This window comes from Pseudomonas sp. B10(2017) (assembly GCF_002113295.1).
Lineage (GTDB): Bacteria > Pseudomonadota > Gammaproteobacteria > Pseudomonadales > Pseudomonadaceae > Aquipseudomonas > Aquipseudomonas pudica.
This window is the reverse complement of record NZ_NEJU01000006.1, coordinates 1-56,109: the sequence shown is the minus strand read 5'-3', so window position 1 is coordinate 56,109 and position 56,109 is coordinate 1. Positions and strand designations below refer to the sequence as shown.

Below are 56,109 nucleotides of genomic sequence, written 5' to 3'. Positions count from 1 at the left end.
GTCAAATAAGAACAAGAGGACGCAAAGGGATGGAACAGCGCAAACGCATCAGGACATTAGGTTCGCTCGCCTTGCTCGCACCGCTGGCGATGGCCGCTGGCAGCGGCGCGCAGGCTGCCGAGGCTTTTTCCAGCGAATCGAAGTGGATGACCGGCGACTGGGGCGGCACCCGCACCGAGCTGCTGGAAAAGGGCTATGACTTCACCCTTGATTATGTCGGTGAGGCGGCTGGCAACCTGCACGGCGGCTACAACGACGACAAGACCGCGCGCTATAGCGACCAGTTTGCCATCGGTGCGCACCTGGACCTGCAGAAAATCTTCGGCTGGCACGACGCCGAGTTCAAGCTGGCGATCACCGAGCGCAGCGGCCGCAACCTGTCCAACGACCGTATCAGCGATCCGCGCGCCGGGCAGTTCAGCTCGGTGCAGGAAGTGTGGGGCCGTGGCCAGACCTGGCGGCTGACCCAGATGTGGGTCAAGCAGAAGTACTTCGACGGCGCACTGGACGTCAAATTTGGCCGCTTCGGCGAGGGCGAGGACTTCAACAGCTTCCCCTGCGACTTCCAGAACCTGGCTTTCTGCGGCTCGCAGGTGGGCAACTGGGTCGGCGGCATCTGGTACAACTGGCCGGTCAGCCAGTGGGCGCTGCGGGTGAAATACAACATCACCCCGGAATTCTTCGTCCAGGTCGGCGCCTTCGAGCAGAACCCTTCCAACCTGGAAACCGGAAACGGCTTCAAGCTCAGCGGCAGCGGTACGAAGGGTGCGATCCTGCCGGTGGAAGCGGTGTGGTCACCCAAGGTCAACGGCCTGCCGGGCGAGTACCGCCTGGGTTACTACTACAGCACGGCCAAGGCCGACGATGTGTTCGATGACGTCAACGGCAACCCGCAGGCGCTGACGGGCGAAGCCTTCAAGTCGCACTCAAGCAAGCATGGCTGGTGGGTGGTGGCGCAGCAGCAGGTCACCGCCCATGGCGGCGACGTGAACCGTGGCCTGAGCCTGTTCGCCAACTTCACCGTGCACGACCAGGCCACCAACGTGGTCGACAACTACCAGCAGCTGGGGTTGGTCTACAAAGGCGCCTTCGACGCCCGGCCCAAGGACGACATCGGCTTCGGCGTGGCGCGCATTCATGTGAACGACGACGTGAAGAAACGCGCCGAACTGCTCAACGCCCAGAGCGGCATCAGCGATTACGACAACCCAGGCTTCGTGCCGCTGCAGCGTACCGAGTACAACGCCGAGCTCTACTACGGCTTCCACGTCACCAACTGGCTGACCGTGCGGCCCAACCTGCAGTACATCAAGAGCCCCGGCGGGGTCGATGAGGTGGACAACGCGCTGGTCGCGGGATTGAAGATTCAGTCGTCATTCTGAGAGCAATTGTTGTAAATTTACGCCAATCCACTTCGGTACCCGGCACCCACTGGCCTCCAGTGGTTGTCGGGGATAGGCCGAGACAGCGCTATCTCAAACAACAAGAGCTCTGAACCATGCCCGAACATCCGCTCCATCGCTTCTTTACCTCGCAGCGGCCCCGGCCGACATTCGAGTGGGAGCGTTACCAGCAGCGCGATGTGCTGATCATCGACCATCCCCGTTGCCAGGCGGTGTTCAGCCGCCAGGGTGCGCAACTGCTGCATTTTCAACCAGCGGGTGAACGGCCCTGGCTGTGGTGCGCCGAGCAGTGGCCCCAGGTGGGGGCGATCCGCGGTGGTGTGCCGGTGTGCTGGCCATGGTATGGCCGCCACCCCAGCGAGGACTTGTGGCCGGCCCATGGCTGGGCGCGGCTGCTCGACTGGAAGCTGGTGGACAGCCGCGAGGACGAGGAGGGGGTAACCCTGAAATGGCGGCTGGACCTGTGCGACTGGCAGGTCGACCTGCATGCCCGGCTGGGTAGCCGCATGGAGCTGAGCCTTAGCACCGAGCACCAGGACAGCGAACCCTGCCAGCTGAGCCATGCCCTGCTGGCCTACTGGCGCATCAGTGACGTGTCCGAGATAGCGCTGTCCGGGCTCGAGGATATCGAAGGCTACGACCGCCTGAACCGCCAGGCCTGCCGTGAAGATGGCGCGCTGAAACTCAAGGGCGGCTGCCAGAAGGTCTACCCCGGCACGCCGCGGGTGCAATTGCAGGACCCGGCCTGGCAGCGCGAACTTTGCATCGATACCGGTGACAGCGACGACACGGTGGTCTGGCACCCAGGCAATCGCCCGTTGATGGGCGTGACCGGGCGCGAATGCCAGCGCTTCATCTGTGTCGAGGCCGCCAGCGGCAGTGGCGAGGGCTTGAGCCTGGCGCCGGGGCAGCGTGCCCACCTGCGCCTGCAGGCGCACCGGCTCAGTTGAGCTCGTCGTCCTCGATCGGATAGCGGCTGGCGTTGAGGCTTTCCTTGATCTTGCGCAGGTGCGGCTGGAAATCCACGCCGCGCCGCAGGGTCATGCCGGTAGCCAGCACATCGAGCACGGTCAGCTGGATGATCCGTGAGGTCATCGGCATGTAGATGTCGGTGTCTTCCGGCAGCGGAATGTGCAGGCTGAGGCTGCAGGCATTGGCTAGTGGCGAACCGGCAGCGGTCAGGCCCAGCACCGAGGCGCCGTTTTCCCGGGCCAGGCGGGCCACCTCGACCAGTTCGCGGGTGCGTCCGGTGTAGGAAATGATCACGAACAGGTCGCCGGTGTGCGCCACCGAGGCCAGCATGCGCTGCATCAGCACGTCGGCGTGGGCCGACACTGCCAGGTTGAAGCGGAAGAACTTGTGCTGGGCGTCCAGCGCCACCGGGGCCGAGGCGCCCAGGCCGAAGAAGTGGATCTGCCGGGCCTGGATCATCATGTCCACGGCACGGCTGACCTGCTGCGGGTCGAGCTGCTGGCAGGCGCTGTCGAGCGAGGCGATGGCACTGGCGAAGATCTTCTGGGTGTAGGCGGCCGGGTCATCGTCAGCCTCCACCGCGCGGCTGACGTAGGCGGCGCCGCTGGCCAAGCTCTGCGCCAGCTGCAGCTTGAGCTCGGGGTAGCCGCTGACGCCGAACGAGCGGCAGAAGCGGTTGACGGTAGGTTCGCTGACCTTGGCCGCCTGAGCCAGCGCAGCGATGCTGAAACGGGTTGCTTGTTGCGGGTTGAGCAGGATGACTTCGGCGACTTTGCGTTCGGCCTTGTTCAGCTCGTCGAGGCGGCCCTGGATTTGTTCCAGGAGGTTTCGCACGCGGTCCATGGGTGTGTCCTTGGGTCGGGAAGACAGCCGGCTGTGGGAGCAGCAGGCTTTTTGCACGGTCGTCTATCGTACTGTCGGCGCGGTTGACGTACCACTTGTCTGTAACACTTGCGTGTAATGTTGTGGTTTTTACTACATTATCCCTTGAAAACCGTATGTGAAAGCGGTATTCCTAGACCAACTTTAGGAAAGAACCAACATCATGGCTGCGATCAGTGTCGAACCTTGCACCTTTGCCCTGTTTGGCGCCCTCGGCGACCTGGCATTGCGCAAGCTGTTTCCTGCGCTCTACCAGCTCGACCGGGCCAACCTGTTGCACCCGGAAACCCGCCTGCTGGCGCTGGCCCGCGAGGCCGGTAGCGCGCAGGGCCACCTGGACAGCATCGAAGCGCACCTGCGCCGGCATGTACCCGAGGCCGATATCGAGCCCGCCGCGCTGGGCCGCTTCCTCGCCAGGCTGAGTTACCAGCACCTGGACTTTCTCCAGCCCGAGGGCTACCAGGCCTTGGCTGAGCAATTGCCGGCCGAGCTGCCGCTGATCGCCTACTTCGCCACCGCTGCGGCGGTGTATGGAGCCATCTGCGAAAACCTCGACAAGGTCGGGCTGGCCGCACGCACCCGAGTGGTGCTGGAGAAGCCCATTGGCCACGACCTGGAGTCGTCGCGCCGGGTCAACGATGCCGTGGCGCGGTTCTTCCCTGAGAGCCGGGTCTATCGCATCGACCACTATCTGGGCAAGGAAACGGTGCAGAACCTGATCGCCCTGCGTTTCGCCAACAGCCTGTTCGAAACCCAGTGGAACCAGAATTCCATCTCCCATGTGGAGATCACGGTCGCCGAGAAGGTTGGTATCGAAGGCCGCTGGGGCTACTTCGACAAGGCCGGCCAGCTGCGCGACATGATCCAGAACCACCTGCTGCAGTTGCTGTGCCTGATCGCCATGGACCCGCCCAGCGAACTGTCGGCCGATGCCATCCGTGACGAGAAGGTCAAGGTACTCAAGGCCCTGGCACCGATCACGGGCGAAGGGCTGAGCACCCGTGTGGTGCGCGGCCAGTACATCGCCGGCTACAGCGATGGCAAGCCGGTGCCTGGTTACCTGGAGGAAGACAACGCCAACGCCCAGAGCGACACCGAAACCTTCGTCGCCCTGCGTGCCGACATCCGCAACTGGCGCTGGTCGGGGGTGCCGTTCTACCTGCGTACCGGCAAGCGCATGCCGCAAAAGCTGTCGCAGATCGTCATCCACTTCAAGGAAACACCGCACTACATCTTCGCCCCGGAACAGCGTTTGCAGATCGGTAACAAGCTGATCATCCGCCTGCAACCGGACGAAGGCATCTCTTTGCGGGTAATGACCAAGGAGCAGGGCCTGGACAAAGGCATGCAACTGCGCAGCGGCCCGTTGCAGCTGAATTTCTCCGATACCTGGCGCAGTGCAAGGATTCCGGATGCCTACGAGCGGCTGTTGCTCGAAGTGATGCGCGGTAACCAGAACCTGTTCGTGCGCAAGGACGAAATCGAGTATGCCTGGAAGTGGTGCGACCAGCTGATCGCCGGCTGGCGTAACGCGGGCGATGCGCCCAAGCCATACGCGGCAGGCTCCTGGGGGCCGATGAGCTCGATTGCACTGATCACACGCGATGGGAGGGCGTGGTATGGGGATATCTGAACTGAAACTGCCAGCGGCTGTGAAGGTACACGAGCTGGCGGATGCCAAGGCTCTGGCCGCAACCCAGGCCCATGACGTGGCCGAGCGCCTGCGCGCGGCCATTGCTGCCAAGGGCCAGGCCTGCGTGGTGCTGTCCGGCGGCCGCAGCCCGGTGCCGTTCCTCGAGAAGCTGGCCAGCGAAAACCTCGACTGGGCCAAGGTCACCGTCAGCCTGGCCGACGAGCGCTGGGTGCCGGTGGAGCACGCCGACAGCAACGCCGGCCTGCTGGCCCGCCACTTGTTCAAGGGCGCGGCGGCCAAGGCCCGCTTCGTTGGCCTTTACCAGCAGGCAGAGAACCTTGATGCCGCCGCGGGCAGGGCCGATGAGGTCCTGGCCGAGCTGCCGCCGATCGACGTGCTGGTGCTGGGCATGGGGGATGATGGCCATACCGCTTCGCTTTTCCCCGCCAGCCCCAACCTGGAGGCCGGCCTCGACCTGGCCAACCCTTGCCGCTGCCTGCCCTTGCTGGCACCGAGCGTACCGCACCAGCGCCTGTCGATGACCCGTTCGCTGCTGGCCAGCTCCGCCTTTACCGCGCTGTCCATACAAGGGCAGGGCAAACTCGCTACCCTGCGCGCCGCGCTGGCTGGCAACGACCTTACCGAAATGCCGATTCGCGCTTTTCTTCACGACCCCCTGGACATCTACTGGTGCCCATGAGCCAAGGATCCACAGTCATGACCACCCTCGAACGCCCACAGCCCAAGCTCTCGATGGCCGACAAAGCCGCACGGATCGACGCCATTTGCGAAAAGGCGCGCATTCTGCCGGTGATCACCATCGCCCGTGAGGAAGATATCCTGCCCCTGGCCGATGCCCTGGCCGCCGGCGGTATCCGTACCCTGGAAGTGACCTTGCGCTCGCAATATGGCCTGAAGGCCATTCAGGTGTTGCGCGAGCAGCGCCCGGAGCTTTGTGTCGGTGCCGGCACCGTGCTCGATCGCGGCATGTTCGCCGCCGTTGAAGCTGCGGGTGCGCAATTCGTCGTTACGCCAGGCATTACCCAGGACATTCTCGAAGCTGGTGTGGACAGCGAGATCCCGCTGCTGCCAGGCATCAGCACGCCGTCAGAAATCATGATGGGCTACGCCCTGGGCTACCGCCGCTTCAAGCTGTTCCCGGCGGAGATCAGCGGTGGCGTGGCGGCGATCAAGGCCTTTGGCGGCCCGTTCGGCGATATTCGTTTCTGCCCAACGGGCGGTGTGAACCCGGCCAACGTGCGCAACTACATGTCGCTGCCCAATGTCATGTGCGTGGGTGGCACCTGGATGCTCGACAGCAGCTGGATCAAGAACGGCGACTGGGCGCGGATCGAAGCGTGCAGTGCGGAAGCGATGGCACTGCTGGACGCCAACTGAATTTGTTGTGTGCTTTACGGCTTGTGGGGCGCTTGGTCGGCGCCCCTTTTTTTGCCTGGAGATCTTGCAGCGCCTGTACCGGCCCTTTCGCGGGTGAACCCGCTCCCACAGGTACTGTACAGATGCTGAGTGCAGCGCGATCCCTGTGGGAGCGGGTTCACCCGCGAAGAGGCCGGCACAGGCCAACAAAAAAGCCCGCATCAAACGATGCGGGCTTTCTCATTCATTGCGGTACGGCTCAGGCCGCCTTGGCTTCCTGCAGGCTCAGCGAGCGGTTCAGCGCACTGAACAGTGCCTTGAAGCTGGCCGTGGTGATGTTTTCATCGATACCCACGCCATGTACCGGGCGGCCGCCGGCCACGCGCAGTTCGATGTAGGCCGCAGCCTTGGCATTGGTACCGGCGCCAATGGCATGCTCGTTGTAGTCCATGATCTCCACGGCAATCGGCAGGCCGGCCACCAGCGCTTCCAGAGCGCCGTTGCCTTTGCCGCGCCAGTGCAGGGTGGTTTCGCCTTCACCGGCGACTTCCACTTCCACGGCGCTGTGGCCGTTCTCTTCCTGCAGGCGGTGGCTGACCAGCGCGTACGGGGCGTTGGCCTGGAGGTATTCCTTGTGCAGCAGGCTGTAGATCTGCTGGGCGGTCATTTCCAGGCCCAGGCGGTCGGTTTCACCCTGTACTACCTGGCTGAACTCGATCTGCATGCGGCGCGGCAGGCTGATGCCGTATTCCTGCTCGAGCAGGTAGGTGATGCCGCCTTTGCCCGACTGGCTGTTGACGCGGATTACCGCCTCGTAGCTGCGGCCGATGTCGGCCGGGTCGATCGGCAAGTAAGGCACTTCCCACAGCTCGCCTTCCTGCTGCTTGGCGAAGCCCTTGCGGATGGCGTCCTGGTGCGAGCCCGAGAACGCGGTGTGGACCAGGTCGCCCACGTATGGGTGACGTGGATGCACTGGCAGCTGGTTGCACTCTTCGACCACCTTGCGCACACCATCGATGTCGGAGAAGTCCAGCAGCGGGTCGATGCCCTGGGTGTAGAGGTTCAGCGCCAGGGTCACCAGGTCGACGTTACCGGTACGCTCGCCGTTGCCGAACAGGCAGCCTTCAGCGCGATCGGCGCCGGCCATCAGGCCCAGTTCGGTGGCGGCAATGCCGGTGCCGCGGTCGTTGTGGCAGTGCAGGCTGATGATCACGCTGTCGCGACGGCTGACATTACGGCAGAACCACTCGATCTGGTCGGCGTAGATGTTCGGGGTGGACACTTCCACTGTGGCCGGCAGGTTGAGGATGATCTTGTGCTCGGGGGTCGGGTTCCACACCTCGATGACCGCGTCGCAGACTTCCTTGGCGAATTCCAGCTCGGTGGCGCTGAAGGTTTCCGGCGAGTACTGGAAGGTCCACTGGGTTTCCGGCTGCTGGGCGGCGTACTTGACGAACAGCTTGGCCGCGTTCACCGCGATGTCCTTGACGCCTTGCTTGTCCTGGTTGAAGACGATGCGGCGGAACGACGGGCTGGTGGCGTTATACAGGTGGACGATGGCCTTCTTCGCCCCGCGCAGCGACTCGAAGGTGCGGGCGATGAGGTCTTCACGGGCCTGGGTGAGCACCTGGATGGTGGTGTCATCCGGGATGTGGCCGTCTTCGATCAGCATGCGCACGAAGTCGAAATCGGTCTGCGAAGCGGACGGGAACGAGGCTTCGATTTCCTTCACGCCAACCTGCACCAGGGTCTTCCAGAAGCGCAGTTTCTTCTCCGAATCCATCGGCTCGATCAGCGACTGGTTGCCATCACGCAGGTCGGAGCTGCACCAGATTGGCGCGGCGGTGATGGTCTTCGACGGCCAGGTACGGTCAGGCAGGTCGATGGTCGGGAAAGCGCGGTATTTCTTCGAAGGGTCTTTGAGCATGGTCATGGAAGCAATCCTTTTGTGTGCGGCCGAGATCGGGCCTGCCGAGCGATAACGAGATGAAAGGCGAGGCGACGCGATTCAGCCTGGTAGTCGGGCGCTGACCAGGCAGAGGCTGCGATGTTGTCGGAGCAGGATGAGGGTGCTGAAGGTTTTCATGCCTTCAACCCTAACCAGTGAGGTGGGGGATGGCAAGCGCTCAGGAAAAATTGAGAGGAATGCTTAAAAAAAGCTGAAAGGCGAGATTTTATCGCTGTAATTGTCAGAGTGCTTCTCTATTTTTGCGCAGTATTTTTCGATGGCGCAACACCTTGGAAGCGAGTTGACCTGCTCTGGCCTTATCGCCGGCAAGCCAGCTCCCACAGGATTACCACAGGACTCGAATCCTGCGCGGGATCTGTGGGAGCTGGCTTGCCGGCGATGCAGGCGCCGCAATCTCAGGGCTGGAACGCGCCAATGAAAATCGCCGGATCCACCCGTGCATCATTCAGGCTGACGTTCCAATGCATGTGCGGCCCTGTAGCCCGCCCGGTCGAGCCCACACGGCCTACCACCTCGCCCCGGCGCAACTGCTGCCCCACCTGCACATCGATCTTCGACATATGGCAGAACATGCTGATAAAGCCCTGCCCGTGGTCGACGAAAACCGTACGGCCATTGAAGAAGTAATCACCCACTAGAATCACCTTGCCATTGGCCGGGGTCTTGATCGGCGTGCCGGCCGGCACCGCGAAGTCCAGCCCCGCATGTGGGTTGCGTTCTTCACCGTTGAAGAAACGGCGCACGCCGAACTTGCTCGAGAGCGGGCCACTGACCGGCTTGTCGAGGATCAGGTTGCTCGGCAGGGTCGGGCTGAAGCTGCGGTATGCCTTGATCTGCTCGGCCAGCTCACGGTCGATGCGCTTGAGGTCGGCCGGGTTCGGGTTGACCTGGCGGGTGTTCTTCAGGGTGATGCGCTGTTCGGGATACTTCTTGCTGCCGACCGTGAAGGGCAGGGTACGGCCGCCCTGGCTAAGCACCGCGGTGCCGGGCTTCTGGGTCAGCGGGATGCCAACGATGGCCAGCCAGTTGTCCTGCTCTTTCACCACCAGCACCGGCTTGCCGTCGAAGCGAGCGCTGGGTGCACTGGCGGCGGGGCCGAGGTCGACCACTGCCACGCCGCCGGGTACCGGCTTGTTCAGCGTGCGGGTGATGTAGCTGGCCTGGGCGCCGCCGGCCAGCAGCAGGAGGGAAAGGGCAAGCAGGGGCGCGAGCAGGCGGGGCATGTGTCAGTCCAGAAGTGAGAGAGTGACCGGGGTCAGGTGGTTGTCTTCGACTCGCACCAACAGCTCGCCTTCGTTCAGGCGGGCGGTCAGGCGCTGGCCATTGCGGGTCTGTTCGGCGCTGCGGATGGCCTGGCCCTGTTCGTCTAGCAGGATACTGTAGCCGCGGGCGAGGGTGGCCAGCGGGCTGACCACCTGCAGCGTCTGCAACTGGGCCTGGAAGCGCTGGCGGCGGTCCTTGAGCACCTCGCGCATGGCCCGTGGCAGGCGCTCGGCCAGGCTGTCCAGGCGTTGCCCCAGCAGTTTCAGGGTGCGCCCCGGGTGTTGCGCGGCGAGGCGGGTGTCCAGGCGTGCCAGGCGCTCGTGTCGCTGGTTGAGGTTGAGCATGAATGCACGGCGCAGGCGCATGTCCAGGTCGTCCAGGCGCTGGGCCTGTTGGCGCAGGCGCTCGCCCGGATGGCGCAGGCGCCGGGTCAGCGACTCCAGGCGCAGGCGGTCGTGGGTCAGGCGGTTCTGCATGCGCAACAGCAGGCGCCGTTGCAGGCCATCCAGGCGTTGCTGCAGGCCACTGTTGTCGGGGGCCAGCAGCTCGGCAGCGGCAGAGGGTGTGGGCGCGCGCACGTCGGCGACAAAGTCGCTGATCGAGACATCGGTCTCATGGCCCACGGCGCTGACAATCGGCGTGGCACAGGCGGCCACGGCCCGCGCCACGGCTTCTTCGTTGAAGCACCACAGGTCTTCCAGCGAGCCGCCGCCCCGGGCCAGGATCAGCGCATCGAACCCGAGGCTGTCGGCCAGGCGGATGGCGCGCACGATCTGTGCAATGGCTTCTCGGCCCTGCACTGCGGTGGGGATAAGGTTCAGTTCCACCTGCGGGGCACGGCGACCGAACACACTGATGATGTCGCGGATCACTGCACCGGTGGGCGACGTAATGATGCCGATGCGCTGCGGGTGGGCTGGCAGCGGCTGCTTGCGTTCGGCGCTGAACAGCCCCTCGGCACCGAGCTTTTCCTTCAGTGCTTCGAATGCCAGGCGCAAGGCGCCATCACCAGCCGGTTCGACGGTGTCGAGAATCAGCTGGTAGTCGCCACGCCCTTCGAACAGCGAAACCTTGCCGCGTACCCGCACCGCCAGGCCGTCGCGCAGTGCCTGGCGCACCCGCGTGGCGTTTTGCCGGAACAACGCGCAACGTACCTGTGCGCCGCTGTCCTTGAGGGTGAAGTACATGTGGCCGGACGCAGGGCGGGCGAGGTTGGAAATCTCGCCTTCCACCCACACGCTGCGGAACACGTCTTCCAGCAGCACGCGGGCGCGGCCGTTGAGTTGGCTGACGGTAAGAACCTCGCGGTCCAGGCCGAGTCGTTCGAAAGGGTCTCTGATCATGGCGGGCATCATAAAGGACATCGGCCCCGGTTGTCTGTCCCGGCCCTATTCGCCGGCTTGCCGGCGATGGGGCCTTTCAGGCCTGCATCGACGTCACGAACTGGCGCACCATCGAACCTGCATCCCGCCTGCAGGCCATCGCCACAGTACTCTCACACCCTCCCTCCAGCGCCACGAAGCTGACTGAGGCTGGCGCAATCTCACGCATGCATTCCGGCAGCAATGCCACCCCAAACCCTGCCTGAATCAACTGCAACTGGGTGGTCTTGCGCGACAGAACCTGCGCCGCACGCGGGAAAAAGCCCGCCTCCATGCACATCGAGGCCGACAGATAGCTCAGCCCGCCACGGTCCCTGTGCGGAATGGAAATGAAGCGCTCTTCCCGCAGTTGTTCCAGTTTCACCTGTGGCGCGCGGGCCAAGGGATGCCCGGCGGCGACCGCCAGCAGCAGGGCTTCACTGAACACTTCATGCAGCACCACACCTTCATGCTGGCGCAGCACCGGCAAGCGCAGCAGGCCGATATCCAACCGCCCGGCAGCGATATCCTCCAGCTGCGCCTCCGACGACTGCTGGGCAATTTCCAGCGAAACCCCTGGGTTGTCGCGCAAGTAGCCGCCCAGGCGAGCCAGCAACGGGCCGGTCAGCGGTACGGTACTGGAGTGGTTCAGGCGCAGGCTGCCCTGCAGCCCTTCGCCAATGTCGCGGGTAACCCTCTCGGCCTGCGCCAGGTCGGCCAGCAAGCGCCGCGCCCGTTCCAGAAAGGCCTGGCCAGCCAATGTCAGGCGCGGCAGGCGCGCGGTGCGTTCGAACAGCGGCGTGCCCAATTGCTGCTCCAGTTCCTTGATCTGCCGGCTCAGCGCCGACTGGGCGATGTACAGCCGCTCGGCGGCAGCGCTGAAGCTGCCGCATTCGGCGATTTCCACGAAGTAACGCAATTGGCGGATCGACGTCATGTCATGCCTTTTCGAGATGAGTGTGGCAATAAACGCATATTAGTCGGCATGGCTCATGGCTGGCTAACCTTTGCCTGTCTTCCCAGGAACTGCTGCCATGCTCGTCCAACTGTCGTTTTCCGGCCTTGACTGGCTGCCCATCCTGCTTGGTGTCGGCGCTGCCTACATCGTCTTTGGCATCGCCGGTTTCGGCACCGCGCTGGTGGCCGGGCCAGTGCTGATCCACTTCATGCCGCTGTCGCGGATCATTCCGCTGCTGGTGCTGCTGGACTTCGTCGCCGCCTTCGGCAACCTGCTGCCCTCGCGCCGGGATGTCGTGCGCGGCGAGTTGCTGCGGCTGCTGCCGTTCATGGCCATTGGCTGCACGCTGGGTGTGGTATTCCTGCTACAGCTGAAGTCCGACCTGCTGCTGCTGATGATGGGCCTGTTCGTCACAGCCTATGCTCTGTACGGGCTGGCGGTGAAGGTGCGACCGGCCAGTCTGTCGGGGTTCTGGGCAATGCCGATGGGCACGGCAGGCGGGCTGTTTGGCGCCTTGTTCGGTAGCGGCGGCTTCCTTTATGCCCTGTACCTGAGCGCGCGGCTGGGGGTGAAGGAACAGGTGCGCGCTACCCAGAGCGCGCTGATTAGTTGCAGCACGGTGGTGCGTCTGACACTGTTCCTGATCGCAGGCGTCTATGCCGACCAGAACCTGCTGCTGCTCGCCGCCTGCCTGTTGCCGGTGATGCTCGTCGGCCTGTGGATAGGGCGCAGGCTGACCCACCGGCTGTCCCGCGAAGCCTTCGTGCGTCTGGTCACCTGGCTGGTGCTGGCCAGCGGCCTGGCGCTGATCGGTCGCTACCTGAGCGCCTGAGCAGGCGGTAGAATTGCGCCATTACCGCAGTTTTTTCAGGCTTGTCCCGTTCATGAACACCCAGAGCATCATCGTTCCCAAGCTGTCTACCGTCCCGGTGCACGAAGCCCGTGCCCGCGCCATCCTGCGCTGGCTGGTGCGCGAGAAAGTCGTCGAGGAACAGTTGACCACCTGTGGCCGCACCGGCAACCGCATGGGCCATGCGCTGGCCGAAGGTGCCCGCAAAGTGGCCCTGTATCCGGAGAAACTGCCTTTCGGCGAACAGGTCAACGGCCTGGAGGTGATGCTCAAGCGCTGCATCTATACCCCTACCGAAGGTTTCCTCGAAGAGGCCGGTTGCCCCGAATGCCGGCGCGAGGTGGGTGAGCCGCTGTTCGAAAGCCTGGAAGAATGGATGCCGGCGGTGAGCGACAACTTCACCTGCCCGTTGTGCGGCTTCGAAGACGACATCAATGGCTTCATTTACCTGCAGCCATGTGCCTTTTCCAACCTGGGGTTCATCTTCAACAACTGGGGCGAGGCCGGGTTCACCCAGGCCTTTCTCGACAGCTTCGCCGATTGGCTCGACCAGCCGGTGACCGTGGTACAGGTGAAACTGCCACAAGGCTGACCGAAGGCCCTTATTTTGCATTGAGCGGCGCGCCGTGCATGAGTATAATGGCGCGCTTCCATTTTTCCCGCCCGGGAGCCCCCGCGATGCTGCGTATCAGCCAAGAAGCCCTGACCTTCGACGATATCCTCCTTGTACCTGGCTATTCCGAGGTACTGCCCAATGAAGTCAGTCTCAAGACCCGTTTGACCCGCGGCATCGAGCTGAACATTCCGCTGGTTTCCGCCGCCATGGATACCGTGACCGAAGCGCGCCTGGCCATTGCCATGGCCCAGGAAGGCGGCATCGGCATCATCCACAAGAACATGACCATCGAACAGCAGGCCAGCGAAGTCCGCAAGGTCAAGAAGTTCGAGGCTGGCGTGGTCAAGGACCCGATCACCATCGACGCCGACGCCACCGTGCGCGACCTGTTCGACCTGACCCGCCTGAACAACATCTCCGGTGTTCCGGTGCTGGCGAACGGCGATCTGGTCGGCATCGTCACCTCCCGTGACGTGCGCTTCGAAAGCCGCCTGGACGCCAAGGTCCGCGAGGTGATGACCCCGAAAGAGCGTCTGGTCACCGTCCGCGAAGGCGCCGACAAGAACGAAGTCCGCGAGCTGCTGCACAAGCACCGCCTGGAAAAAGTCCTGATCGTCGACGACAAGTTCAACCTCAAGGGCATGATGACCGTCAAGGACATCGAAAAGGCCAAGGCCTACCCGCTGGCCAGCAAGGACGACCAAGGCCGCCTGCGCGTCGGCGCCGCGGTCGGCACCGGCAAGGACACCGGCGAGCGCGTTGCCGCCCTGGTAGCTGCTGGCGTTGACGTGGTGGTGGTCGACACCGCCCACGGTCACTCCAAAGGTGTGATCGACCGCGTTCGCTGGGTCAAGGAAACCTACCCGCAAGTGCAGGTGATCGGCGGCAACATCGCCACCGGCGCTGCCGCCAAGGCTCTGGCCGAGGCTGGCGCTGACGCGGTCAAGGTCGGTATCGGCCCAGGCTCGATCTGCACCACCCGTATCGTTGCCGGCGTCGGCGTGCCGCAAATCAGCGCCATCGCCAACGTTGCCGCTGCACTGGAAGGCACTGGCGTGCCGCTGATCGCCGACGGCGGCATCCGCTTCTCGGGTGACCTGTCCAAGGCCATCGTTGCCGGTGCTTCCTGCGTGATGATGGGTTCGATGTTCGCCGGTACCGAAGAGGCTCCGGGTGAAGTCGAACTGTTCCAGGGCCGTTCCTACAAGGCCTACCGTGGCATGGGCTCCCTGGGTGCCATGGCACAGGCGCAAGGCTCGTCCGACCGCTACTTCCAGGACTCCTCGGCCGGCGCCGAGAAGCTGGTACCGGAAGGCATCGAAGGCCGTGTTCCCTACAAGGGCGCCCTGGCCGCGATCATCCACCAGCTGATGGGCGGCCTGCGTTCGTCCATGGGCTACACCGGCAGCGCAACCATCGAAGAGATGCGCACCAAGCCGGAATTCGTGCGCATCACCGGTGCCGGCATGGCCGAGTCCCACGTGCATGACGTGCAGATCACCAAAGAAGCCCCTAACTACCGCGTAGGCTGAGGCTTCAAGCAATACAAGCATGCGGGGCTGTCATGACAGCCCCGCGTCGTTTCCGATTTCCACTGACGAGATTGAGTCATGGCCCTCGACATTCACGCTCACCGCATCCTGATCCTCGATTTCGGTTCCCAGTACACCCAGCTGATCGCCCGCCGCGTGCGCGAAATCGGCGTGTACTGCGAGCTGCACCCGTTCGACATGGACGATGAAGCGATCCGCGAATTCAACCCGCGCGGCATCATCCTCGCCGGCGGCCCCGAGTCGGTCCACGAAGCCAACAGCCCGCGCGCCCCGCAGGCAGTGTTCGACCTGAACGTACCAGTGCTGGGCATCTGCTACGGCATGCAGACCATGGCCGAGCAGATGGGCGGCAAGGTCGAAGGTTCCGACCTGCGTGAATTCGGTTATGCCCGCGTGGACGTGGTCGGCAAGAGCCGCCTGCTCGACGGCATCGAAGACCACATCGACGCCGACGGCGTGCTGGGCCTGGACGTGTGGATGAGCCACGGCGACAAGGTCACCCAGATGCCGGGCAACTTCCACGTGCTGGCCAGCACCCCGAGCTGCCCGATCGCCGGCATGTTCGACGACGCGCGCGGCTACTACGGCGTGCAGTTCCACCCGGAAGTGACCCACACCAAGCAGGGCGGTCGTATCCTGTCCCGCTTCGTGCAGGACATCTGCGGCTGTGAAGCCCTGTGGACTCCGTCCAACATCGTCGAAGACGCCATTGCCCAGGTGCGTGAGCAGGTCGGTTCGGCCAACGTTTTGCTGGGCCTGTCCGGCGGTGTCGACAGCTCCGTCGTTGCCGCACTGCTGCACCGCGCCATCGGCGACCAGCTGACCTGCGTATTCGTCGACAACGGCCTGCTGCGCCTGCACGAAGGCGACCAGGTGATGGCCATGTTCAAGGAGAACATGGGCGTCAAGGTCATCCGCGCCGACGCTGAAAAGCAGTTCCTCGACAACCTGGCCGGCGAAGCCGACCCGGAGAAGAAGCGCAAGATCATCGGCCGCACCTTCATCGACGTGTTCGATGCCGAAGCCAGCAAGCTGGAAAATATCCAGTTCCTCGCCCAAGGCACCATTTACCCGGACGTGATCGAATCGGCCGGTGCGAAAAGCGGCAAGGCCCACGTGATCAAGTCGCACCACAACGTCGGTGGCCTGCCGGAGGAAATGAACCTCAAGCTGGTCGAGCCGCTGCGTGAACTGTTCAAGGACGAAGTGCGCAAGATCGGCCTGGAGCTGGGCCTGCCGTACGACATGGTCTACCGCCACCCCTTCCCGGGCCCGGGCCTGGGCGTGCGTATCCTCGGTGAAGTGAAGAAGGAATACGCCGACATCCTGCGTCGTGCCGACCACATCTTCATCGAAGAGCTGCGCAAGGCCGACTGGTACCACAAGACCAGCCAGGCATTCGTGGTGTTCCAGCCGGTCAAGTCGGTTGGCGTTGTTGGCGACGGCCGTCGCTACGCCTGGGTCGTGGCACTGCGTGCCGTCGAGACCGTGGACTTCATGACCGCACGTTGGGCGCACCTGCCGTACGAACTGCTGGAAACCGTCAGCGGCCGTATCATCAACGAAATCGACGGTATCTCGCGCGTTACCTACGACGTGTCGAGCAAACCGCCAGCGACCATCGAGTGGGAATGATCCCGCCTCGCGGTTAATGAAACGGGCCTGCATTGCAGGCCCGTTTTTTTTGGCCAAGCCCTACTCGGCCCCGGGAGAATGCCCGAAATACGCCTTGTAGGCATGGCAGAAGTTGGCAGGGTTGGCGTAGCCAACATGGTAGGCAACCTGCGATACCTGCCATCGACGCTCCAGCAGAAGGGCGCGGGCCAGTTCCATTCTTTGTTGCCGAACGTATTGCAGGAGCGACCGGCCGTACTCGTGGCTGAATGCGCGGCGCATGGTGGTTTCGCTCACCCCCAATTGGCGAGCGAGGGCGGCAGCAGTGGGCGGGGCATTCAGGTTTTCGTCGAGCTGGCGGCGCGTTTCAACGGCCAGATCGCGGCGCCCCCGGTCCTGAATCTTCTCGACAGACCTGTGCCCGATCAGGTGGCTGGCCAGCTCCAGCACGATGGCCAGGCTCAGGCTCTCGCAATGCAGGCGCCTGAGCCCGCCGGTGTAGGGCGACAGATAGAGCTGCTGGAACAGGCGGCTCACCGCTGGGCACTGCGGCAACTGGTCGAAGCGCATGCCATCGGCGACCAGCGCCAGCAGAGGCTTCAGCTGCGCGTCGTCCCGGGCCAGCTCGTGCAGGTAATCGCCAGCAATACGTACCCCGGCCATGCGGGCGTGACTGTTGGCGGGCAATTGGTCCTGCGCTTCCAGGCTTTCACCAAGGCCCAGCATGTGCAATTGGCCTGGGGCATAACTGTTGAGCCTTCCGTCCACCGTGTGCTGCCACGCCCCGTCGAACACCTGCACGATGCACAGGCTTTGCGGCAGCACCTTGTCGATTCTCAGCGGCTCCGGAAATTGCAGGTTGCAATCGAAGTACTGCAACCCGTCGTGTACCGTCTGCGCCCGATAGTGGCCGGACGCGCTGCCCATCACCCGCGCGCTGCTCGCGTCCAGTACACCGGCCTCGGCGAGTGACCCGGGGCTATCGAATGAAAAGTCGGTGTCGAGGTAGGGGCTGATCGATCGCATGTGCGCTAGGCATCCTTGGCTGAGGGCGGCATGGCCGGAAATGGTAACGCGTGCACATTCTCAGCGACAGCCATTGTGCGCACGGTGCTGTCTGTTGTGCGAACCGGTCAGCGGGGTTGGCTAGACGGGCCAGGCTTATTTCAATGGGCGTTTGTTCCGATTCAGGATGGAAAAGACATGCTCGCTTATCGCAAATGGACTGCCCTTCTGGTGGCTGCGCTCAGCCTGTGGCTGGGCCAGGTTCACGCTGAAGAACGGCCGGAAGTGGCTGACCAGGTAGTTGCCTACATGGGGGCGCAAGGTGCCAAGGTGTGGACGCTGCGCATCGGTGAACGCGCTGCCAACGAAGCGCTGGTACAAATCGAGGGCGTCGATCACGACTGGAACATGCGCATCCAGAAAATGCAGGTGGAGAAAACCAGCAGGGATACCCGTTACTCCACCACCGTGGATGGCAAGAAATACGTTGTGCTGATCATCCAGGGCAACTGGGGCGGCGAACTGTATCTGCCGGGTGAGGCTCAGGCAATGCAGGTCGGCTATTCGGAAGGGCTGTCGCATCAGGGCAATGCCCAGGCATTCCTTACCGATTACCTGGCAGCACAGAACACGGAGGCGCAATGACCATGGGCGATTTCAACGACCCGCTGTCCGAACTGTCTGGCTCGCTCGGTCAGGACTATGAGCAAAGCCGTGCCGCCCAGCGCGACCGAGTGATCGCTGAGCTCAAGCAAGTGATCGAGCGCGTGCCCGAGCAGAGCGAGTTCACCAACTCCCGGCGTTACCGGGTCTGGGGGCCAGTATTGTTGCTGGGTTCACTGATTATCACAGCCGTGACATTCAACCCTGAACGCTTGGGGGCGGTTGCAGCCGGTGTCTTCATAACCTTGATTGCAGCGGCGGTGACCTGGCAACACCGTAATGCCGGTACCCAGGTATTCATGCGCCTGACCCGTCGGCAGTTGTTCGTCGATACGCTGGATGCACCGGTAGACCTGGCGGAAGTGGAAGACGTTTCGGTCAAGGATGAAGGGCTGGTCATGGTGCAGACGCTGGAAATGAGCAGCGAAGCCGTCCTGCCAAAGCATCATGTGGTGAAACTGCAGTTCTTCGGTAACCAGGCCATGGTGTTGAAGAAACCGCGACCGCAGATCCGCATCATGTCCGCAGGCCTGGCCAGCAACGGACGCAAGCTGGGGAACGAGGAAGTGCTCGCGCTGCTGGCAGCCTACCGCGATGCGGCACATGCGCAACGGCAACTGGATCTGTTGCAGAACGATGGATAACGGCGAACGCGAAGCCCACCTCGCGTACCTGCAGGCTCAGGCTGATGGCCCCACCGACAGCTTCGTACTGCTGGAGTATTCGCTCGGCAAGGCGCTGGCATGTGCTGTGATTGGCCTGTTGTTCGGCGCGCTGGGCATATGGCTGACCGCTCTGGCGGTGCGGTTCAGTCACAGTGCCAGCAGCGGTGTCATCTGGCTGATGTCTGGTTTCGGCCTCGGCCTGGCCGGCGTCGGGCTGGCGGGGCTGGCCTGTGCCGTCGTGCTATACCGCCGGCACGGCAAGCGGGTGCTGAGCGTGACACCAGATACCCTGTGCTTCGCCAACGCGCAGGCGCCGACCCCACTGCACGCCTTCGACGGCTTCGAGGTCGAGCAGGGTTGCTTCACTACCCGGCTGATCTTTACCGTGTCGGCGTTCAGCCATGCACCAGTGCTGGCACCGGCCTGTTTCAGGGCGCTGGCCTCACCTGACGCGGTGGTCGTCGCGGGCGGCTTGCGCGTCAGGCTTTGGTTTTGCACGCCCGTCGTGGCCGGGCGCCGCCTTGGCCTGCAGGAACTGGTGGATCTGCTTTATGCCTATGTGCAAGCGGCCCAGGCCAGGCGTACGTTGGCGCAGCTGTTTCCGGGTGTGGCGCGTCTGGGTGAAGCGGCCAGATGAGCCTGATCGTGACCATTGGCGCTCTGGGGCAATGAAGCGCTTCGGTTGGGGCCTGATCCTGCTGCTGTTGCCTCTGGTGCTGTTTGGCTGGGGTAAAGTGCAGTACTGGCGGGCTGACACTGCGCAGGATCAGGCCCGGACCATACGGCAATGGCTTGCTGCCCCCAGTGAGACGTTGCTACGGCAATTGCCGTGGGAAGCCCGCAAGGAGCTTGCCAGGCATGTCGATACGCGGCAGGCCCTGCAGCGCCAACTGGACCTGCTCGATGCGGATCGCCACTGGGTAAGCGTACGCAAGGTGATGGCCAGTGTGAGCTGCTGGCTGGCAGTGGCCGCTTTGCTGGCAGGCCTCTGGGCCTGGTTCAAGCTGAAGTTGGACGCCTGGCGGGCGTTGCGCTCTGCGGCCTACCTGTATGAACGCATGATGGCCAACTGGCAGGCCCTGGGCTGTTGCTTGAGTCTCTACATGGTCATGCTTGCCGGTTCGCTGTGCCTGTTGCTGCTCTATGAGGCCAGTTCCGGAGCAAGCCGCGCAGCGCAGGGCGGCATGACGGTGCTGGTCGTGGTGCTGCCGCTGGCCTCAGTCCTGGTTGTGTGTGTTCGCCAGGTATGGCGAATGCGTCGGCACTGGCCGCTGATGCAGTCTCCGACCGCCAGTTTTCTCGCCCGCCCGCTAGGCAGGCAGGCGACGCCAGCGGTGTGGCAGTGGATCGAGACCTTGGCAACACAACTGCACGCGCCTGTCCCGGACCATATCGTGGTCGGCCTTGACCAAGGTTTTTTCGTCACCAGCGTTCCGATCCTGCTGCAGCCCGGTGGGCAGGTCCTCAGGGGGCGCACGTTGTATCTGCCTCTACCTTGCCTGGCCGCCTTGAGCCAGGCCGAGGCGGCCTCGATCATCGGTCACGAACTGGGCCATTTCAGGCGCCGTGATACGGAGCGGGGCAGCGAAACCAGTGCGCGTTTCAGCCTGATGTGCGCGCATTATTCGGCCATGGTCGGCGACGAGGATGCTCCGCGCTGGGTGGTTCGGCCCACCTTGTGGCTGGCCGGGCAGTTCTTGCACCATTTCCAGCTTGCGGTTCATCACTGGGGGCGTGCACAGGAATTGCTGGCTGATCGGGCAGGTGCCGAGGTCGCTGGCCCGAAGCTGTTCGTACAGGCGCTGTTACGGGTGATTGCCCTGGGTCGGGTGATCGACGGCTTGTTGGTCGCACACGGTGGCAGCAACCTTTTGCAGGCGCTGGCAGCGCACCTGCAAGGCACGCCGTTGCAACTGGGCGAGGAAGTGCTGGGGCTGGCCACTACCCATCCGTTCGATACGCACCCCGACCTCGCCACGCGCCTGAGCAACCTGGACATCCTGCTCGACCCGCAATTGCTGCAGGCCGCCTTGCGCGTGCCGTCCGCTGGTGACCAGCAGTGGTTTAATGACCTTTGTCTGGCTCCAGGCAGCACTTGCGATAGCAAGGCTGCGGGCAGCATCCAAAGAGACTTCACTTAATATTTCCCATTTGCAGGTGTATCGTATTCGCCCTTCATCGCCAGCCATGCTGGCAGCTTGATTGCGCAGAACACGAGGTACCCGCACCGATGTCCTTCACCCGTCGACAAATGCTCAAGGGCCTGACCGGCCTGGTTGTGGTTGGCCTGGGCGCCGGTGGCGCGGCGCGTTACTGGCTGGGCAAGGTCGAAGACGACAATGCCGGCCACGACTACGAGCTGATCGCAGCGCCACTGGACGTCGAACTGGTGCCCGGGCACAAGACCGAGGCCTGGGCCTTTGGCCCGTCGGCACCGGGTACCGAGTTGCGCGTGCGCCAGGGTACCTGGCTGCGGGTACGTTTCATCAACCACCTTCCGGTCGAAACCACCATCCACTGGCACGGTATCCGCCTGCCGCTGGAAATGGACGGTGTGCCCTATGTATCTCAACTGCCGGTCAAGCCGGGCGAGTACTTCGACTACAAGTTCCGTGTGCCGGACGCCGGCAGCTACTGGTATCACCCGCATGTCAGCAGTTCCGAGGAGCTGGGCCGTGGCCTGGTCGGCCCGCTGATCGTCGAGGAACGCGAGCCGACCGGGTTCAAGCATGAGCGCACGCTCAGCCTGAAGAACTGGCACGTGGACGAGCAGGGCGCCTGGTTGCCGTTCAGCATCCCGCGTGAGGCGGCGCGCAACGGCACCGCCGGGCGTCTGATCACCATCAATGGCCAGGCCGATTCGGTCACCGAGCTGCCGGCCGGCCAGGTGGTGCGTGTGCGTCTGTTGAACCTCGATAACACCTGGACCTACCGCATCAATCTCAAGGGCAACTGCGAAGCAAGAATCTATGCCCTGGACGGCAACCCGGTAACCCCGCGCCCATTGGACGATGACTACTGGCTCGGTCCAGGCATGCGTATCTGCCTGGCTATCCGTATTCCCGAAGTGGGGGAGGAGATCTCCCTGCGCGACGGTTTCGTGCGCCTGGGCACCCTGCGTTCGGTGGCCAGCAGCGACGCGCCGAGCGACTGGCCGCCGGCGCTACCGCCCAACCCGATCGCCGAGCCTGACCTGGAGAATGCCGAAAAGCTCAACTTCAATTTCGAGTGGGCGGCGAAAGTCTCGGTCACTACGGACCAGGACAGGCCGTCGAGCATGTGGCAGATCAACGGCCAAGCCTGGGATATCACCGACAAGACCTGCGCCGAGCGGCCGATTGCCACGCTGAAGAAGGGCAAGAGCTACATCTTCGAGCTAAAGAACATGACCCAGTACCAGCACCCGATCCACCTGCACGGCATGAGCTTCAAGGTGATCGGTTCCAACCGCCATGACATCAAGGAGCCGTGGTTCACCGATACCTACCTGCTGGGCAAGAACGAGCGCGCCCAGGTGGCGCTGGTGGCGGATAACCCGGGCACCTGGATGTTCCACTGCCATGTCATCGACCACATGGAAACCGGCCTGATGGCCGCGATCGCGGTGGTCTGATGCGCCCGCAGATCATCGATCGCAGTCGCGATCAGGAATTCATGCGCCTGGCCCTGGCCCTGGCTGCCCAAGGCGCGGCCATGGGCGAGGTGCCGGTGGGCGCGGTACTGGTGCAGCATGGGCAGGTGATCGGGCAGGGCTTCAACCGGCCGATCATCGACAGTGACCCCAGTGCGCACGCCGAGATGGTGGCCATTCGCGCGGCGGCGAAATCCGCCAGCAACTACCGGCTACCCGGCAGCACCCTGTATGTGACCCTGGAACCGTGCAGCATGTGTGCGGGGTTGATCGTGCATTCGCGGGTGATGCGGGTGGTGTATGGCGCGCTGGAGCCCAAGGCGGGGATCGTGCAGAGCCAGGGGCAATTCTTCGGGCAGGGCTTCCTGAATCATCGGGTGATGGTGGAGGGCGGGGTGCTGGCGGAGGAGTGCGGGCAGATCCTCAGTGACTTCTTCAAGGCCCGCCGGGCCAAGTCTTGACCTGTTCCGGCCCCTTCGCGGTTTGCCCGCGAAGGGGCCGGTGCAGGCTTACATCGGCGGCGACTGCTCCGCCGGCTTGTCCTTGTTCACCCCGGGCACATGCAGGCTGCCCTCGGCCACCTGGCCTTCGAGCTGCGGCTGGGTCACCCAGGTGAGGATGTCGTAGTAGCGACGGATGTTGGCCACGAAATGCACCGGCTCGCCGCCACGTGCATAGCCGTATTTGGTCTGGCGATACCACTGCTTCTGCGAAAGCCGCGGTAGCATCTTCTTCACGTCCAGCCACTTGTTCGGGTTGAGCTTCTCGCGCTTGGCCAAAGTGCGGGCGTCCTCCAGGTGACCGGTGCCGACGTTGTAGGCGGCCAGGGCGAACCAGGTGCGGTCCGGTTCCTGGATACTGTCGTCGAGCTCTTCCTTGATCTTCATGAAGTACTTGGCGCCGCCCTGGATGCTCTGCTTCGGGTCCAGGCGGTTGGACACGCCCATGGCCTGGGCGGTGCGCTGGGTCAACATCATCAGGCCGCGCACGCCAGTCTTGGAGGTGACCTCGGGCTGCCACATCGATTCCTGGTAACCGATGGCGGCCAGCAGGCGCCAGTCCACCTGCTCGACCTTGGCGTAGCTCTTGAAGTGCTTTTCGTACTTGGGCAGGCGCTGCTGCAGGTGTTGGGCGAAGGTGTAGGCCCCCACATAGCCCAGTACGTCGACATGGCCGTAGTAGCGGTCCTTCAGGCGTTGCAGGGTGCCGTTCTTCTGTGCCTTGTCGAGGAACTCGTTGACCTCGTTGAGCAGGCTGTTGTCTTCACCGGCCGCCACCGCCCAGCGCTGGTCGCGGGTGTCGCCCAGGTCGAAGGCAACCCGCACGTTGGGGAAGTACACCTGGTTCATCGCCAGCTCGTTGGAGTCGACCAGGGTCAGGTCGATCTGGCCTTCGTCGACCATGCGCAGCAGGTCGACCACCTCGACGGCGTCGGACTCTTCGTATTCCAGGCCGGGGTACTGCTTTTTCAGCTCGGCCAACTGGTCGGCGTGGCTGCTGCCCTTGAGCACCATGATCTTCTTGCCCACCAGGCCCTTGGCATTGGTGGGGCGCGTGCGGCCGTTGCGGTAGATGACCTGTGGGGTCACTTCCAGGTAAGGGTGGGAGTACCTCACCTGGGCCTTGCGCCGTTCGCTGGTGACCAGGCCGGCCGCTGCCAGCACCGGGCCGGAGGGCTTGCCAAGGCTGTCGTATAGCTCGTCGAGGTTGTCGGCGGTCTCGATCTGCAGCTTCACTCCCAGATCTTCGGCGAAATGCTGGACCAGCTCGTACTCGAAGCCGGTTTCGCCGTTGCGGTCCTGGAAGTAGGTGGCCGGGCTGTTGCGGGTGATCACGCGCAGCACGCCATCCTCCTTCACGCGCTCGAGGGTGCTGGGTTTTTCAACGCAGGCACCGAGCAGCAGAAAGAGTCCGGTTGCGAAAAGCCATCTGGCGCAACGCTGGCGCAAAGCAGTGTGGGCGAACATAGGTTGCAGTATACGCAAAGGACTGGCCCAACCATATCTCGACAACTGTTAGCTTGTCTGGTAGCAGGTTCTGTGCTTTACCGGCCCTATCGCCGGCAAGCCGGCTCCCACAGGTACAATGCAGGCCTTGAGGGTGGTGGTATACCTGTGGGAGCCGGCTTGCCGGCGATAGGGCCGGAGCAGGCAACACAAGGCAATTTTTTTTGACCCGCAAGTCCGGTTCCGCCGCCCGGCAGCCATGGCTTAGAGCGGGTGCCGAAACCCTTCGAATTAGGCTAGAATGCACGGCCTCTAAGCACACCCCTTCCTGAGGCTGTCCCGACGATGTTGATCCTGCGCGGCGCTCCTGCCCTTTCTGCCTTTCGCCACGGTAAATTACTCGAGCAACTGAGCCAGAAAGTCCCCGCTGTTACTGGTTTGTATGCCGAATTTGCCCACTTCGCCGATGTCGACGGCGAGCTGACCGCCGACCAGCAGCAGGTGCTGGGCCGTCTGCTCAAGTACGGCCCGAGCGTGCCGGTACAGGAGCCGAGCGGCCGCCTGTTTTTGGTCGTGCCGCGCCTGGGCACCATTTCGCCGTGGGCCAGCAAGGCCAGCGACATCGCTCACAACTGCGGCCTGCAGTCGATCCAGCGCCTGGAACGCGGTATCGCCTACTACGTTGCCGGCAACCTGAGCGAAGCCGACGCCGAACTGATTGCCGCCGAGCTGCACGACCGCATGACCCAGCGCGTGCTCGGCCAGCTGGAGCAGGCCGCTGACCTGTTCAGCCATGCCCAGCCCAAGCCGATGACCTCGGTGGACATCCTTGCCGGTGGCCGTGACGCCCTGGCCAAGGCCAACATCGACCTGGGCCTGGCCCTGGCCGAAGACGAGATCGACTACCTGGTCAACGCCTTCCAGGGCCTAAAGCGCAACCCGAACGACATCGAACTGATGATGTTCGCCCAGGCCAACTCCGAGCACTGCCGCCACAAGATCTTCAACGCCAGTTGGGACATCGACGGCCAGGCTCAGGAAAAGAGCCTGTTCGGCATGATCAAGAACACCTACCAGATGCACAACGAAGGTGTGCTGTCGGCGTACAAGGACAACGCCTCGGTGATCGTCGGCAACGTTGCCGGCCGTTTCTTCCCGAACCCTGAAACCCGCCAGTACGGCGCGGTGCAGGAGCCGGTGCACATCCTGATGAAGGTCGAGACGCACAACCACCCGACCGCCATCGCCCCGTTCTCCGGCGCCTCCACCGGCTCCGGCGGCGAAATCCGCGACGAAGGCGCGACCGGCCGTGGCGCCAAGCCCAAGGCTGGCCTGACCGGCTTCACCGTGTCCAACCTGCGTATCCCTGGCTTCGAACAGCCGTGGGAGCTGGCCTACGGCAAACCTGAGCGCATCGTCGACGCCCTCGACATCATGATCGAAGGCCCTCTGGGTGGCGCTGCGTTCAACAACGAGTTCGGCCGCCCGGCCCTGACCGGCTACTTCCGTACCTTCGAGCAGGCCATCAACACCCCGCACGGTGAAGAAGTGCGCGGCTACCACAAGCCGATCATGCTGGCCGGTGGCATGGGCAACATCCGTGAAGACCACGTGCAGAAAGGCGAGATCACTGTCGGCGCCAAGCTGATCGTGCTCGGTGGCCCGGCCATGCTGATCGGCCTGGGCGGCGGCGCCGCTTCGTCGGTGGCTACCGGTGCCAGCTCGGCTGACCTGGACTTCGCCTCCGTACAGCGCGAAAACCCGGAAATGGAGCGCCGTTGCCAGGAGGTCATCGACCGCTGCTGGCAGCTGGGCGACAACAACCCGATCGCTTTCATCCATGACGTTGGCGCCGGCGGTATCTCCAACGCCTTCCCAGAGCTGGTAAACGACGGTGGCCGTGGTGGCCGCTTCGAACTGCGCAACGTGCCCAACGACGAGCCGGGCATGGCCCCGCACGAAATCTGGAGCAACGAATCGCAGGAGCGTTACGTGCTTGCGGTCAGCGCCGTCGACTTCGAGCGTTTCAAGGCAATCTGCGAGCGTGAGCGTTGCCCGTTTGCCGTAGTGGGTGAAGCGACTGAAGAAAAACACCTGACCGTAAGCGACAGCCACTTCGGCAACACGCCAGTAGACATGCCGCTCGACGTACTGCTGGGCAAGCCGCCACGCATGCACCGTTCGGTTACCCGCGAAGCCGAGCTGGGCGATGACTTCGACCCAAGCACGCTGGACCTGGACAACGCCGTTCAGCGCGTCCTCAGCCACCCGGCCGTGGCCAGCAAGAGCTTCCTGATCACCATCGGCGACCGCACCATCACCGGCCTGGTAGCTCGTGACCAGATGGTCGGCCCGTGGCAGGTACCGGTTGCCGACTGCGCCGTCACCGCCACCAGCTTCGACGTCTACACCGGCGAAGCCATGGCCATGGGCGAGCGTACCCCGCTGGCTCTGCTGGATGCCCCGGCGTCCGGCCGCATGGCAATTGGCGAGACACTGACCAACCTGGCTGCCTCGCGCATCGAGAAGCTGTCCGACATCAAACTGTCGGCCAACTGGATGTCTGCCGCCGGCCACCCAGGTGAAGACGCCCGCCTGTACGACACCGTCAAGGCTGTCGGCATGGAGCTGTGCCCGGAGCTGGGCATTACCATTCCGGTCGGCAAAGACTCGATGTCGATGAAGACCAAGTGGAGCGACGAGGGCGTCGAGAAGAGCGTTACATCGCCAATGTCGCTGATCATCACCGGCTTCGCCCCGGTCACCGACATCCGCAAGACCCTGACCCCGCAACTGCGCATGGACAAGGGCGAGACCGACCTGATCCTGATCGACCTTGGCCGCGGCAAGAACCGCATGGGCGCCTCGATCCTGGCGCAGACCTACGGCAAGATCGCCGCCCAGGCACCGGACGTCGATGACGCCGAAGACCTGAAGGCGTTCTTCGCCGTGATCCAGGGCCTGAACGAAGATGGCCACCTGCTGGCCTACCACGACCGCTCCGACGGCGGCCTGGTCACCACCGTGCTGGAAATGGCCTTCGCCGGCCACTGCGGCCTCGATCTGCACCTCGACCCGCTGACCGACAGCAAGGGCGACGTACCGGCCATCCTCTTCAACGAAGAGCTGGGCGCGGTCATCCAGGTTCGCCAGGATGCTACCCCCGACGTACTGGCACAGTTCAGCGCCGCTGGCCTGGGTGAAGGTTGCGTCGCGGTGATCGGCAAGCCGGTCAATAACGGTGAAGTGTCCATCAGCCTGAACGGTGAAGTGCTGTTCGACGACGACCGCCGCATGCTGCAGCGCCAGTGGGCCGAGACCAGCTACCAGATCCAGCGCCTGCGCGACAACGCCGACTGCGCCGACCAGGAATTCGACCTGCTGCTGGAGGAAGACAACCCTGGCCTGTCGGTCAAGCTGGGCTTCGATGTCAACGACGACATCGCCGCGCCGTACATCAAGAAGGGCGTGCGCCCGCAAGTGGCCATCCTGCGCGAGCAGGGCGTCAACGGCCAGGTCGAGATGGCAGCCGCCTTCGACCGTGCCGGCTTCGCCGCCATCGACGTGCACATGAGCGACATCCTCGCTGGCCGTGTCGACTTCGAAGCCTTCAAGGGCCTGGTCGCCTGCGGTGGCTTCTCCTACGGCGACGTGCTGGGTGCCGGTGAAGGCTGGGCCAAGTCTGCGCTGTTCAACAGCCGCGCCCGTGACGCCTTCCAGGCCTTCTTCGAGCGTACCGACAGCTTCGCCCTGGGCGTGTGCAACGGTTGCCAGATGATGTCCAACCTGCATGAACTGATCCCCGGTACCGAGCACTGGCCGCACTTCGTGCGTAACCGTTCGGAGCAGTTCGAAGCGCGTGTGGCCATGGTCGAAGTGCAGAAGTCCAACTCGATCTTCCTGCAGGGCATGGCCGGTTCGCGCATGCCGATCGCCATCGCCCACGGCGAAGGCCATGCCGAGTTCGCCAGCGAAGAAGCACTGCTGGCAGCCGACCTGTCCGGTTGCGTGGCCCTGCGCTACGTCGACAACCACGGCAAGGTCACCGAAGCCTACCCGGCCAACCCGAACGGCTCGCCGCGTGGCATTACCGGTCTCACCAGCCGCGACGGCCGCGTGACCATCATGATGCCGCACCCGGAGCGTGTGTTCCGTGCCGTGCAGAACTCCTGGCGCCCGGATGAGTGGCAGGAAGATGCCGCGCTGATGCGTATGTTCCGTAACGCACGGGTGTGGGTGAACTAAGGCGTGTACAAGCTCGCCTTCTTCGTCCCCGCCAGCCACGTCGAAGTGGTCAAGGCCGCTGTGTTCGCCGCGGGTGGCGGGCGCATCGGTGACTATGACCACTGCGCCTGGCAGACGCTGGGCCAGGGCCAGTTCCGCCCGCTGGACGGCAGCCAGCCGTTCCTCGGGCAAACCGGCCAGGTCGAGGTGGTGGAAGAGTGGAAGGTGGAGCTGGTGGTGGCTGACGAGCTGATTGCCCAGGTCGTCGCTGCACTCAAGCAGAGCCACCCGTACGAAACGCCAGCCTACGAAGTCTGGCAGCTCGCCGAGTTCTAGAACGCATCAAGGCTATTCGCGGGTAAACCCGCTCCCACAGGGATCGCACAACTCTCGGATATTGTGCGATCCCTGTGGGAGCGGGTTTACCCGCGAAGAGGCCCTACAATCCAGCCCCAATCTCCTTGCCCTGCCCGGGCCGCTTCAACCACCCACAAGCCAGCAACCCTACCTCGAACAGCACCCACATCGGCACCGCCAGCATCGTCTGCGAAAACACATCCGGCGGCGTCAGGATCATCCCCACCACAAAGCAGCCGACGATCACGTAGGGCCTGCTGCGCCGCAACGTGGCCATATCGGCCAACCCCACCCAGACCACGATAAACGTCGCCACCGGTATCTCGAACGCCAGCCCGAACGCCAGAAACAGCGCCAGGATAAAGTCCAGGTACTGGCTGATATCGGTCATCATCGCCACGCCCTCCGGTGTAACGCTGGCAAAGAAGCCGAACATCATCGGGAACACCAGGAAGAAGGCGAAGGCCATGCCGGCGTAGAACAGCACGATGCTCGACACCAGCAGCGGCAGGGCAATACGCCGTTCACGGCGGTACAGCCCCGGCGCCAGAAAGCCCCAGGCCTGGTGCAGCAGCAGTGGCATGGCGACGAACACTGCGCACATCGCGGTCAGCTTGAACGGTGTCAGGAACGGCGAAGTGACGCTGGTGGCGATCATGCTCGCGCCTTCCGGCAAGAAGCGCCGCAGCGGTTCGGAAACCAGCGTGTACAGCGTCTGGGCGAAGGGGAACAGGCCGGCGAACACCAACGCCACCAGCGCCAGGCAACGCACCAAGCGTTTGCGCAGGTCGCGCAGGTGTTCGGTCAGCGGCATGCTCGCCGCCGAGTCCATGGCAATGCTCATGAAAGGTTTTCCTTGGGGGGAGCGACCGTGGCCGCATCATTGGCCGGCTCTGCTTTCAGGCTGATGCCTTGGCGGATCTCCTGTTCCAGGCGCTGCAATGGCGCCCTGTCGAGATCGGGTAGCTCGACAGGGCGCAGTTCGATCTCTCGCTCTACCTGCGTGCGCAGGGCGTGCATGGCCCTGCGTGCCTGGCCCAGGCCGCGCCCGAGGGTGCGTGCCGCCACCGGCAGGCGCTCCGGGCCTAGAACCAACAGCGCGACGATGCCGACCAGCAGCAACTCGCTGAAGCCTACCTCGAACATCAGGGTTGACGGTCCGCTTGCGGTTGCTGCGTACCCTGACCGGTCAGCGGGCACTGTTGCTGCACCTGTGTTTGCGCTGCGGAAGTCGCGTCAGTGTCACCGCCCATGGACTTGCGAAAACCCTGGATCGCCTCGCCCACATCGCTGCCCAGGCCCTTGAGGCGCTTGGTACCAAACAGCAGGAATACGATCAGCAGTACGATCACCAGTTGCCAGATTCCAATGCCACCCATTGCGACCACTCCTGTAAGGTCATGAAAAGGAAAGACAATCCTGCCTCGCGCAGATGACGTACACATGACGAATGGTCACTGCCATCTACCTGCAACACCGGGCGTGTTGACTGGCGTCTTTATTCGGCGACAGAGGCAGGCAAGGATGGGTGGCAGGCAACAGCAGGGCGCGGCCCTGCTGATGGTGATGGTGGTGCTGGCGATGTTGGCGGCGGGCATGGCCTGGCTGCTGGAAGATGGCCGGCGCCAGGTCGATGGGGTGCGCCTGTTGCACCAGCGGGTGCAGGCGCGAGCGATGGAGCAGGCCGGCCTGGCCTATGCCGAACAGGCCCTGCGTGACCCCAGCTGGCGGCTTAGCCCGCTGTTCTGGCAGGCCTTGCGCGGGCAGCCGTTGAACTACGATTTTGGCGCTGGCCAGGCGCAGTTGCGGGTGCTCGACCAGCACACCTGTTTCAACGTCAATGCGCTGCTTGGCGCTGACGGCGAGCGAGCTGCGCGCCAGTTGCGGTACCTGCTGGGCGATGACATGGCTGCCGAGCGCTTGGTCGATGCCCTGGGCGACTGGCTGGATGCCGACAGCGATGCCCGCCTGCAGGGCGCCGAGAGCGCCCAATACCTGCGCCAGCAACCACCGCGCCTGGCAGCCAACCAGCCGATGCTCGATACCAGCGAGCTGAACTTGCTACTGGAGCCGGACGCCAGCCGCCAGAGCCGTTACCCGATGCTGTGCGCCTTGCCTCAGACCACCGGCTGGCGGCTGAATGCCAATGCCCTGGGGCTGGAGCATCTGCCGTTGCTGGAAGCGCTGTATGAAGGGCGTTATCCGCGCTCGTTGCTCAGCCGCATCATCAGCGGCCGGCCGGCGTCGGGTTATGTGGATGCAACTGCGCTACGCCAGGCCCTGGGGGCGGTAGATGACGAAACCTTCGAACGGTTGAGCGAAGGGTTGCTGCTGAACAGCGGGTATTTCCTGTTGCAGCTGTCGTTCGCGGAGGAGGGGCGGGTGATACGCAGCGAGTTCCAGGTGGAGGCGCTGGGGGTGGTGCAATGGCATGCCCGGGTGCCGGCGCAGCAGGTGCGGGTGCGCAGCCGGGAGCCGATGGTGTGGTAGGGCTTGAGATTGCCGGGGCTGCTTTGCAGCCCTATCGCGACACAAGGCCGCTCCTACAGGGGAATGCGATCCCTTGTAGGAGCGGCCTTGTGTCGCGATAGGGCCGCAAAGCGGCCCCCGTGCACAAATCGATCAGGCGGTGCCGATCTCCCCGCCATCGATACGCTGGATCACCACCGTCGCAGCCCGCGGCCTTACCGTGGCACCTGCCGGGGTGGCATCGGTGGCCTTGTCGGTATATGGCCAGTTCTCCGGGTGCTGGATATTGACGAACAGCGTCTTGTTGTCCGGGGTAAAGGTAATCCCGGTTACCTCGCAGCCATTCGGCCCGACGAAGAAGCGGCGCAGGTCCACCTGGTTCTGTGCGTTCACCGGCACCTGCTTGCCGCTGGCATCCACCAGGTTGGTGGGGATCACTGCCAGCAGCTGGTCGTTGGTGTAGTCCGTCACGGTGCTCTCGCCGTTGTCGGTCTCGAACCACAGCACGCCACGGCTATCGAAACTCATGCCGTCCGGGCTGGCGAACTGGTTCAGTTCGGTCAGGCCGGAGCGGTTGATGTCGGCGGTGCCGGCGGCGTTGGCGCCGAACACGAAGATGTCCCAGGTGAAGCTCAGCTGGTCGTCGCTGTCGTGCCAGCGGATGATGTGGCCGTGACGGTTCGGGCCGCGCGGGTTGGCTGCATCGACCTTTTCCGGGGTACGCGCGCTGTTGTTGGTCAGGGTCAGGTATACGTCGCCGTTGAGCGGGTTGACCGTGGTCCATTCCGGGCGGTCCATCGGCGTTGCGCCCACGGCATCGGCAGCACCACGGGTGTTGAGGATGATGCCCGGCAGGTCGCCATACAGTGCGCCCAGGGTACTGCCGCCAGTGGTGGCGGTGCCTACGTCCAGCAGCAGCCATACACCGGTGCCGTCGGCATTGAAGCGGGCGACGTACAACTTGCCCTGGTCGAGGTACTTGGCACCGGTGGCCAGGCGGTCGGCCGGGTTGGCATCGGCTGCGTCCCACACCGCGGTCGACACCCACTTGTACAGGTACTCGTTGTTCGAGTCGTCACCCATGTACCACACCAGCGGCTTGCCGGCGACCGGCAGGCCCGGGGCACAGCCTTCGTGGCGGAAGCGCCCCAGCGCGGTGCGCTTGGTGGCCAGGGTGTTGCTGTTGTACGGGTCGATTTCGACGATGTAGCCGTAGGTGCTGGCTTCATTGCGGTAGTCGTCGGTTGCGCTGGCGCCTTTGATGGTGACATCGAAACGGGCGAATTCGTCGTCCACTTCGCTGCTATCACCGGCTGCGGTTTCCCACTTGTACTGGCCACTTGAGGTGCCCACGCCAATGCGGCGCTGGTCTTCGGGGCGGGTGCCCTTGTTGACGAAAATGCCTGGCCAGTTCTCTTCACAGGTCAGGTAGGTGCCCCACGGGGTGTAGCCGTTGCCGCAGTTGTTGTTGGTGCCGCGGCAATGGGTGCCGGCGGTGGAGTACTTGGTCTTGACGTGGTCGGTTCCCCGCAGCGGGCCGGTGATTTCCATGCGCGAGGCAGTAGTGAAGCGGCGGTTGAGCGGGTCGTTGTCGACCACCTGCCAGCGGCCGCCGATTTTCTGCAGGCGCACCACGCCGGCACCGTGTGCGTTGATTTCCTTGCGTACTTCCTCCACCGGGCGCTTGCCGTTCACATCGGTAGTCGGGCCGGCCGGGTGCAGGGCGGCAGTGTCGATGTACTCGAAGTTGATCGCCAGCAGGCCGTCTTCGGAGCTGCCGTTGATGGGGAAGAAGTGCATGCCGTCATGGTGCATGCCCATGGCGTTGGCCTGGTCGGTCGAGGTGTTGCTGCCGTCGGACTTCCACGGGTTGCCATTGCTGTTTATCGGCGTGCCCCAGGGCGCCAGCACATAGGCGCTGTAGCCGGCGGCAACCACGCAGGCGTCGGTGCGCGAGCCCGGGATGGACTGGAAGCCCAGTGCCAGTTTCGGCACTTCCGGCTCAGTCACGGGTGGCTCGGTGACCGGATCATCGTGATCGGAACCACCACCGTCGAAGCAGCCTGTCAGGCCGGTACCGGCAATCATGGCGATGGCGGCGCCCAGGCTGCCGCGCATCACGCTGCGGCGGCTCAGGTAGGCGTCCATGACGTTGGCCATCGGCAGGTTGCCGCTTTGGTTCCGGTCCAGGTTGTCGCCGGTATCTCGACTCATCAGGGTGTCCTTATGTTGGCTGAGTTAGAGGGAACCGCGACTTTAGTGCGCAAATGTGATGATTCATTGGCAGAAATGTTAAGGGGGTTTTAAAACAACCCGCTCTTACAAGCGTGCTCTACAGATCACTTTGGAATGGCTGTCGGATTTCTGCCATCAAACTGTAATGCCAACGCCGCAACATCCTGGGCCCTGGATGAACATGGATAAGGATGGCGGGTTCGATGGCAAGCAGTGTGCACAGGCGCGAAGTGATCGGCTGGATGGGTATTGGTGCCTTGGCTCCGTTGCTCGGCGCCTGCTCCGCCCTTCCTGGGCAGCAGGGAGGCAACGCCAGCCTCGACCTGCTGTACGTGGCCGACACCCTCGATGCCCGCCAGCCTGGCCAGGCGGTGGTGCCGGCCACTCGCCTGGGGCCGGTCAGCCACCTGGGCCGCGCCCCATGGATGACCGGCAGCAGTGCCAGCATCGCCTACCCGCAACTGGCGCCCCTGCTCGATGTCAGCCAGGCTGCATCTGCCCAGCTGGGCGGCTATGCGGTGCTGGCGGCATTGCTCGAGCAGCTGCGCGGCGAGGCTGGGGCTGGCAACAGCCTGACCCTGGAAAACGGCCAGGGCTGGAATGGCAGTGGCCTGGCCTACCTGACCCAGGGCGAAAGCGGCCTGCAGGGCAGCCAGCTGCTGGGCAGTGAAGCGCGGGTCAGTAGCGACGAGCGCGTGCTATGGCCACAGCGCAGCCCGGCGCTATATCGCCAGGCTGGCACCGTTACCCTGGGCGCCGGGCTGGCAGACACGCAGCGCCGTGCTTTGGGCCTGGAAGCCTTGCACGTCTTCGAACGCGGCGGTGCACGTATTGCCGTGGTCGGCGTGACCGACCCCTATGCCCAGGACCAGAAAGCCTCCCTCAAACAGTGGTACCAGTCATTGCAGCCGGTGTTCGAACAGGCCCGACGCGAGGCTGACCTGGTGGTGGCCCTGGCCGATGTCGGTACCGGGCCGGGCTTGTGGCTGGCCGAGCGGGTGCCGCAGATCGATGTGCTGCTATGCGCCCGCGGCCAGGACCTGTGGCCGGCGCCGGTCGAGGTCAGCCAGGCCAGCGGCCGCCGCGTGCCGGTGCTGTTCGCCGGTTGCCGGGGCAGCGGTGCCTTCCGCCTGCGCTGCCAGCGCGTGGCCGGGCTGTGGCAGTTCGAGGGGCGTTTCTTCCCGGCCTTTGAGCAACAGCTGGCGCCCGCCGCTCAGCAGCGTGTCGGGGCATTGCAGGCAGAACTGCGCCAGCAGCGCGCCGGCCACGCGGCCTGGCTCGATCAACCGCTGGCCCGCGCGCCCCAGGCGCTGTGGCGCCGCGACACCCGAGGCGGCAGCTGGGACCGGCTGCTGCATCAGGCCCTGGCCGACGACAGCAACATGCCGGTGCTGCTGCCGGGCCTGCGTTATGACTACCCTCTGCCCGCAGGGGCGGCCATTACCCGAGAACACCTGATCAGCCTCACCGGTGGCTACCCGGCACCGGTGGTCGAAGCACCCGCCCGGCAGGTCGAGCAAGTGCTGGAAAACGCCGCGGAGCAACTGTTCGGCGACCCGCTGTTGCTGGACAACAGCCAGGACCTGCCGCGCTGGCAGGGCCAGGCCTGGCGTGTCAGCTACAGCCCGCAAGGCAAGCGCATCAGTGGCCTGGAACCGGTGCAGGGCCTGTGCCGCACCTTTGGCCTGCAATTCGAAACCCAGGCCGGCGAGCCGCTGTGGCAACGGGTCGAAGCCTGGCTCGCCCGCCAGGCGAGCGACTGGCAACTGGCGCCGCTGCAGCTGCCCGAATTGCGCTACGTGCAGGGGCACCCGGGCTGGCACCCAAGGCAGTTGGCATCGTGACGCTCGCCTCGCGCTTGCTGACGGGCGCTGGCCTGACCCTGGTCGGCTGGCTGGCGGCCCAGTGCGTGCTGCAACTGGGTCGCCAGCCGCAACCGGCCACTGCGCCCGCAGCGCCCGACAAGCCGCTGCCTGGCTTGATGGTCGGCCATTGGCAGGTACCCGTCGACGACGGTGCCATCGCAATCACACGCCTGCCGCTGCAATACCTGGGCGGCCTCAAGGCGCAGCCGCTGGCCTCCAGCGTGGTAGTGCTGCGCTATGGCGAGCAGGTGCGCACCTTGGCCCGCGGCCAGCGCCTGGCGCCAGGGATCGTGCTGCAGGACATCGACAGCGATGGCCTGATTTTCAACAACCAGGGGCGGCGTGAACGCCTGCCCTGGCCGCCACGCCCCGTCGTGACCGGCTTCAAGCGGCAAGGATGAACGATGCCTGTCAGATATTGCGTGGCGGCCGCGCTGAGCCTGGCCCTCTCCATGGCCTGTGCTGAAGAGCCGGTGTTCGATGACAACGGCACGCCTATGTACGAGGTGAACTTCGTCGACACCGAACTGGGCGAGTTCATCGACAGCGTGTCACGCATCACCGGCACCACCTTCATCGTCGACCCCCGGGTCAAGGGCAAGGTCACCGTACGCACCGTCGACCTGCACGACGCCGATGCCATCTACGACATCTTCCTGGCCCAGCTGCGCGCCCAGGGCTACGCCACTGTCGACCTGCCCAACGGCAGCGTGAAGATCGTTCCCGACCAGGCTGCTCGCCTGGAGCCTGTGCCGGTGGAGGCGGGAGGGCAGCAGGGGGAAGGCAGCGACAGCGTGGCTACGCGGGTATTCAACGTGCGCAATGCCGCCAGCGAGCAGGTGCTGGGCATTCTCAAGCCCCTGATCGACCCACGGGTCGGTGTGATCACACCTTATCCGGCGGCGCACCAGTTGGTCGTTACCGACTGGCGCAGCAACCTGGAACGTATCGCCAGCTTGCTGCGCCAGCTCGACCGCCCCCAGGACGCACCAGGCACCGGCAGTACCCAGGTCATCTACCTGCGCCATGCCAATGCGGGCGAAGTGGTAAAGGTGTTGCGCGGGCTCAGCCAGGAAGGCATGACGCCCTCTGAAGGTGCGGGCGATGCAGAGGGCAAGGACAGGCCTGTAGTACCCGCCGCCGGCGGCTCGAGCATCCGCCTGGAATACGAAGAGGGCACCAACGCCGTGGTCATGGTCGGCCCCGACAGCGAGCTGGCCGCCTACCGCGCCATCGTCGAGCAGTTGGACATCCGCCGTGCCCAGGTAGTTGTGGAGGCGATCATCGCCGAGGTGTCCGACAGCAGCGCCCAGGAGCTGGGCGTGCAGTGGCTGTTCGCTGACGAGAAGTTCGGTGCCGGCATCGTCAATTTCGGCAGCAACGGGGTAAATATCGCCAGCATCGCCGGGGCCGCCGCCAGTGGCGACAACGAGGCCCTTGGCGATTTGCTGTCCAGCACCACCGGCGCCATGGCGGGTATCGGCCATTTCGGCGGCGGTTTCAACTTCGCCATGCTGGTCAACGCGCTGAAAGGCAAGAGCGGCTTCAACCTGCTGTCCACGCCAACCCTGCTGACCCTGGACAACGCCGAGGCGTCGATCCTGGTCGGCCAGGAAGTGCCCTTCGTCACCGGATCGGTAACGCAGAACAACGCCAACCCGTACCAGACCATCGAGCGCAAGGAAGTCGGGGTGAAGCTGCGCATCAAGCCGCAGATCAACATCGACAACAGCGTGCGCCTGGACATCGTCCAGGAAGTGTCGTCGATTGCCGACACCACGGCTGCCAGCGACGTGATCACCAACAAGCGCGAGATCAAGACCAAGGTCATGGTCGAGGACAACGGCCTGGTGATCCTCGGCGGCCTGATCAGCGACGAACTGAGCACCAGCGACCAGCGTGTGCCGCTGCTTGGCGACATCCCTTACCTGGGCCGGCTGTTCCGCTCCGACGCCACCAAGAACACCAAGCAGAACCTGATGGTGTTCATCCGCCCGCGCATCCTGCGTGACGGGCCGAGCCTGGCCGGGCTCAGCGAAGACAAGTACCGCACCTTGCAGCAGACCACGCCGCTGCAGTTGCCCGCCCTGGCGGATGGGCAAAACGCTACGCCGTTGCTGCAAGTGTTCCCCTCCAGCCGCGCACGGCTGGAAGGCGGTGACTGGTGATGCTGCCTTATCGCCAGGCACGGCAGAGCGGGGTAGCCATGGCCCCGGCGGAGCAGGGCTGGCAGCTGTGGCTGCGGCCTGATGCCGACAGCGCCCAATTGCAGGAGCTGCTGCGCGTGCACGGCCAGCCCAGCCTGCTCGAATACCTGGAGCCTGCACTGTTCGACGAACGCCTCGGCCAGCTGTACCAGGCCGGCGATGCTGCCACCGAGGCGCTGATCGAAGGCATTGGCGACCAGGTCGACCTGGATAGCCTGATGAGCGAAATGCCGCGCATCGAGGACCTGCTGGAAAGCGACGACGAAGCCCCTGTGATCCGCCTGATCAACGGCCTGTTCGGCCAGGCCCTGCGCCTGCGCGCTTCGGACATTCATATAGAAACCTTCGAGCAGAGCCTGGTGGTGCGCCTGCGGGTCGATGGCCACCTGCGCGAAGTGTTGCGCCCACCGCGTGCGCTGTCGGCCATGCTGGTGTCGCGGATCAAGGTCATGGCCCGTCTGGACATTGCCGAAAAGCGTCAGCCCCAGGATGGCCGCATCACCCTGCGTGCGGCGGGGCGCGAAGTGGATGTGCGGGTCTCGACCCTGCCCGGCATCCACGGTGAACGGGTGGTGATGCGCGTGCTCGACAAGCAGGCCAGCCTGCTGGCGCTGGGCAACCTGGGCATGCCGGCGGCGGTGTTGCAGGGCCTGCGCAGTTGCCTGGCACGGCCCAACGGCATCGTGCTGTCCACGGGGCCCACCGGTTCGGGCAAGACCACTACCCTGTATGCCAGCCTCAACAGCCTCAACGACGGCAGCCGCAACATCCTCACTGTCGAGGACCCGGTGGAATACGCTATCGCCGGCATCGGCCAGACTGCCATCAACCCGCGTGCCGGGCTGACTTTTGCCAGCGGCCTGCGCGCTATCCTGCGCCAGGACCCGGACGTGATCATGCTCGGCGAAATCCGTGACCAGGAGACCGCGCAGATCGCCGTGCAGGCCAGCCTCACTGGCCACCTGGTGTTGTCCACGCTGCACACCAACAGTGCGGTGGGCGCGGTGACCCGCCTGCGCGACATGGGCATCGAACCGTTCCTGATCGCCTCGTGCCTGCGCGGCGTACTGGCCCAGCGCCTGGTGCGGCGCTTGTGCAGTTGCGCCGTGGCGCACCCGCTGCAGCCGGCGGAACGCGACCTGTGGCCCGAGCTGGCGGCGCTGGGCAGCAGCTACCACGCGGTTGGCTGCGAGCAGTGCCAGGGCAGCGGGTATGTCGGGCGCCTGGGCCTGTATGAATTCATCGAGCTGGATGCCGGGCTGATCGGCCTGTTGTACGACGGCGCCAGTGAACTGGTCATGCAGGACTACCTGGCCGGACGCCGGCAGAGCCTGGTGGCGATGGCCAGCGACTGCCTGGCCCGTGGCGAGACCAGCCTGGCCGAAGTACTGCGCGTGGTGCAGGGCTGAGCCATGCCGACCTATCGCTACCAGGCCGTCGACCTCGCCGGCAAGACCCACAAGGCCAGCTTGCAGGCCGACAGCGAACGCCATGCCCGCCAGTTGTTGCGTGAGCAGGGCCTGTTCGCACGCCGCTTGCAGCGTCACCAAGCCGGCACCCGACAACCCCGGCGCCAGCGCCTGAGCCGCGCCCAGCTGTGCGAACTGACTCGTCAGCTGGCCACCCTGACCGGTGCCGGCATCCCTCTGGTCGACGCCCTGGCTACCCTGGAACGGCAACTGCGCCAGCCCGCTCTGCACAGTGTGCTGGTGGCCTTGCGTGGCTCGTTGGCCGAAGGCCTGGGCCTGGCCCGCAGCCTGGCGCGTCAAGGGGCACCGTTTACCGGCCTGTACTGTGCGCTGGTCGAGGCTGGCGAGCGGTCCGGGCGCCTGGCCCAGGTGCTGACCCGCCTCGCCGACCACCTGGAGCAGGTACAACGACAACAACACAAGGCACGTACTGCGCTGATCTACCCCACCGTGTTGATGGGGGTGTCGCTTGCCGTGGTGGTAGGCCTTATGACCTTCGTCGTACCCAAGCTCACCGAGCAGTTCGCCCATGCCGGGCAGAGCCTGCCGTTCATTACATCGCTGCTGATCGGCCTGAGCCAAGGGCTGGTGCAGGCCGGGCCCTGGCTTTTGGGGCTGGCCCTGTTGCTCGGCGCGCTCGGCGGCTGGTTGCTGCGCAAGCCGCACTGGTGCCTGCGCCGCGACCAGCTGCTGCTACGCCTGCCACATATCGGCAGCCTGCTGCAGGTGCTGGAGAGCGCGCGCCTGGCCCGCAGCCTGGCAATCCTCAGCGGCAGCGGCGTGGCCCTGCTCGAAGCCCTGCAAGTGGCCACCGAAACCGTCGGCAACCGGCGTATCCGCCTGGCCATGGAGCAGGTGCGCCAGCAGGTGCAGGGCGGCACCAGCCTGCATCGCGCACTGGATGCCAGCCAGCAGTTTCCGCCGCTGCTGGTGAACATGGTCGGCAGCGGCGAGGCCAGCGGCACGTTGGCCGACATGCTCGAGCGCGTGGCCGACGACCAGGAGCGCGGCTTCGCCCGCCAGGTCGATACCGCCATGGCGCTGTTCGAACCCCTGATGATCCTGGTGATGGGCGCCGTGGTGCTGTTCATCGTGCTGGCGGTGCTGTTGCCGATCATGCAACTCAACCAGGGCCTGCAACTGTGACGACAAGGAGTACTGCCATGCAGCATCGACGTAACCGCCAGCGCGGTTTCACCCTCATGGAAATCATGGTGGTGATCTTCATCATCGGCCTGCTGATCGCGGTGGTCGCGCCCAGCGTGCTGGGCAACCAGGACAAGGCCATGAAGCAGAAGGTCATGGCCGACCTGGCCACCCTGGAGCAGGCGCTGGACATGTACCGCCTGGACAACCTGCGCTTCCCCAGTAGCGAGCAGGGCCTGGCCGCGCTGGTGAAAAAGCCGGCCCAGGAACCGCTGCCAAGGGCCTGGCGCAGCGACGGCTACGTGCGCCGCCTGCCGGAAGACCCGTGGGGCACCCCGTACCAGTACCGCATGCCAGGCGAACATGGCCGGGTCGACGTGTACTCGCTGGGCGCTGACGGCCTGCCGGGCGGCGAAGGCCAGGATGCCGACCTGGGTAACTGGGAGCTGTAACGGGTGCGCCGTCAGCAGGGCTTCAGCCTGATCGAGCTGCTGGTGGTGCTGGCCATCGCCGGGCTGATGACCGGATTGGCGGTGGCCGGGTTCGGCAACAGCCAGGCCAGTGTCGACCAGGCGCTGCAACGGCTGGCAAGCGAGACCCGGACGCAGGCCGCGCTGGCCCGGCATGCCGGGCAGCTGCGCGGGCTGCGCTGGAATGGCCAGCGCCCGGAGTTCGTCCGGCGCGAAGGTAATGGCTGGGTGGTCGAGGCAGCCGCCCTTGGCGACTGGCCCAAGGGCCTGCGCCCGGACTGGCCGGCCGGCCCGCAGCCGCGCCTGTTGTTCACCCCGCACGGCTGGGCGCAACCGGGCAACGTGCACTGGCGCTGGGCCGATGGCAGCCAGCAATGGGCCTGGAGCCGGGATGGCCGCTTGCAGGTGGTGGTCGCCCCATGAAGCGGCATCAGCGTGGCTTTACCCTGCTGGAGGTGACCGTAGCCCTGGCGATCGCCGCGGTGCTGGCGGTGATCACTAGCCAGGTTTTGCGCCAACGTCTGGCGGTACAGGACAACCTGCAGCAACACCGCCTTGGCCTGCTATGCGCGCGAGAACTGCAAACCCGCTTTGCCGTCGAGCAGTACTGGCCGGCGGAAAACCAGGTTGGCGGTGAGCTGAGCCAGGGCGGCCAGCGCTGCCACTGGCAACTGCAACTACGCCGCACCGGCGTACGCGACCTGCGCCGCGGCGACCTGCTGTTGTTCGCCGACCGCGACCAGCGCCTGCCGCTAGGCCAGTACACCGTGTTTCTGGAGCGGCCATGAGGTACAGAAACCGTGAAGCTTGCGCGGCCCCTGTGGGAGCGGGCATGCCCGCGAAGCAGGCGACTCTGTGTATGGCACCGGCTTCGCCGGTGTTCGCGGGCGCGCCCGCTCCCACAGAGGCCCGGTTCCACCCCGCGCAGTTGCCTGCCTCTGGATCAGCCGTGAGTGACAGAGATCGGGAAGCTTGTGCTGCCCCTGTGGGAGCGGGTTTGCCCGCGAAGCCGGCGACTCGGTGTATGGCACCGGCTTCGCCGGTGTTCGAGGGCGCGCCCGCTCCCACAGAGACCCAGTTCCACCCCGCGCCGGTGCCTGCCCCTGGATCCGCCATGAGTTACAGAGATCGTGAAGCTTGTGCTGCCCCTGTGGGAGCGGGCATGCCCGCGAAGCCGGCGACTCGGTGTATGGCACCGGCTTCGCCGGTGTTCGCGGGTGAACCCGCTCCCACAGAGGCCCGGTTCCACCCCGCGCAGGTGCCTGCCCCTGGATCAGCCGTGAGTGACAGAGATCGTGAAGCTTGTGCTGCCCCTGTGGGAGCGGGTTTACCCGCGAAGCAGGCGACTCTGTGTATGGCACCGGCTTCGCCGGTGTTCGCGGGCGCGCCCGCTCCCACAGAGAGGGCGCATACCCGTCGGCCTTGGACCCAGCCGAGCAAGCACCGCCAGGCCGGCCTTACCCTGATCGAGCTGATGGTCGCCCTGGCACTTACTGTTGTGCTCGGCATCATGCTCGCCGCCCTGGTCAACGGCTGGCTCAAGGTTCGCGAGCGCCTGCAGGCCACCACGCAGGAAACCTCGGTGCTGGACTTCTGCCTGGCCCTGGAGCGTCGCTTCGACAGCCCGGTAATGCGCCGTGTATACGACCAGCGCCTGCCCTTGGCCAGCCGCTGGCTGGACTGGCAACCGGCAAGCAACCAGTTGCTCTGGGTCGCCAGCACCGGCATGCCGGAAGCCGAGGGCGGCTCGCGCCTGCAGCGCCAGCGCCTGCGCTTCGAGGCGCGTGAGCAGCGCCTGCTGCTGGAAAGCTCGGCCGACCTCTATGCCGCAGCCGCCCCCCGCTGGGTTCAGCGCGAGCGGCTCGACCGGGTCAGCGCCATGAATGTTCTTTATTACCAGGGCGGCCGCTGGCAGGCCTGGCCTTCCGACCAACCTGCGCACCCCGGCCGTGGCGTGCGTCTTGAACTGCAGCGTGATGGAGCACCCTATGTCTGCACCTTCGCCCTCCCGTGGGGGCGCTCATGAAGTTTGAATGGGGACGGCGCAACCCGGCCCGGACGTGGCTGTTGCTGCGACCGGGCGCTGTCTGGCACTGGGCGATGGTCGAGGGCGGCCTCGTGCAACGCCATGGGCAGGGCGAGCCCCCGGCAAATCTGCAGGCCAGTGTGGCGTTGATCCTGCCCGCCGAGGCCTGCAGCTATTTCCGCGTGCCGGCACCGCCCGGGCTCAAGCGTGAAGAATGGCCGCTATTGCTCGAAGACCGTTTGCTGCAGACCGTCGACGAAGTGACATGTGCCTGCCTGGCTCGTGAGCCCGGCCACCTTCGGTTGCTGGTGGTAGCCCGTCAGCAACTGGACGACTGGCGCGGGCAGTGCGCCGAATGGGGCTTGCAGGTGGCACGGTGCTGGGCCGAACTACAGCTGCTGCCGCCCCCCGAGGTGGGACATGCCTGGCAATGGCAGCGCACACCCGACATGTATTTGTACAAAGGGCTGGCCGAAGACAGGCAGGAGCACTGGCTGGCCTGGCCGGATGCATTGGGCGAGGTGCCACAGCAACCGTGGGCGGAGCTGCAAAAGGTTTCGCTGAGCGGCGACTGGCCCAGTACGCTGGCACCGCTCGATACACTGCCCCGCCTGTTCGAGCGTACCCGCAAGGTGCGCTCGCTGCCGGTGGTGTCCCGGCCGCAGCAACGGCTGCTCGCTGCCTGCCTGGTACTGGCTGCCGTCTGGGGCGGGCTGTGGTTGAGCAAGCAATGGGCCCAGGCGCAACTCTGGCGCAGCCAGGTCATCGCAGTGACCGGTGAGCAGGCCAGCCCCCGGCACGCTGCGCAGGCCCTCAAGCGCCTGCGCGAAAGTGAACTGCAGCAGCAACTGCACACGCGCCAGCTCGAAGGCCTGCAGACGGCGTTGCAGGCCTGGCTGCGTGATCATCCCGGCTGGCGTGTGCAAGCGGTGCGCTTCGATGGCCAGCGCTGGCACCTGCGGCTGGAGGGCGAGGGTAGTACACCGCCATGGAGCGACATGGCGACAGCTGCCGGGGCCTCGGTCAAGGTGCAGGACGGTCAAGTGGTGTTCGACCTGGGAGCAGCTTCATGAACCGGGACTGGATACAGCGTCATCGTTTGAAGTTCGCCTGGGCATTGATTGCGCTTTTGCTGGCGTTCCTGGCCGTGCGTGCAGGCTTTGCGCAATGGCGCGAGCTCAGCCAGTGGCGGGGGCTGGCCGAACAGGCCGCAGGCCTGCAAGGCGGCCCGGGGTTGAACCTGGAGCGGCTGCGCCAGTCGGCCCAGGCGCGGCAGATCGAACTGGCTGAGGTCGATGCGCAGGGCGAGGCCTGGCAACTGCGTGGGCAGGTGGCCGACGAGCGAGTGCTGCAAGGCTGGTTGCAAAGCCTGCGTGCAGAAGGTGCTCAGCCACTGCAATGGGGGCTGGAACAGCATGAAAAGGGTTTGCACTTCGACCTGGTGGTGCGGCCATGAGCCGAATAAGTGGCGCGTGGGTGATGTCGGTTTTCGCCGTGACATTGCTGGTGGAGCTGCCGGCCAGTTGGGTGGTGCGCGGGATAGGCCTGCCAGCGCGTGAGGTCAGCGGCAGCCTGTGGCAGGGCCAGGCGCAGCAGCTGGGGCCAGTCGGGCCATTGCGTTGGGCGGTGCAGCCTTGGCGCTTGCAGGCGAACGCGCAGCTGGGCTTCCAGGGCCAGGCCTGGCAGTTGCGCGCCGAAGGCTGGCCATGGCGCTGGCGGCTGGAGGCAACGGCCATGGGGGCCCAGGCGACGGTGGCGACGGACTACCGCTTGGCCGGCCAGTGGCAGGGCACGTTGCGGATGCAGGGGGCAGGGCGGCAATGCCGTGCCAGCGAAGGCCGCATGACGGTAACCGACCTTGCCTTGAGCGAGCCCTGGTCACTGGGCTTGGGGCAGGGCTGGCTGGAAATGGACTGCCGCAGCGGCTGGCACCTGCGCGGGCAGTTGGTGCAGCAGGGGCAGCATGAATTGGCCGTGGATGCCGACCTGCCAGCGCGCCGGGCGCAGGTGATGGTCAAGTTGCAGCCGGAGGCGGCGCTGACGCCTTTGCTGCGTGGTGTGCAGTGGCTTGGGCCGCAGGCGCTGGCAGGGCAGCGGGACTTGCGCTGGTAAATAGATTTTGTCGCCGGCAAGCTGGCTCCTACAACCAATCAACTGTCTGGCCCAAATGCTGAAAGAGGGCACGAAGCCCGTGCCCTCCAGCGTGGCGCCTGCTTCAGTTTTTCTTGCCCTGCACACTCGAAGCCCACTGCTCACTGCGATTGTGCCCACTGGTCCTCAACAACCCCAGGTCCAGTGCATTTTCCCCATCCGCCGCACCCTTGCCCTTGGCTAGCTCGGCCATCGCCGTGCCCAAGTCCACCGGTGAGTTGGACGCATCGATCGACACATCCCGACGATAGTCGTTACCGCTAAGTGTTTCCCGGGTAACCGAGTTGGCGTCGAGCACCACATCGCCCTTGGCCGACTGCAGGCGTGCACCCACCAGGTGGGCATTGCCGCCGACCTGCAGGTCGATACCGTCGCTACCTTTGAGCGTGGCCTGCTGGCCTACGCTGTCGCGCTGTGCGTGCGACACGTCGAGGCGGAAGGTGGGCGAAAGCCCCGGGTCTGCCTTGCTCAGCACGGAGCCAGCTTTCTTCTCAACCTTGCTCCCCAGCGGCCCTGCCACCGAAGTGGCCGCGTTGACGTAGCCCCGCGGGTTTTTCTCCTGGCTCAGCCGGGCATCGCCTTTCACGCTCAAGGTATTGACGTTGTCCTTGCGGCTGGCGATGCGCAGGTCGCCGTCGATCACTCCCTTGATACGCCCCGTTTCCAGGGTGACGCCTTCGAGGCGGGTATCGCCACGGCTTTGCAGGTCGATGCGCTCGGCGCGCAGGTCGCTGGCATTCAAGGTGAGGTTGTCGCGCTTGTCGAGATCCACCTTGAGGCGGCCATGCAGACCGCGGGTGTCCAGCGCGCCCTCGGCCATGTCGAAGCCGGCCCCGGCGGTGATGTCGAGGTTGTCACGCCGCTCCTGGCTGGACGATGCTTCCACCAGCATGCCGCCATTCGATGCGTCGAGGGTTATCTGTTCGGCCGAGGCCTGCAGGCCCTCAAGGTGCAGGGCGATATCCTCGCGGGCGCTGCTGCCCAGCTTCAGTGTGCCGTTGCTGGCGAACGCGGCATTCACCGCCTGGCGTGCCTCTTCGTCCTGCTTGCCATGGCTGAAGTGGCCGCCGATGGCGCCGCCCGTGATGTTGCCAGCCTTGACCGCCAGCTCCGCGCCGCCGCCCATCTTGGCGCCGTTAGCGTTCTGGGTATCGCTGGCCGCCTTGACCTGCAGCCGACCGCCGCTTTGCAGTTGAATGTCGCCGGTCTTGGCCTCACGGCTGCCAATGCGGGTGCCTTCGAGCACAAGGTCGCCGCCACTGCTCAGCTTTACCTGGCCCTTGGCGTCGATCTGCGCCACCTGAGCCTTGCGCTGTGTACTCTGGCTCTGCCCGTGGTCGAGGTAGCCTCGGCCATCGACACCGGTGCTGCCCGGGCGGTTGCCGACCTTGGCCCAGGCATTGCCGTCGAGCTGGCGGGACTGCTGTTCGGCCTGATCATTTGCCTGTGGCAATGCCAGCGAACCGGCGCTGCTCATGACCACGCTGCCTTCACCGCCATCGATGCGCGTCCCTTCATAACGACCAGAGCTGCCCAGTTGCACCTGGATGCCCTGTTGCCCATACAGGCTGCCGGGGGCGGCGCTGCTGGCGGTGTCCTTCTTGTCCAGCGAGCCGCCTTTGCCGGCGGCGCGCACATTCAGGTCTTCGCCGGTGCTGGTGTCCAGGCGCACATCGCCGCCGTAGGCCAGGCGTTGCACGGTATTTTCCTGGGTGTTCTCGGCTGCCTGCATCTGGTGTTGCCGGGCCTCGATCTGCAGCTTGCCAGCGTTGGCGCGCCAGGCGGTGCCCTGGTCGGTGATGTTCTCGGCCTTGACTTCGACCTTGGCCCCGGACAACTCGCTCACCTGGGCAAAGCCGCGGCGCTGGTTTTCCAGGCGCTTGAGGTGTTCCACGGTCATGTCGGCGCCAACGCTGGGTGGCGCCATGGCGTCTTCGGGGGAGGCTTGCTGGAAGCGCGCGGCTTCTTCGCCCAGTACCAGGCGTTCGATGGGGCGAGTAAGGTCGCGGTACTCGACACTGGCGCCGAGGCTGCCCGACCAGTCGCCACGGCTTTGTTCAGTTTCGTCGGTATCCTGTACCGCGCGGTTGTCGATGCGTTTGGCAGTTACTTGCAGTGCGTTGCCAGCCTTGACGTGTGCGGCCTCGGTGACCAGTTCATCGCCAGTAATCTTCAGGTCGCCGCTGGCCTGCAATGTGCTGCGTTGCACCTTGCTGTCGCGTTCGGCCTGCACCTGGCGGTTGTGATGGCCTTCGAACAAGCTGCCCAGCCGGTCGATGCCGCCGGTTACCGTCAAACCGCCGCCACTGTGGGTGGTGCTGGTGGTGGTGTCATGGTCATTGCGGGTTGCACCCAGGGTCACCTTTCGAGCCTGCATATCGAGGTCGCCTGCGGCGGCCTTCACCGTGGCGCCGTTGACTTGCAGGTGAGCCTTGCTGCCAAGGCTCACCGAAGTGCCCTCGAGCTCACTGACAACCTGGCTGGTGGCACGCTGCCTGCTGCTGGTGGTGGCGACATCATAGGCAATGCCGGCCGAGTACTGCCGGGACTCTGGCTTGCCATCCTCGGCTTCCTGGGTCTGCTTGGCGCTGGTGCTGAAACCACGTTGCTGGTTGCGGGTTTCGCGCTCGTCAACCGCTTGCGCGCTGGTAATCAGCAGGTCCCCCTTGGCCTCTACCTGCAGGTGCCCGCCCGCTGCAACCTTGGCGCCCTGGATGCGCATTTCCTCGGCGCTGGCCAGGCGCAGATTGGTGGCCGAGCCGACGTCGCTGGTCAGTACCTGCTGTGTACGGTCGGTGCTCTCGTGGTCGCTGCCAATCAGGCCGAACAGCTTGCTGTCGCTGGTACGGTCGGTGGAGGTGGTGCGGCAATGGTCGGCTTCGATGGCCAGTGCACCTTTCGTGCTGTAGAGCAGCGCGTCCTTCTTGCCGTGCACGGTACTGCCCTTGATGGCCACCTGGTCAGCTGTCACGGCCAGCTTGCCGTCCGTCGTGACACTGCTACCGGCAACGGCCTGGCCTTCGCTGTCGTTACCCTTGCGGTCGCCAAAGAAGGTGCCGGATACCAGGTCGCCACGATAGTCGCGCCGGGTACCGCGCTCCTGCAGGGCGGTGGTACCAATGTTTGCCTCCTTGGCTTCGATCGCCATGTCGCCGCGGCTTTGCAGGCTGCTGCCCTTCACATCGACGGAATTCCTGGCCTTCAGCGTCATGCGCTGGGCCTGTAGCGCACTGCCTTGTGCGGTTTCCTTGAATTGGTCTGTATCGCTGTCACCGCGCCACAAGTCCTTGCGGTGGCGAACCTGCTCTTCGGTGTGCTGGCTGTCGATGCCGGCAGCGATGGCCAGGTTGGCGCCGCTGTCGAGGGTCAGCTCATTGCCAGCATCCACCTTGGCCGCCACCAGGCGCATGTCGTCAGCGGATTGCAGCAGCACGCCGTCCTTGCCTTGCAAGCTGCTGCCCTGTTGCTGCTGCTGGGTGGTGGTTGTTTCGCGGTTGTAGGTTTCGCGGGTGACGAACAGGAACTTCTTGTTCCAGCTGTCGCTGTCGCGTTCGATGTTTTCGCGAGTCGTGGCATCCAGCGTGAGCTTCTTGCCGGCCTTGGCCTCGATTCGCCGAGCCTGCCCATCAACGGTTTCAAGTGTCAGGCCATCGGCAGCGGTGAGCCGCAGATCGCCCTGTTCGCTGTGCAGTTCGACGGGGTTGTCGGCCTTGCCGCTTACCTGCAGCGCGCCGGCCGACTGGATGTCGACCCCGTCGATACCCAGCAATTGCGATGCCCCCACACGCACCCCGGCACCTTCTGCGGTGCTCACCACGCGAATGCGCCCGGCACGCATGGCGCCGAACAGGCTGGCATCGATGCTGGACGGAGTGCCCGGCAGGTGTTCGAGAAATTCGCCGCTGGTGCTGTCGATGCGGTTGCGACCGACGGTGATATCGATTGAGTTGCGCGCCATCAGCAGCCCTTTGCTGTCTACGCGTGGGGCAATAAGTTCGAGGGCGCCGTTGGGGTTGCGCTGGCCGCCCTCGAGCACTTTCAGGGTACCGCTGGCGTTGATCGTGTCGAGGTACTTCAGTCGCTGGCCCTCGAACTCGGGGGTGCCCACCACGAAACCGGCGCGTGTGGTGTTGATGAAACTGCCGCCGTTGAGGGTGATGCCATTGGGGTTGGCCAGGATGTAGTCGGCCGGGCGGCCGAAGATTTCCTGCGGCCCTTCGATCAGCGAGGCGTTGCGGCTGACCACCTCGTTGAGAATGGTCGAGGCCGCCTGGCCCTGGAATTGCGGGTTGGCCGCCAGGGCACCGGCCAATTCCGACTGCCCGGCCTGGGTGGCATTGTTCAGAACCACCCCGGAGCGATCCACGTTGTAGTCGAGGAACTGGTTATGCGACAGTCCGTTGGCGTTTGGCGCGACAATATTGATGACCGGGACGCCATGCCCATCGTTGATGACCGGTGTGCCGCCGGGGCCGCTGGTTGCTGTAAGGCCGCCCTGGGCCAGAGCGGTGCCGGGCCCGAGCAGGGCGAGGAAGATGGCCCAGCGCAAGGTGTCCGGGCGGGTAGACGGTGACTGCGAGAGTGTTTGCATGTTCTCGTTCTCTTTGTTGTGGGTGAATCAGATGTTCAGGGCCAGTTCCACCACCCAGAAGCCAGGCTCCAGCAGCGGGCGGGGCAGGTCGCTGGCGTACAGCGCGCGTTGGTAGCCCAGGCGCAGGTGGCTGCCGGGCAGGCTCAGTTCGGCGCCGGCGGTGGTCCCGGCAAGGCGTTGTGAAGGCTTGCCTTCGGCGTTGCGGGTCCAGCCAAGGTCCAGGCCGATGTAGGGGCGTACTTGCAGGGGAGCGGTCCAGCCTTCCGGTAGCGGCTGACTGACGGTGTTGCGCCAGACGGCGCTGCTGGCACCGGAGTAGGTACGCAGGCGAAACCCGCGCACGGCCGAATCGTCGCTGACCAGCAACTGCTCGACAGCGGGTAACGGGTCACTGCTGTATTGCAGAGCCAGTTCGCTCTGCCAGCGCCATGGGTGGCTGGCCGGGCCCTGGCGCAGGTGCAGCAGGTTGGCGCGGTACTTGCGAAAATCCGGGCGCAGGCGTTCTGCTCCCAACGGCGAGCGGTCGGCACCAAAGGCGTCGATTCCCTGGGCGACACCGAGGTAGCCATTCCACAGGCCTGTTTCCAGCCACAGCAGGTTGATACCCGCTTCCACGGAGACCAGGGTGGGGCTCTGCTGGACGATCACCGCGCCGGCGCTGCGGTTGACCATTTGCTTGCGGTCCAGCCGGGCGCTGGCGCTGAGCATGCCTTGCTGGTTGCGCCACAGCACCCGCTCGACGCTCAGGCCCTGGTAGCTGCTGCTGCCGTCTGCTACCTGGCGGCTGTGGGGGAGCGGCGCCTCGTAACGCAGCTCGCTGGCGCTGAGCGCGAAGGCCCAGGCGCCGTAGGGGATGCTGTAGTACAGCGAGACGCCTTGGCTTTGCCCAGGCGCGTCGAGCACCGTGCCGTTCAGCGACAGGCGCAGGTCATCATTGAGGCCCAGCGGGCTGTCCAGACCGAAGCCGAGGTTCAGGCGATGACGCCCGGTCAGGTCGCTGCCGCGGTTGTCGAAGCGGCTGTCCAGGTGCCCGCGCGAGGCCACCTTGCGCGGCTGCACGACAACTCGGGTGCCGCCCTGCAGTTCGCCGGGCAGCAAGGCTGCGGACAGGTCATAAGCGCGCAGGCGGTTGAGCTGGTCGAGGCCTTGTTCCAGGTCTGGCAGGTACAGTGGCTGCCCGAGCAGGCCGGGAAAGGCGCCTGAGAGGGACAGGGGCAAATCGGGGCCCGCCAGTTCGATGGACTCGACGAACCCCTCGACGATGACCAGGTCCAGCGGTGCGCCGTCTTGTGGTGGTTGCTGCAGGTAAGGCCGGCTGGTCGGGTAACCGGCCTGCACATAGCGCTGGGTGATGGCTTTAAGCAGCCCGTTGATTTTCGCGATGTCCATGCACGGGGTGACGAACCGGCGAAGGGTTGGCGTCAGCGCCGAGTCGGAAAGCTTGCGGTTGCCGGCCACGCGTACGCCGCTGATGGCCCAGCAGCGCTGGTCGTGCGGGAGGGGGGCGGTAGTGTCGGGGTTCTTGGCCGGGGCGGGCTGACGCTGCCAGCGTTCCAGCCGCTGTTGCTGTTCCAGCTGTTGCAGACCGCGCTGCTGATCGCGCAGTTGCTGGCTGGCGGGGTCGTTGGCCAGCACCTGGGGCGCGGCCAGCAAACCGGACAGGCAGCAGGTGAGCGCCCAGCAGGTGGCGCGGTGAATGTGGAACGGCATTGAAGCACCCCGCAAATGATGTACGGATCTCGTACTCGTCTGCGTGGATGCTAAAAATTATGGGGTTCGCCTGGATGCAGTACCCAGCCTAAGCGCTTGTAAGGCGCGTTCTTGCCTGATGGTGGGAAGCTTCCTACAGCATCAGTTGAAAGGCCCGCTATCAGGGCCGAATTTCGATCAACGTGCCATCCCGCACCAGGTCCCACACTTCCTGCATGTCGCGGTTGCGCATGGCAATACACCCATCCGTCCAGTCCAGGGTGTGGAAGTACCACTCCGGATACTCGTCGTTGATCGGCGTACCATGGATCATGATCATGCTGCCGGCACTCACCCCTTCACGGGAGGCACGGGCGGCATCGGTGATGTTCGGGTAATTGATGTGCATGGCCAGGTTGAAGCGGTCGCTCTGCTTGCGCCAGTCCAGCCAGTACAGGCCCTCGGGGGTTTTCTTGTCGCCTTCGCGCTCCTTGGCGCCCTTGGGCTGCTTGCCCAGCGAGATGCGGTAGGTTTTCAGCGGCTCGCCACGGCTGATCAACTGCAGGCGACGCTCGGACTTGATCACCAGTACCTTGTCGATCAGCGGTTGCATGGCCTGCTGTGAAGGCGAAGGTGTTTGCGCTGCCGGCTGGGGCTTGCGGATGATGGTCTCGGTGAAGGCCGCCTGGGACACCGAGGTAACGCAAAGGCAGAAAAGGGCAAACAACCAGCGCATGTAACGGTATCCCTGAAGGCTTCTAGGTAATGGGCGAGACGTTCATCGGCGGCAGGTATTCATGGCCTATGGGGTAGTGCTGCCCGATGCGGTCGCGATAGTAGCATTCTAGTGTGCGAGTGACGGTGCGGAAAGCCAGCTCGCCCCACGGTATCTCATGTTCCTCGAACAGCCGCACTTCCAGGCTTTCGACTCCGACAGCGAAATCAAGGTCCGCCAGCTCGGCGCGGAAGAACACGTGCACCTGGTTGATGTGCGGCAGGTCGAACAGCTGGTACAGGCTCATGCTGCCGACCCGGGCGCAGGCCTCCTCGACGGTTTCGCGACGGGCGGCCTGGTCCAGGGTTTCGCCGTTCTCCATGAAACCGGCAGGCAGGGTCCAGAAACCGCTACGTGGCTCGATGGCGCGCCGGCACAGCAGCACCTGGCTGCCCCAGGTCGGCAATACGCCGGCGACGATGTTGGGGTTCTGGTAGTGGATGGTCTGGCAAAACTCGCAGACATACCGCAGGCGGCTGTCGCCCTCGGGGATCCGCTGAGTGACCGGTTGGCCGCACGCGCTGCAGAATTTCATGTGTCGTTCCTTTTGCTCTGGGCTATCTTGGCGCGCCGGCCGTGCTGCCGCAAGCGCACGGGGCTTGGGTGCTTCGCGCCTTTGGTGCATCATGCAAGGCAGGCCTTGGATACGAGCGTGCGCAATGCTGGACGAGCTACTTCGCCGAATGAGCAACCACCAACCCGCATCACTGGAAACCGACCGGCGGTTCCCTGAAGCGGCGGTCCTCTTGCCCATTACCCGCAGCGAAGCGCCCGAACTGGTCCTGACCCTGCGCGCCAAGGGCCTGTCCACCCACGGCGGCGAAGTGGCTTTTCCCGGTGGCCGCCGCGACCCGGAAGATCCGGACCTGGTGTTCACCGCGCTGCGTGAAGCGGAGGAAGAAATCGGCCTGCCACCAGGCCTCGTGGAAGTGATCGGCCCGCTCAGCCCGCTGATTTCGCTGCACGGCCTGAAAGTGACGCCATTCGTCGGGCTCATCCCCGATTTTGTCGAATACCGTGCCAATGATGCAGAGATCGCGGCAGTATTCACCGTGCCGCTGGAATTCTTTCGCCAGGACCCGCGCGACCATACCCACCGTATCGATTATCAGGGGCGCAGCTGGTATGTGCCCAGCTATCGCTATGGCGAATACAAGATCTGGGGGTTGTCGGCGATCATGATCGTCGAACTGGTCAACCTGCTGTTCGATGCCGGCATCAGCCTGCACCAGCCCCCTGAGCGTTACATCGAAAACTGAGCGGGGCCAACCCCGTCGTCTGCGTTGCAGCCTGAGGAGCAAGCATGAAATACCGCCTGGGCGACCTGCGGGTCGAGAGTCACCCCACCAGTTGGGCCGCACCCAACGCCACGCTGATCGGCAAGGTGCGCCTGCAGGCCGATGCCAGCGTGTGGTTTGGCGCGGTGCTGCGCGGGGACAACGAGCTGATCGACATTGGCGAGGGCAGCAACGTGCAGGATGGCACGGTGATGCACACCGACATGGGCTCGCCGCTGACCCTGGGCAAAGGCGTGACCGTTGGCCACAACGCCATGCTGCATGGTTGCACGGTGGGCGACTACAGCCTGGTAGGCATCAATGCGGTGATACTCAATGGCGCGCGCATCGGCAAGCATTGCATCATCGGCGCCAATGCGCTGATTGCAGAAGGCAAGGAGATCCCCGACGGTTCGCTGGTGATGGGCTCGCCGGGCAAGGTGGTGCGCGAGCTGACCGAACAGCAGAAGCGCATGCTCGAAGCCAGTGCCGCGCATTACGTGCACAATGCCCAGCGCTATGCGCGAGAGTTGGTGGTTGACGATGAGTGATGTCGTGGAGCGGCCGGTGGCCTCGCCGTGCGTGAGTATCTGTGCGCTGGACGAGCAGGATATCTGCACCGGTTGCCAGCGAACCGTGGCGGAAATCAGCCGCTGGGGGCGGATGGACAACGACGAGCGCCGGGCGGTGCTGAAGCTGTGCCATGAAAGGGCAGTAGCTGCCGGCCTGATTATTGGATGCTAGACACCTTGTCGGCTTCATCGCCGCTCCTCCAGGGAGTACCGTTGCCTGCGGATGAAGCCAGCGGTAATCTGTGCGGCTTGCCCACAGACTACCCGCCATGTTCTATCTGATTGCCTACATCAGCAGCGTAGTGCTGATCAACTACGCCTTCTCCAGCGCGCCACACCTGGACATCATCTGGTCTGCCTGGGGCGGCCTGGTGTTCATCCTGCGCGACATGGTGCAGACCCGCTTCGGCCATGGCGCCCTGGTCGCCATGCTGGCGGCGCTGGTGCTGTCCTATGTCACTTCGGAGCCGGCCATCGCCCTGGCCAGCGCCACCGCGTTCTTCATTTCCGAACTGATCGACTGGCTGGTCTTCAGCATCACTCGCCGGCCGTTGCGCGACCGCCTGTGGCTGAGTTCGGCGCTGAGCATCCCGGTGGACACCTTCATCTTCTTTGGCATGATCGGCGCCCTGACCCCAGCCGTGATCGGCACCGCCATGGCCTCGAAATTCGTCGGTGTCACCGCCGTGTGGCTGGCCATGGCATTTCGCGCCCGGCGGGCCGCCGTGGCGGGTTGATGGTGTAGAATAGCGGTCCTTTTTCAGCGGGCGGCGCCAAGCCTGGTGCGGCCCCGGACGCCTTCGAGGACCTGAAATGACCCGTATCGGAACCCCATTGTCGCCCACTGCGACCCGTGTACTGCTCTGCGGCTGTGGCGAGCTGGGCAAGGAAGTGGTGATCGAGCTGCAGCGCCTGGGCGTCGAAGTGATCGCCGTCGACCGCTACGCCAATGCCCCGGCAATGCAGGTGGCGCACCGCAGCCACGTGGTCAACATGCTCGATGGCGTGGCCCTGCGCGCGGTAATCGAGGCCGAGAAGCCGCACTACATCGTCCCTGAAATCGAAGCCATCGCCACCGCCACCTTGGTCGAGCTGGAAAACGAAGGTTTCAACGTGGTGCCGACCGCTCGCGCCACCCAGCTCACCATGAACCGCGAAGGCATCCGCCGCCTGGCCGCCGAAGAGCTGGACCTGCCTACCTCGCCGTACCACTTCGCCGACACCTATGAAGACTACGCCAAGGCCGTGGCCGATGTCGGCTACCCGTGCGTGGTCAAGCCGGTGATGAGCTCGTCGGGCAAGGGCCAGAGCCTGCTGCGCAGCGATGCCGACCTACAGAAGTCGTGGGACTACGCCCAGGAAGGTGGCCGCGCCGGCAAAGGCCGGGTCATCGTCGAGGGCTTCATCGACTTCGAATACGAAATTACCCTGCTGACCGTGCGACACGTCGGCGGCACCACCTTCCTCGAGCCTGTCGGCCACCGCCAGGAGAAGGGCGACTACCAGGAATCGTGGCAGCCGCAGGCCATGAGCCCCAAGGCCCTGGCCGAGTCGCAGCGGGTGGCCAAGGCGGTCACCGATGCCCTGGGCGGTCGTGGCCTGTTTGGCGTGGAACTGTTCGTGAAGGGCGACCAGGTGTGGTTCAGCGAAGTCTCGCCACGCCCGCATGACACTGGCCTGGTGACCCTGATTTCCCAGGACCTGTCGCAGTTTGCCCTGCATGCCCGCGCCATTCTTGGCCTGCCGATTCCGGTAGTGCGCCAGTTCGGCCCTTCGGCTTCGGCGGTGATCCTGCCCGAGGGGCAGTCGCAGCAGACCAGCTTTGCCAACCTGGGTGCGGCGCTGAGTGAGCCGGATACTGCCATTCGCCTGTTCGGCAAGCCGGAAATCAACGGTACCCGCCGCATGGGCGTGTGCCTGGCGCGTGATGAGTCGGTCGAAGCGGCGCGTGCCAAGGCGACCCGTGCTTCGCAGGCGGTCAAGGTCGAGTTCTGATCCGGGATCGTAAGGGGTCGCGTTGCGGCCCTTTCGCCGGCAAGCCAGCTCCCCCAGGAACTGCACAAGGCTTGAGGGCTGTGGAGGCCTTGTGGGAGCAACTGTCTTGCTCAATTTCTAAAAGCTGGCGTGATCCCTGTGGGAGCGGGCTTGCCCGCGAACACGGGCGAAGCCCGTGCCATCCATCGCGGTGTCTTCTTCGCGGGTAACCCGCTCCCACAGGGATCACG

The 56,109-nt window shown here is 64.6% G+C and carries 50 protein-coding genes; 35 read left to right on the top strand and 15 right to left on the bottom strand.

The window, feature by feature from the left end:
- Positions 1-89 precede the first annotated feature (89 nt).
- Both CAF92_RS09835 and CAF92_RS09830 read left to right on the top strand, forming a co-directional pair.
- Positions 90-1,382: a carbohydrate porin gene (locus CAF92_RS09835; RefSeq protein WP_256573721.1), complete on the top strand. Its 1,293-nt coding sequence runs from the start codon at positions 90-92 to the stop codon at positions 1,380-1,382.
- 116 nt (positions 1,383-1,498) lie between these two features.
- Positions 1,499-2,353 (top strand): D-hexose-6-phosphate mutarotase, encoded by an 855-nt coding sequence (locus tag CAF92_RS09830; RefSeq protein WP_046617125.1) that lies wholly within the window; start codon positions 1,499-1,501, stop codon positions 2,351-2,353.
- On the opposite strand, the gene hexR is transcribed toward CAF92_RS09830, so the two are convergent.
- Positions 2,346-3,209 carry a DNA-binding transcriptional regulator HexR gene (gene hexR, locus CAF92_RS09825; protein WP_169774905.1) on the bottom strand — a complete coding sequence of 288 codons (864 nt, stop codon included), beginning with the start codon at positions 3,207-3,209 and terminating at the stop codon, positions 2,346-2,348. The genes CAF92_RS09830 and hexR overlap by 8 nt on opposite strands.
- Positions 3,210-3,420: 211 nt before the next feature.
- On the opposite strand from hexR, the gene zwf reads away from it, so the two are divergent.
- The 3 genes from zwf to CAF92_RS09810 are packed head-to-tail and all read left to right on the top strand — an operon-like array spanning position 3,421 to position 6,288.
- Positions 3,421-4,890, top strand: a complete 1,470-nt coding sequence (gene zwf / locus CAF92_RS09820) for a glucose-6-phosphate dehydrogenase (protein WP_046617124.1) — start codon at positions 3,421-3,423, stop codon at positions 4,888-4,890.
- The gene (gene pgl, locus CAF92_RS09815; RefSeq protein WP_085600574.1) at positions 4,877-5,590 is read left to right on the top strand and encodes a 6-phosphogluconolactonase; all 714 of its coding nucleotides are present in this window, start codon (positions 4,877-4,879) and stop codon (positions 5,588-5,590) included. Before zwf ends, pgl begins: the two co-directional genes overlap by 14 nt.
- Before the next feature lie 17 nt (positions 5,591-5,607).
- On the top strand, positions 5,608-6,288 hold the full coding sequence (locus CAF92_RS09810; RefSeq protein WP_085600572.1) for a bifunctional 4-hydroxy-2-oxoglutarate aldolase/2-dehydro-3-deoxy-phosphogluconate aldolase: 681 nt from the start codon (positions 5,608-5,610) through the stop codon (positions 6,286-6,288).
- A 238-nt stretch (positions 6,289-6,526) separates the two neighbouring features.
- On the opposite strand, the gene leuA is transcribed toward CAF92_RS09810, so the two are convergent.
- The 4 genes from leuA to CAF92_RS09790 all read right to left on the bottom strand — a co-directional run bounded on the left by leuA (position 6,527) and on the right by CAF92_RS09790 (position 11,797).
- The gene (leuA, locus tag CAF92_RS09805; protein WP_025337875.1) at positions 6,527-8,200 is read right to left on the bottom strand and encodes a 2-isopropylmalate synthase; all 1,674 of its coding nucleotides are present in this window, start codon (positions 8,198-8,200) and stop codon (positions 6,527-6,529) included.
- A 431-nt stretch (positions 8,201-8,631) separates the two neighbouring features.
- Positions 8,632-9,459: a M23 family metallopeptidase gene (locus tag CAF92_RS09800; RefSeq protein WP_025337876.1), complete on the bottom strand. Its 828-nt coding sequence runs from the start codon at positions 9,457-9,459 to the stop codon at positions 8,632-8,634.
- A 3-nt stretch (positions 9,460-9,462) separates the two neighbouring features.
- On the bottom strand, positions 9,463-10,842 hold the full coding sequence (gene xseA, locus CAF92_RS09795; RefSeq protein ID WP_085600570.1) for an exodeoxyribonuclease VII large subunit: 1,380 nt from the start codon (positions 10,840-10,842) through the stop codon (positions 9,463-9,465).
- 76 nt (positions 10,843-10,918) lie between these two features.
- Positions 10,919-11,797, bottom strand: coding sequence for a LysR substrate-binding domain-containing protein (locus CAF92_RS09790; RefSeq protein ID WP_085600568.1), 879 nt, complete (start codon positions 11,795-11,797; stop codon positions 10,919-10,921).
- 97 nt (positions 11,798-11,894) lie between these two features.
- On the opposite strand from CAF92_RS09790, the gene CAF92_RS09785 reads away from it, so the two are divergent.
- The 4 genes from CAF92_RS09785 to guaA all read left to right on the top strand — a co-directional run bounded on the left by CAF92_RS09785 (position 11,895) and on the right by guaA (position 16,472).
- Positions 11,895-12,650: a sulfite exporter TauE/SafE family protein gene (locus CAF92_RS09785; protein ID WP_085600566.1), complete on the top strand. Its 756-nt coding sequence runs from the start codon at positions 11,895-11,897 to the stop codon at positions 12,648-12,650.
- Positions 12,651-12,702: 52 nt separating this feature from the next.
- Complete coding sequence (locus tag CAF92_RS09780) at positions 12,703-13,260, top strand: hypothetical protein (protein ID WP_046617115.1); 558 nt, start codon at positions 12,703-12,705, stop codon at positions 13,258-13,260.
- Between the two features lie 86 nt (positions 13,261-13,346).
- Positions 13,347-14,816 carry an IMP dehydrogenase gene (guaB, locus tag CAF92_RS09775; RefSeq protein ID WP_046617114.1) on the top strand — a complete coding sequence of 490 codons (1,470 nt, stop codon included), beginning with the start codon at positions 13,347-13,349 and terminating at the stop codon, positions 14,814-14,816.
- A 78-nt stretch (positions 14,817-14,894) separates the two neighbouring features.
- Positions 14,895-16,472: a glutamine-hydrolyzing GMP synthase gene (gene guaA, locus CAF92_RS09770; RefSeq protein WP_013971139.1), complete on the top strand. Its 1,578-nt coding sequence runs from the start codon at positions 14,895-14,897 to the stop codon at positions 16,470-16,472.
- A gap of 60 nt (positions 16,473-16,532) precedes the next feature.
- Here guaA and CAF92_RS09765 read toward each other — a convergent pair whose 3' ends face one another.
- Positions 16,533-17,477: a helix-turn-helix transcriptional regulator gene (locus tag CAF92_RS09765; protein WP_046617113.1), complete on the bottom strand. Its 945-nt coding sequence runs from the start codon at positions 17,475-17,477 to the stop codon at positions 16,533-16,535.
- 177 nt (positions 17,478-17,654) lie between these two features.
- Between CAF92_RS09765 and CAF92_RS09760 the strand changes: the two genes are divergently transcribed.
- From CAF92_RS09760 to tadA, 6 genes are all read left to right on the top strand, one after another.
- Positions 17,655-18,101 carry a hypothetical protein gene (locus CAF92_RS09760; protein ID WP_046617112.1) on the top strand — a complete coding sequence of 149 codons (447 nt, stop codon included), beginning with the start codon at positions 17,655-17,657 and terminating at the stop codon, positions 18,099-18,101.
- Positions 18,098-18,763 (top strand): hypothetical protein, encoded by a 666-nt coding sequence (locus CAF92_RS09755; protein ID WP_286195487.1) that lies wholly within the window; start codon positions 18,098-18,100, stop codon positions 18,761-18,763. Before CAF92_RS09760 ends, CAF92_RS09755 begins: the two co-directional genes overlap by 4 nt.
- Positions 18,723-19,421, top strand: coding sequence for a hypothetical protein (locus CAF92_RS09750; RefSeq protein ID WP_256573718.1), 699 nt, complete (start codon positions 18,723-18,725; stop codon positions 19,419-19,421). Before CAF92_RS09755 ends, CAF92_RS09750 begins: the two co-directional genes overlap by 41 nt.
- A 31-nt stretch (positions 19,422-19,452) precedes the next feature.
- Positions 19,453-20,925 carry a M48 family metallopeptidase gene (locus tag CAF92_RS09745; RefSeq protein WP_085600562.1) on the top strand — a complete coding sequence of 491 codons (1,473 nt, stop codon included), beginning with the start codon at positions 19,453-19,455 and terminating at the stop codon, positions 20,923-20,925.
- Positions 20,926-21,014: 89 nt separating this feature from the next.
- Positions 21,015-22,397, top strand: a complete 1,383-nt coding sequence (locus CAF92_RS09740; RefSeq protein ID WP_046617109.1) for a multicopper oxidase family protein — start codon at positions 21,015-21,017, stop codon at positions 22,395-22,397.
- Positions 22,397-22,876 carry a tRNA adenosine(34) deaminase TadA gene (gene tadA / locus CAF92_RS09735; protein ID WP_046617108.1) on the top strand — a complete coding sequence of 160 codons (480 nt, stop codon included), beginning with the start codon at positions 22,397-22,399 and terminating at the stop codon, positions 22,874-22,876. Before CAF92_RS09740 ends, tadA begins: the two co-directional genes overlap by 1 nt.
- 48 nt (positions 22,877-22,924) lie before the next feature.
- Here the strand turns inward: tadA and mltF are convergent, their stop codons facing one another.
- Entirely contained in the window at positions 22,925-24,382 is a 1,458-nt protein-coding gene (mltF, locus tag CAF92_RS09730; RefSeq protein ID WP_013971158.1) for a membrane-bound lytic murein transglycosylase MltF, read from the bottom strand.
- Between the two features lie 324 nt (positions 24,383-24,706).
- Between mltF and purL the strand changes: the two genes are divergently transcribed.
- Positions 24,707-28,606, top strand: a complete 3,900-nt coding sequence (purL, locus tag CAF92_RS09720) for a phosphoribosylformylglycinamidine synthase (RefSeq protein ID WP_085600558.1) — start codon at positions 24,707-24,709, stop codon at positions 28,604-28,606.
- A gap of 3 nt (positions 28,607-28,609) precedes the next feature.
- Positions 28,610-28,921, top strand: coding sequence for an NGG1p interacting factor 3 protein, NIF3 (locus CAF92_RS09715; protein ID WP_046617105.1), 312 nt, complete (start codon positions 28,610-28,612; stop codon positions 28,919-28,921).
- A 103-nt stretch (positions 28,922-29,024) separates the two neighbouring features.
- On the opposite strand, the gene tatC is transcribed toward CAF92_RS09715, so the two are convergent.
- The 3 genes from tatC to tatA are packed head-to-tail and all read right to left on the bottom strand — an operon-like array spanning position 29,025 to position 30,321.
- Positions 29,025-29,786: a twin-arginine translocase subunit TatC gene (gene tatC, locus CAF92_RS09710; RefSeq protein WP_085600556.1), complete on the bottom strand. Its 762-nt coding sequence runs from the start codon at positions 29,784-29,786 to the stop codon at positions 29,025-29,027.
- A complete protein-coding gene (gene tatB / locus CAF92_RS09705; protein WP_085600555.1) occupies positions 29,783-30,088 on the bottom strand; it encodes a Sec-independent protein translocase protein TatB in 306 nt (101 codons plus the stop codon). Before tatB ends, tatC begins: the two co-directional genes overlap by 4 nt.
- Positions 30,088-30,321, bottom strand: a complete 234-nt coding sequence (gene tatA, locus CAF92_RS09700) for a twin-arginine translocase TatA/TatE family subunit (protein ID WP_085600553.1) — start codon at positions 30,319-30,321, stop codon at positions 30,088-30,090. The genes tatB and tatA overlap by 1 nt, the downstream gene beginning before the upstream one ends.
- A 145-nt stretch (positions 30,322-30,466) precedes the next feature.
- On the opposite strand from tatA, the gene gspK reads away from it, so the two are divergent.
- Positions 30,467-31,432: a type II secretion system minor pseudopilin GspK gene (gspK, locus tag CAF92_RS09695; protein WP_046617210.1), complete on the top strand. Its 966-nt coding sequence runs from the start codon at positions 30,467-30,469 to the stop codon at positions 31,430-31,432.
- 132 nt (positions 31,433-31,564) lie between these two features.
- Here gspK and CAF92_RS09690 read toward each other — a convergent pair whose 3' ends face one another.
- Entirely contained in the window at positions 31,565-33,625 is a 2,061-nt protein-coding gene (locus CAF92_RS09690; RefSeq protein ID WP_046617211.1) for a PhoX family phosphatase, read from the bottom strand.
- Positions 33,626-33,849: 224 nt separating this feature from the next.
- Here CAF92_RS09690 and CAF92_RS09685 point away from each other — a divergent pair, with 224 nt between their 5' ends.
- The 12 genes from CAF92_RS09685 (at position 33,850) to CAF92_RS09610 (ending at position 44,941) form a co-directional block, all read left to right on the top strand.
- Positions 33,850-35,490, top strand: a complete 1,641-nt coding sequence (locus tag CAF92_RS09685; protein ID WP_085600551.1) for a lipoprotein UxpA — start codon at positions 33,850-33,852, stop codon at positions 35,488-35,490.
- Positions 35,487-35,912 carry a pilus assembly protein PilZ gene (locus CAF92_RS09680; protein ID WP_085600548.1) on the top strand — a complete coding sequence of 142 codons (426 nt, stop codon included), beginning with the start codon at positions 35,487-35,489 and terminating at the stop codon, positions 35,910-35,912. Before CAF92_RS09685 ends, CAF92_RS09680 begins: the two co-directional genes overlap by 4 nt.
- A 3-nt stretch (positions 35,913-35,915) precedes the next feature.
- Complete coding sequence (gspD, locus tag CAF92_RS09675) at positions 35,916-37,679, top strand: type II secretion system secretin GspD (RefSeq protein WP_178081776.1); 1,764 nt, start codon at positions 35,916-35,918, stop codon at positions 37,677-37,679.
- Positions 37,679-39,127: a GspE/PulE family protein gene (locus tag CAF92_RS09670; protein WP_085600546.1), complete on the top strand. Its 1,449-nt coding sequence runs from the start codon at positions 37,679-37,681 to the stop codon at positions 39,125-39,127. Before gspD ends, CAF92_RS09670 begins: the two co-directional genes overlap by 1 nt.
- Before the next feature lie 3 nt (positions 39,128-39,130).
- Positions 39,131-40,333, top strand: a complete 1,203-nt coding sequence (gene gspF, locus CAF92_RS09665; protein ID WP_046617216.1) for a type II secretion system inner membrane protein GspF — start codon at positions 39,131-39,133, stop codon at positions 40,331-40,333.
- Between the two features lie 17 nt (positions 40,334-40,350).
- Positions 40,351-40,785, top strand: coding sequence for a type II secretion system major pseudopilin GspG (gene gspG / locus CAF92_RS09660; protein ID WP_013971171.1), 435 nt, complete (start codon positions 40,351-40,353; stop codon positions 40,783-40,785).
- Between the two features lie 3 nt (positions 40,786-40,788).
- Positions 40,789-41,226 (top strand): type II secretion system minor pseudopilin GspH, encoded by a 438-nt coding sequence (gspH, locus tag CAF92_RS09655; protein ID WP_085600544.1) that lies wholly within the window; start codon positions 40,789-40,791, stop codon positions 41,224-41,226.
- On the top strand, positions 41,223-41,591 hold the full coding sequence (locus tag CAF92_RS09650) for a type II secretion system protein GspI (protein WP_046617218.1): 369 nt from the start codon (positions 41,223-41,225) through the stop codon (positions 41,589-41,591). The genes gspH and CAF92_RS09650 overlap by 4 nt, the downstream gene beginning before the upstream one ends.
- Positions 41,592-42,157: 566 nt before the next feature.
- Positions 42,158-42,829: a prepilin-type N-terminal cleavage/methylation domain-containing protein gene (locus tag CAF92_RS09625; RefSeq protein WP_085600542.1), complete on the top strand. Its 672-nt coding sequence runs from the start codon at positions 42,158-42,160 to the stop codon at positions 42,827-42,829.
- The gene (gene gspL, locus CAF92_RS09620) at positions 42,826-43,902 is read left to right on the top strand and encodes a type II secretion system protein GspL (RefSeq protein WP_085600733.1); all 1,077 of its coding nucleotides are present in this window, start codon (positions 42,826-42,828) and stop codon (positions 43,900-43,902) included. Before CAF92_RS09625 ends, gspL begins: the two co-directional genes overlap by 4 nt.
- Positions 43,899-44,285, top strand: coding sequence for a type II secretion system protein GspM (gspM, locus tag CAF92_RS09615; RefSeq protein WP_046616075.1), 387 nt, complete (start codon positions 43,899-43,901; stop codon positions 44,283-44,285). The genes gspL and gspM overlap by 4 nt, the downstream gene beginning before the upstream one ends.
- Positions 44,282-44,941 carry a general secretion pathway protein GspN gene (locus CAF92_RS09610; protein ID WP_085600540.1) on the top strand — a complete coding sequence of 220 codons (660 nt, stop codon included), beginning with the start codon at positions 44,282-44,284 and terminating at the stop codon, positions 44,939-44,941. The genes gspM and CAF92_RS09610 overlap by 4 nt, the downstream gene beginning before the upstream one ends.
- 103 nt (positions 44,942-45,044) lie before the next feature.
- Here CAF92_RS09610 and CAF92_RS09605 read toward each other — a convergent pair whose 3' ends face one another.
- The 4 genes from CAF92_RS09605 to CAF92_RS09590 form a co-directional block, all read right to left on the bottom strand.
- Complete coding sequence (locus CAF92_RS09605; protein WP_085600538.1) at positions 45,045-49,571, bottom strand: hemagglutinin repeat-containing protein; 4,527 nt, start codon at positions 49,569-49,571, stop codon at positions 45,045-45,047.
- A gap of 27 nt (positions 49,572-49,598) precedes the next feature.
- Entirely contained in the window at positions 49,599-51,281 is a 1,683-nt protein-coding gene (locus CAF92_RS09600; RefSeq protein ID WP_085600536.1) for a ShlB/FhaC/HecB family hemolysin secretion/activation protein, read from the bottom strand.
- A gap of 160 nt (positions 51,282-51,441) precedes the next feature.
- Positions 51,442-51,996: a murein L,D-transpeptidase family protein gene (locus CAF92_RS09595; protein ID WP_085600534.1), complete on the bottom strand. Its 555-nt coding sequence runs from the start codon at positions 51,994-51,996 to the stop codon at positions 51,442-51,444.
- A gap of 22 nt (positions 51,997-52,018) precedes the next feature.
- Positions 52,019-52,570 carry an NUDIX hydrolase gene (locus CAF92_RS09590; RefSeq protein ID WP_085600532.1) on the bottom strand — a complete coding sequence of 184 codons (552 nt, stop codon included), beginning with the start codon at positions 52,568-52,570 and terminating at the stop codon, positions 52,019-52,021.
- A gap of 124 nt (positions 52,571-52,694) precedes the next feature.
- On the opposite strand from CAF92_RS09590, the gene CAF92_RS09585 reads away from it, so the two are divergent.
- The 5 genes from CAF92_RS09585 (at position 52,695) to purT (ending at position 55,879) form a co-directional block, all read left to right on the top strand.
- A complete protein-coding gene (locus CAF92_RS09585; RefSeq protein ID WP_003252125.1) occupies positions 52,695-53,294 on the top strand; it encodes a CoA pyrophosphatase in 600 nt (199 codons plus the stop codon).
- Positions 53,295-53,338: 44 nt separating this feature from the next.
- Entirely contained in the window at positions 53,339-53,863 is a 525-nt protein-coding gene (locus CAF92_RS09580; RefSeq protein ID WP_015269134.1) for a gamma carbonic anhydrase family protein, read from the top strand.
- Entirely contained in the window at positions 53,856-54,056 is a 201-nt protein-coding gene (locus CAF92_RS09575; protein WP_085600530.1) for a DUF1289 domain-containing protein, read from the top strand. Before CAF92_RS09580 ends, CAF92_RS09575 begins: the two co-directional genes overlap by 8 nt.
- Before the next feature lie 97 nt (positions 54,057-54,153).
- A complete protein-coding gene (locus tag CAF92_RS09570; protein ID WP_085600528.1) occupies positions 54,154-54,621 on the top strand; it encodes a VUT family protein in 468 nt (155 codons plus the stop codon).
- A gap of 76 nt (positions 54,622-54,697) precedes the next feature.
- Positions 54,698-55,879, top strand: coding sequence for a formate-dependent phosphoribosylglycinamide formyltransferase (gene purT, locus CAF92_RS09565; protein ID WP_025337909.1), 1,182 nt, complete (start codon positions 54,698-54,700; stop codon positions 55,877-55,879).
- Positions 55,880-56,109 lie beyond the last annotated feature (230 nt).

Excerpts from the sequence above, each read along its gene's own strand:
- CAF92_RS09780 (WP_046617115.1), top strand. The coding sequence starts at position 12,703 with ATGAACACCCAGAGCATCATCGTTCCCAAGCTGTCTACCGTCCCGGTG.
- CAF92_RS09625 (WP_085600542.1), top strand. The coding sequence starts at position 42,158 with ATGGCACCGGCTTCGCCGGTGTTCGCGGGCGCGCCCGCTCCCACAGAG.
- CAF92_RS09755 (WP_286195487.1), top strand. The coding sequence starts at position 18,098 with ATGACCATGGGCGATTTCAACGACCCGCTGTCCGAACTGTCTGGCTCG.
- gspF (WP_046617216.1), top strand. The coding sequence starts at position 39,131 with ATGCCGACCTATCGCTACCAGGCCGTCGACCTCGCCGGCAAGACCCAC.
- tatA (WP_085600553.1), bottom strand. The coding sequence starts at position 30,321 with ATGGGTGGCATTGGAATCTGGCAACTGGTGATCGTACTGCTGATCGTA.
- CAF92_RS09570 (WP_085600528.1), top strand. The coding sequence starts at position 54,154 with ATGTTCTATCTGATTGCCTACATCAGCAGCGTAGTGCTGATCAACTAC.
- gspG (WP_013971171.1), top strand. The coding sequence starts at position 40,351 with ATGCAGCATCGACGTAACCGCCAGCGCGGTTTCACCCTCATGGAAATC.
- guaB (WP_046617114.1), top strand. The coding sequence starts at position 13,347 with ATGCTGCGTATCAGCCAAGAAGCCCTGACCTTCGACGATATCCTCCTT.
- CAF92_RS09685 (WP_085600551.1), top strand. The coding sequence starts at position 33,850 with ATGGCAAGCAGTGTGCACAGGCGCGAAGTGATCGGCTGGATGGGTATT.
- CAF92_RS09800 (WP_025337876.1), bottom strand. The coding sequence starts at position 9,459 with ATGCCCCGCCTGCTCGCGCCCCTGCTTGCCCTTTCCCTCCTGCTGCTG.
- tatB (WP_085600555.1), bottom strand. The coding sequence starts at position 30,088 with ATGTTCGAGGTAGGCTTCAGCGAGTTGCTGCTGGTCGGCATCGTCGCG.
- CAF92_RS09750 (WP_256573718.1), top strand. The coding sequence starts at position 18,723 with ATGCGCAACGGCAACTGGATCTGTTGCAGAACGATGGATAACGGCGAA.
- CAF92_RS09760 (WP_046617112.1), top strand. The coding sequence starts at position 17,655 with ATGCTCGCTTATCGCAAATGGACTGCCCTTCTGGTGGCTGCGCTCAGC.
- CAF92_RS09745 (WP_085600562.1), top strand. The coding sequence starts at position 19,453 with ATGAAGCGCTTCGGTTGGGGCCTGATCCTGCTGCTGTTGCCTCTGGTG.
- tadA (WP_046617108.1), top strand. The coding sequence starts at position 22,397 with ATGCGCCCGCAGATCATCGATCGCAGTCGCGATCAGGAATTCATGCGC.
- CAF92_RS09650 (WP_046617218.1), top strand. The coding sequence starts at position 41,223 with ATGAAGCGGCATCAGCGTGGCTTTACCCTGCTGGAGGTGACCGTAGCC.
- CAF92_RS09830 (WP_046617125.1), top strand. The coding sequence starts at position 1,499 with ATGCCCGAACATCCGCTCCATCGCTTCTTTACCTCGCAGCGGCCCCGG.
- gspL (WP_085600733.1), top strand. The coding sequence starts at position 42,826 with ATGAAGTTTGAATGGGGACGGCGCAACCCGGCCCGGACGTGGCTGTTG.
- CAF92_RS09595 (WP_085600534.1), bottom strand. The coding sequence starts at position 51,996 with ATGCGCTGGTTGTTTGCCCTTTTCTGCCTTTGCGTTACCTCGGTGTCC.
- CAF92_RS09690 (WP_046617211.1), bottom strand. The coding sequence starts at position 33,625 with ATGAGTCGAGATACCGGCGACAACCTGGACCGGAACCAAAGCGGCAAC.
- gspM (WP_046616075.1), top strand. The coding sequence starts at position 43,899 with ATGAACCGGGACTGGATACAGCGTCATCGTTTGAAGTTCGCCTGGGCA.
- zwf (WP_046617124.1), top strand. The coding sequence starts at position 3,421 with ATGGCTGCGATCAGTGTCGAACCTTGCACCTTTGCCCTGTTTGGCGCC.
- CAF92_RS09790 (WP_085600568.1), bottom strand. The coding sequence starts at position 11,797 with ATGACGTCGATCCGCCAATTGCGTTACTTCGTGGAAATCGCCGAATGC.
- CAF92_RS09785 (WP_085600566.1), top strand. The coding sequence starts at position 11,895 with ATGCTCGTCCAACTGTCGTTTTCCGGCCTTGACTGGCTGCCCATCCTG.
- CAF92_RS09590 (WP_085600532.1), bottom strand. The coding sequence starts at position 52,570 with ATGAAATTCTGCAGCGCGTGCGGCCAACCGGTCACTCAGCGGATCCCC.
- tatC (WP_085600556.1), bottom strand. The coding sequence starts at position 29,786 with ATGAGCATTGCCATGGACTCGGCGGCGAGCATGCCGCTGACCGAACAC.
- purT (WP_025337909.1), top strand. The coding sequence starts at position 54,698 with ATGACCCGTATCGGAACCCCATTGTCGCCCACTGCGACCCGTGTACTG.
- mltF (WP_013971158.1), bottom strand. The coding sequence starts at position 24,382 with ATGTTCGCCCACACTGCTTTGCGCCAGCGTTGCGCCAGATGGCTTTTC.
- leuA (WP_025337875.1), bottom strand. The coding sequence starts at position 8,200 with ATGACCATGCTCAAAGACCCTTCGAAGAAATACCGCGCTTTCCCGACC.
- CAF92_RS09610 (WP_085600540.1), top strand. The coding sequence starts at position 44,282 with ATGAGCCGAATAAGTGGCGCGTGGGTGATGTCGGTTTTCGCCGTGACA.
- CAF92_RS09600 (WP_085600536.1), bottom strand. The coding sequence starts at position 51,281 with ATGCCGTTCCACATTCACCGCGCCACCTGCTGGGCGCTCACCTGCTGC.
- CAF92_RS09670 (WP_085600546.1), top strand. The coding sequence starts at position 37,679 with ATGCTGCCTTATCGCCAGGCACGGCAGAGCGGGGTAGCCATGGCCCCG.
- CAF92_RS09585 (WP_003252125.1), top strand. The coding sequence starts at position 52,695 with ATGCTGGACGAGCTACTTCGCCGAATGAGCAACCACCAACCCGCATCA.
- guaA (WP_013971139.1), top strand. The coding sequence starts at position 14,895 with ATGGCCCTCGACATTCACGCTCACCGCATCCTGATCCTCGATTTCGGT.
- CAF92_RS09580 (WP_015269134.1), top strand. The coding sequence starts at position 53,339 with ATGAAATACCGCCTGGGCGACCTGCGGGTCGAGAGTCACCCCACCAGT.
- CAF92_RS09575 (WP_085600530.1), top strand. The coding sequence starts at position 53,856 with ATGAGTGATGTCGTGGAGCGGCCGGTGGCCTCGCCGTGCGTGAGTATC.
- gspD (WP_178081776.1), top strand. The coding sequence starts at position 35,916 with ATGCCTGTCAGATATTGCGTGGCGGCCGCGCTGAGCCTGGCCCTCTCC.
- pgl (WP_085600574.1), top strand. The coding sequence starts at position 4,877 with ATGGGGATATCTGAACTGAAACTGCCAGCGGCTGTGAAGGTACACGAG.
- CAF92_RS09835 (WP_256573721.1), top strand. The coding sequence starts at position 90 with ATGGCCGCTGGCAGCGGCGCGCAGGCTGCCGAGGCTTTTTCCAGCGAA.
- CAF92_RS09765 (WP_046617113.1), bottom strand. The coding sequence starts at position 17,477 with ATGCGATCGATCAGCCCCTACCTCGACACCGACTTTTCATTCGATAGC.
- gspK (WP_046617210.1), top strand. The coding sequence starts at position 30,467 with ATGGGTGGCAGGCAACAGCAGGGCGCGGCCCTGCTGATGGTGATGGTG.
- xseA (WP_085600570.1), bottom strand. The coding sequence starts at position 10,842 with ATGATCAGAGACCCTTTCGAACGACTCGGCCTGGACCGCGAGGTTCTT.
- CAF92_RS09740 (WP_046617109.1), top strand. The coding sequence starts at position 21,015 with ATGTCCTTCACCCGTCGACAAATGCTCAAGGGCCTGACCGGCCTGGTT.
- CAF92_RS09605 (WP_085600538.1), bottom strand. The coding sequence starts at position 49,571 with ATGCAAACACTCTCGCAGTCACCGTCTACCCGCCCGGACACCTTGCGC.
- purL (WP_085600558.1), top strand. The coding sequence starts at position 24,707 with ATGTTGATCCTGCGCGGCGCTCCTGCCCTTTCTGCCTTTCGCCACGGT.
- CAF92_RS09810 (WP_085600572.1), top strand. The coding sequence starts at position 5,608 with ATGACCACCCTCGAACGCCCACAGCCCAAGCTCTCGATGGCCGACAAA.